This is a genomic window from Psychrobacter sp. 72-O-c (assembly GCF_904846605.1).
Taxonomy (GTDB): Bacteria; Pseudomonadota; Gammaproteobacteria; order Pseudomonadales; family Moraxellaceae; genus Psychrobacter.
On record NZ_CAJHBI010000016.1, the window covers coordinates 1 to 56907 of the forward strand.

Genomic DNA, 56907 nt, shown 5'->3' on the forward strand with positions numbered 1-56907 from the left:
AACTAAAAAATCAGACCAATGCCATAGGCGCGATACATAACAATCAGCTCTTTGCTGTTGGTTTATATGACAGCAGTATTGACAGTGGTATCTTTCATAGCTGGGTAGTACAGCTCTTATTACCACAATTACCTAGCAACAGCGTCATCGTTATGGACAATGCCACTTTCCATAAAAGACAGGATATACAGCAAGCTATTGAAGAAGCAGGCCATGATATTCTATGGTTGCCACCCTATAGCCCTGACTTAAACCCTATCGAGCAGACATGGGCATGGATTAAACAAAAGCGTAAAGAGTGGCGTTTAGATTGTATTGATACGTTGTTCTTCTTATGGTTCTTTATCTGTGATAGTTGTTAGGTTCTTTGACTATAGGTTGTAATCTAGGCCTTGATGATCGGTTTGAGTCGCTGTTTGGAATTTTTATTTTAGTTTTCGCTCTTAATTCTGTGTCTTGAGTTTCCAGCTTTTTATTTTGGTTTTAAGCAGGGTTGATATACACTGAGTTATTCTTCTATTTCCAATATTCTTAATGAGTCTTCTAGCATAGTCCTTAACATAGGTTTTCGTCCATGTCTGCATCTTTAACGTCTAATCCTGATAGTCCTAATAGCGAAGCCAGCCTAACCGAATGGCTGGACTATATGCAGCAGATACATGTGTCTGCTATAGACATGGGGCTATCACGAGTACTACCAGTCGCAGAGTATTTAGGAGTAGTGCAGTCGGCCAAAGATGATGCTTATGTATTCACCGTGGCAGGCACCAATGGTAAAGGGTCGACTACAGCCGTTATTAGTGAAATATGTCAAGCGGCAGGTTATAAGACAGCGCTATATCAATCACCGCATCTAAGTCGTTTTAATGAGCGTGTACGTATTAATGGCGAGATGGTTAGTGACCAGACTTTGATTGCAGCGTTTACTAAAGTAGAAGCGGCTCGACTACAATGCGAGTTAACATTGTCGTTTTTTGAGATGACCACTCTGGCAGCGCTACTCATATTCTCTGAAGCTGACTGTGATGTTTGGGTGTTAGAAGTGGGGCTAGGCGGTCGCTTAGATGTGGTTAATATTATTGACCCTGATATGGCAGTGATTACTAATATCAGTATCGATCATGTCGATTGGCTGGGTGACAATGTCGAGGATATTGGCGCTGAAAAGGCGGGTATCTTACGTGATGATATGACTTTAATTTATGGCGCTACTGAGATGCCTAACAGTGTACAGCAGCTTATCAATACCCATAAGGTCACCTGTTATCAAGCGCAGAAAGACTTCAGCTACCGCATGCTTGACGTGCAAACGTGGCAGTATAGCAATGCAGCCGTCACGCTACAGCTACCGCGCCCAGCACTGTCACTGATGAATACAGCCAATGCGCTATCAGCAGTGCTGGCAAGTTCACTCAATGTAAGTATTTCCGCTACTGAGCAAGCGTTACAGACGGTAAAGCTAGCAGGGCGCTTCGATTATCGTGAGATTAAAGATCGGCATTGGTTGTTTGATGTGGCGCATAATGAACAAGGGGTTGAGTTTTTATTAGCGCAGTTATTGCCATTGTGGCAAGAGCATCTTGTCATTCAATCAAACCGGCAATTAAACCGAGAATCAAACAGTCAACCAAGCACAGCACCTGCGACTATTAAAATGTTATTCTCAATGTTAGGAGATAAAGCTATTGATAAGGTCGTGCAGCGTTTAACTGAAGCTAACTTACCAATTAGTGACTGGTTTGTCGCAGAAATCGACTATCCCCGTGCGGCTAGCACTGAGCAATTACAGAAGATCTTGTCCGGTTATGTTGATAAGGCTCATATCCATGAATTTAGCGGTTTATCAGAGGCAACATACGCGGTGATAAGCGCCAGTCAGCCGCAAGACTTAATCGTAGTTTGCGGTTCTTTTCATACCATTGGTGAAGCGCTTGCATCACTTGAGAGACAATAATTTGTCTTAAAGGAGAGACGATTAAACGTTAATGTTCGCAACAGCGCGATAGCAGACAGCATTAAAAATATGCTTTATAATCAAAGCACTTTTATAAAAACCGCATAATTGTAAAAATGGCACAACCTTTGACAACTGATCGCGATAACGGGTGGCTGGCAAATGCCATTGCGCCGACCAATCAGCCTTATTACCAACTAAGAGACGTAAACGGATGAATTTTTCGAGACAAGCCTTATTGGGCATTGGGATGATTATAGGTGGCAGCGTGATGTTATACGCCATGGTGCAGCAAATCGGTGCTGGGAATGATCCAGAGCCAACACCGGCTATGGTAGATAAACCGCGTACTGAGCAGGCATCGTCGCAGCCGTTGACTATAGATATTGAGACTGAAAAACGTATTTTGGCACAAAAACAAAAGGAACGTGCCGCCCGCGTGGCAGAGCAAGAAAAACGCGCGCAGCAGTTTTTGATCGAGCAAGAGACTGCCGAGGCGCAAGCTCTAGCCAAAGCACGTGCTGAAAACCAGCAGTATGTGGAAAACAGTACCTCAACTGGCGGCGATAGTGACAGTCCGGAAGCGGCACAAAATACTAATGATGGGTCGCAAGTGAAATCTAGCACTGATAATACGGCTACCAATGTGAGCCCAAATGACAGTGATAAGAGCGACACACAAGAAGAGGCACAAGCACTGGCTCAGCAAAAAGAAGTCAAAAGGCAAGCAGAGCTTAAAAAACAAGCCGAAGCCAAAAAATTAGCAGAGAGCAAAAAACAGGCTGAGGCTAAAGAACAAGCGGACGCTAAGAGACAGGCTGAAGCGCAAGCAACAGCCAAGCAAAAGAAGCAAGCTGAAGAAAAGGCGGCCATTGAAGCGTCTAAACTAGAAGCCACTAAATCAGAACCGCCTAAATCGCCAACAGATTATACCGTCAAAAGCGGTGATGGTCTGATAAAGCTCGCGCGACAATATAACATGCCTGTTGAGGCGCTAGCACAAGCTAATAATATTGCGTCTACTACCTCTCTGCAGGTTGGGCAGGCGTTGACCATTCCCTCTCGCAAGCAGGTTCAACGTCTAGAGCGTGACGCGGCGAATGCCCAGCAAGCACGTGAAGACAAGCGTGATGCCCAAGAAAAACTACGTGAGGCACGTAAAGAAGTCAAAGAAACCGATGCTAAAGGCAGCTTTGGGGTGCAAGTTGCCTTGGCTAACAATCAGGCCGCTGCGGATGAAATGGCAAAAAAGTTTAAATCAGCGGGTTATAAGGTTAAGACTAGCGCGACCAGCCGCGGCGTAAGAGTCATCGTTGGCCCTGAGCGCGGTAAAGTTGCTGCGTTAGCGTTAAAAGATAAGATTAATAGCGACTCTAAGGTTGATACCAGTAGTGCTTGGGTGCTTTACTGGCGTTAGGGCTGCTGTAGTGGCAAGAGTGCTATTTTTAAAACACGACATTTAATGTCGTGTTTTGTGGTTTATAGGTTGCCGATTATGGCAAGCTTATATAAGATAAGCGCCATTTTTCTCTATTTCTTTCTGTATGACATGTCAGCCTAAAAGGGTTGCTGTGTCGTGACTGGCTATTTGATGACTGCAATTTAGTCATAAGAGATGTTTAGTCGCTCTAATATTGTATAAGGTAAAACTATGTCATTTGGCATTATATTTTTAATCTTGGCTGTTGGGTTTTTAGGTTTGATTGCCTTACCCAAACTAACTGCAAAGCGTCAGCCAGCTTCTAAAACCTCTGAGCCTGACCCGAAACCCGTTCGTGGTGATGAGCTGGCTATTTGGCCCTTTGCGCTCATGCCTATCATGACCGATACCGAAGTAATATTTTTTCACAAATTGAAAAACGCCCTACCGGAATATCATATTTTTGTCCAAGTTCAGCTGTCACGTATTATCGAGGCCAATAGTGATGAGACCTCTGAGCGTAGTTTTTGGTTTAATCGCATCTGCCGCCAAAGCGTAGATTATGTAATTGTCGATCTCGATGCGCAGACCACCTTGATTGCCATTGAGCTTGATGACTGGACACACAGTAGTAAATCTCGCCAAAAAGCGGATGATAAAAAAGACAAAGCCCTTGCTAGTGCCGGTATTCCAATCGTGCGCTTTCACGCTGAGCGCATGCCTAGTGCTGACATGCTTAGGTATGAGCTGATGCAGGTTATTGAGACTTACTAGGTAAGATTATCTGACTTAATCAAGCAAAATATTTTGGCTAGCGTTAACATTAACATCAGTGTGCAAAATGACGAGGGGCTCATAGCTTTCTTGACCAGACATTTGGATAAAGTATAGTCCTCGCGGCAAAGTCGCTAAATTAGATGGCACTTTAATAATATTCTTGTTTTTATTATAAAAACTGCGCTGGGTAAACCACTCAATATAATGAGCGCGACGTATATTTGTATTATCGGTAAAGGGTTCTGTCATGGTTTCAATGTTGCTTACTGGGTCTTTAGTTGGGTCTTCAATTTTATTTTTATCCTGATTAGGAGCTTCCGGCGTAATATTAGAATTTTGGTTATCAGGGACAGCTAGCCAGCGATGCATAGGAAAGCTAGGCTCAAGCCAATCAGGATAATTAAAGTCAGCTACTGTCGTTGGCAAAAAAAACCGTCCTTTAATTACTCCATAACGCTTATCAATTTTAACTCGCCCATGATCTTTGGTGTCCACCCACACGGTGCGAAACTGCTTGGTTTGCATGTGAGTTATCTTGCGTTGTAAGTTATCATTGGAATTGATACCGACCCAATTGACGGGTGCAAATGGCGCTGAGCCCATAAAAAACTTAATGGCTAATTCCCAATGCTCGGTTATTCCCTCCCGATGATTGTATAAAATTAAATCCAATTCACCAGAGGTTTGCTTACCGCAGAACAACTGGACGTTACTCGCCAGCATTTCATACGGATGCAACTTACGCACAAAACCATCTTCCAACCAAAATGACAATAACCCTTCAAAGTGAAAGCCCAAACGATTGGGACTTGGCCTAGCCAGCAAATAGCGGGTCAGCTCTTGATAGGCATTGGTAGTATCAAGTTCATTTAAACGTTCGCGATAGGCTTCAAATTGTGTTTGCCAAAAATTCGGGCTATGAACCGCAATCGTTGGGTTATTCTGATGGGGAGCAAAATCTAGCCACTCAGTTAAGACATTGGGGCAGGCCAGTACGTAAGCCAAATCACGCACGTAAGGACGTTGATATTCCTCCCACAGTACATTACTTACGAGAGTAGGAGAGGGCTGAAAGGTAGGCTCGGACATAGGTTGAACCAAAGTGAGTCGTAGAGGATTTACCCTAACGACTCACTTGAGAAAAGTCTAGCTATAGTAGGTATCAGCTTAAAGATATATAAAATAGTTAGCGTTCAGATGTCTAACCCTAGCATTGCTTAGTCTTAATTTTTGTTCTAATAGTCGATTAAGTTTATCTTACATATCCTACATTACCACATCTAAACCCACCAAATTTAACGCAAAAAAAAGCCAGCCATTGAGAACAATGACTGACTCTTTAAATTTGGTCGGAACGGCAGGATTTGAACCTGCGACCCCTACACCCCCAGTGTAGTGCGCTACCAGACTGCGCTACGCCCCGAATGACTGACTATTTTACGCAAAATATTATATATTGCAAGGGTTAATTATTTCTCGAATTTGCAAATAGATTTTACTGACAATAATCAGTCCAGTCTACTACCCATTAACCTTAGCCCAATAACTCTTTTAGGACTTGGTTGACCTGTTGTGGATTGGCGCTGCCACGACTGGCTTTCATCACTTGCCCGACCAGACCGTTAAAGGCTTTTTCCTTACCACCGCGATACTCTTCAACCATCGCTTGATTCTTAGCAATGACCTCTTCAACGATGGCTTTAATCGCGCCAGTATCGGTTTCTTGCTTAAGACCTTTGGCTTCAATGATTTGATCAGCGGCATCCTCGGCATCGCCAAATTCGCGTTCATATAACGCGCTAAAGGCTTTTTTGGCCAGCTTCCCTGATAGCGTGTCATCGAAGATACGTTTAAGCATACCAGCCAATTGTATGGCGCTGATAGGGGTAGTGGTGATGTCTTTATCGTCTTTATTCAGTGCGCCTAGCAACTCACCCATGACCCAGTTGGCGGCAATCTTAGCGTGCTTTTGACCGACCTCATCAACCACAGCTTCAAAATAATCCGCAAGCTGACGGCTGTCTGTCAAGATACGAGCATCATATTCTGATAGTTCAAGCTCATTCTCTAACCGTGCGCGGCGAGCAACCGGTAGCTCAGGCATGGCGGCTCTAATCGTATCAACCGTATGCTGCTCAATGCGCACAGGCAGCAAGTCAGGGTCAGGGAAATAACGATAGTCATTAGCGTCTTCTTTAGTACGCATAACGCGGGTTTCGTCTTTATCAGGATCATAAAGCATCGTCGCTTGCACGACTTGACCGCCTTCTTCGACTATATCAATTTGACGTTCGATTTCACGGTTGATTGCACGTTCAATACTACGGAATGAGTTCAGGTTCTTGAGCTCAGTACGCGTACCTAAAGCGGCGCCAGGCTTACGCACTGAGACGTTACAATCACAGCGGAATGAGCCTTCTGCCATGATGGCATCTGAGATACCAAGCCAAGTGACCAATTGATGAATAGCTTTAATATAGGCTAGCGCTTCAAACGCTGAGCTCATATCAGGCTCAGAGACAATCTCAATCAGCGGCGTGCCGGCACGGTTAAGGTCGACGCCCGTCATACCATCAACGGCATCGTGTACCGACTTACCTGCATCTTCTTCTAAATGAGCGCGAGTGATACCCATACGCTTAGGATATTCGTTGTTCTCACCTTCATTGACCACCACATCGATATGACCACGGCCAACGATAGGGTTGGCCATTTGCGTGATTTGATAGCCTTTAGGCAAGTCAGGATAGAAGTAGTTTTTACGGTCAAAGGTATTAAATAAACCCAGCTCGGCATCGACACCGATACCGAATTTTAGTGCGCGTTCTACAACGCCACTATTGAGGACAGGCAAGACACCGGGCAGGCCTAAGTCAACGATACTGGCTTGGGTATTCGGCTCATGGCCGAAGTCAGTCGGAGCGCTGGAAAAGATCTTACTGTCGGTATTGAGCTGACAGTGAATCTCAATACCGATGACCACTTCATAGCCGTCGACCAATAGCTCTGAACGCAAAGCCTCTTTACGGACGGTGTCTTGATGGACGGTGCTGTTATCAGTTGTTGAGTTCATTATACCGTCTCCTTAGCGATGGCAGAGTGTTGCAGGTGATGATCAGTATGCTGCTGGAACAGATGCGCGGTGGTAAGCAACTGGCTCTCTTGCCAATGCTGTCCGATCAACTGTAAACCAACGGGCAGACCCTCAGAGGTTAAGCCAACTGGTTGACTCAGTGCAGGCAAACCAGCAAGGTTGACTCCAATGGTATAAACGTCGCCCAGATACATCGTGGCAGGGTCTAAATTTTCGCTAAGCTTATAAGCGGCTGTTGGTGCCGTTGGACTGGCAATCACGTCACAATTGGCAAAGGCATCATCGAAGTCTTTGATGATTAAGCGGCGCACCTTTTGGGCTTTGATATAATAAGCATCAAAATACCCAGCTGATAAGGCATAAGTCCCCATCAAGATACGGCGCTGGACTTCAGGGCCAAAGCCTTCAGAGCGTGAGCGCGTGTATAAGTCGATCAAGTCTTTTGGATTTTCACAGCGATAACCGAAACGCACGCCATCGAAGCGCGAAAGGTTAGAAGAAGCTTCAGCAGGTGCTAGCATATAGTAAGTAGCAAGAGTGATTTCGGGGTCAGTGATATTTACTTCGACAATCGTCGCACCAAGTTCCTCATACTTCTGTAATGCTGCGCGTGTTAATTTATCGACTTCAGCATCAAGACCCGCACCGAAGTATTCTTTCGCCACACCAATACGCAGACCAGCGAATGGCTTATCGCCTGCTTGCGCTTCGGCATCATTGATATCTTGCACATAGTCAGGCATATCATGTTTGATAGAAGTGGCATCGCGTGGGTCATGACCGACCATAGGCTGTAATAGATAAGCGCAATCTTTGGCGCTGCGACCTAAGCTGCCGGCTTGATCCAAACTTGAGGCGTAGGCAATCATACCAAAACGCGATACTCGACCATAAGTGGGCTTAATACCTGTCAAACCACAAAAGGATGCGGGTTGACGAATAGAGCCGCCAGTATCACTACCCGTTGCTACTGGTACAAATCCTGCTGCGATGGCTGATGCGCTACCACCTGATGAGCCGCCAGGGACGCGCTCAAGATTCCACGGATTTTGCACTGTGCCATAATAAGAGCTGCTATTGTCCGAGCCCATCGCGAACTCATCCATATTGAGTTTGCCAAGGCTAATCATGCCGGCTTTAGCAATATTGGTCACGATAGTAGCGTCATAAGGTGAAACAAAATTATGCAGCATTTTTGAGCCACAAGTGGTCAGAACTCCTTGAGTACAAAAGATATCTTTGTGTGCCATAGGAACGCCAAGTAGCGGACGCTGATCGCCTTGTGCGCGCATCTCGTCTGCCGCTTGTGCTTGTGCGCGTGCGGTATCAGAGGTATGAGTAATAAAGCTATTAATCTTGCTATCTAAAGCGTCAATACGCTTAATAAAATGTTCGGTTAGCTCAAGACTGCTAAATTGTTTGTCTTGCAAGCCCGTAACCAACTGCTGGGTACTTAAGAGATGAAGTTCAGACATAAGGGGTCGTCCGTCAAAATGTTAACTGCGTAAAATAAAATGGGGCTAAATTAAATCGGCTTGCCAGTCGAAGCTTTTAATAAAAATCTATTGAATAGAAAGCTATTAAGCAACAAGATAACTAACAAAAGGCTATTCAATGACTTGTGGTACCAGATATAAGCCTTGCTCAACGGCTGGCGCGATCGATTGATTGCGTTCGCGATTGATATCGTGCTTGGCAACATCAGCGCGCAAGTCTTGGCAAGCTTCGTGAATGTTGGCTAAAGGCGTCAAATCTGTGGTATCCACAGCAGCTAAGGTACTCATTAATTTTAAAACCTTGCTGATGTCATTGGCATAGCTATCGGCCGTATCTTCATCAACACCCAACCGCGCTAGGTTGGCAACTTCTAGGATTTCGTGGCGGCTGACGCTGCTTTCAGTCGTTGACGGTTGCTGGGACATATTTGACATTGTTTCTCCAGTGAATGACAGTGTTTGTTAAAATAAGCGCCTATCGCTACTGATAAAACACGCTTATAGATTTAATAGTAAATACAATTAGGGTTTTGAGCTTGTCTTATTAATGAGGTACAGAATTTTTTATGAACAATATAAATCGTTATTGCGGTCTACTTGATGAGCGCTATTCTTGTTGAGGCGATAATTCTACGTCTATACGTCTAAATGATTTCACGTCTAATTTTACGTCTACTAATAGGAGCTAAACTGACAATCAGTGACTGATTATCATAATTAGTCACTTATTATAAAGCATCTTAATCAAGTTTACAGAGGATGACGCTTGATTGCAGCACAATCTTAGTCAGGATTGGCGACTTTGCCATAATGACGGAGCAGTTATTGATTTATTATCAATCGCTTACCCATTAAGTCACAAAATACGTTACAGTAAGCGCACGCTGCTGAGCAAAAAACCATACCAATGTAGAGCATTGTTGTTTATTGATTCAAATAGTATTTAACGCTATTTCAAAATTTGTAACAATTTCTCTCATATAAGTCCAAGTTACTGGCTTAATGATGTAAATAGCTATGTTTTTTTTGTGCTAAATCGGTATAATTTAGCCCAATTTTCATCATTTCATTATTATCTTTTAGCTTTAACTGTTGTGATGCTAAAATCAAGCCACAGTTAATGCCCAACGACGACCTACTCAACATTGATGAGTAACGCCTCAGTCATCTCATTCGCCTTATTTGTAAGACGCTGGATATATTAGTCATGAACCTATTTGGATTTTTATCAAATAATATCGCAATCGACCTTGGTACTGCTAACACCTTAATTTTTATTCCTAATAAAGGCGTGGTGCTTGACGAGCCTACTGTGGTCGCTCTACGAAGTAATCGCACACAAAACCCTACGGTTGCCGCTGTTGGTATTGATGCCAAGCAGATGCTTGGTCGTACCCCTTCCAATATTACGGCTATTCGTCCCTTAAAAGACGGCGTGATTGCTGACTTTGAAGTGACGCAAAAGATGCTCAAGCATTTTATTGGCAAAGTAAAAGCCAAACGCTTTATGGCACAGCCTAATGTGGTGGTTTGTGTGCCTTGTAAATCGACCTTGGTTGAGCGTAAAGCCATTCGTGAAGCCGTATCCTCAGCAGGCGCGAGCAAAGTTCTGCTATTAGAAGAGCCAATGGCAGCAGCAATTGGGGCGGGCATGCCCGTTCACGAGGCCAGTGGTTCAATGGTCGTTGATATTGGCGGTGGCACGACAGAGATTGCTGTTATCGCACTGTCAGGCTGTGTCTATGCAGAGTCAATTCGTATCGGTGGTGACATGTTTGATGAAGCGATTATCACTCATGTCCGTCGTACCCATGGTTGTGTGATTGGGGAAACTACTGCTGAGCGCATCAAAAAAGAAGTCGGCTCTGCGCTCAACGAAGATAGCGAGCTAGAAGTTGAAGTCCGTGGCCGTAGTATGGCTGAAGGCGTTCCCAAGACCTTTACTGTTAGATCAGAAGAGATTCAAAAAGCGCTGAGTGACCCATTAAGTGGCATTGTTAGTGCCGTAAAAGCGGCGCTTGAGGAGACCCCACCTGAGTTATCATCTGATATTGCTGAGCGCGGTATTGTTTTGACTGGTGGCGGCGCATTGCTACGAGACCTAGACAAGCTGATCTCAAAAGAGACTGGTTTGCCAGTGACTGTCGCTGAAGATCCACTCACTTGCGTCAGTCGTGGCGGCGGTATAGCGCTGGACTTTATCAATAACAAAAGTCTAAATATGATTTTTGTGTAAGCATTTTTGATTGCTAGTTTCAAAATAAGCAATGTTTATTGACTTAATTTGGCTGAATTAAAGCCAGTATTGACAGAGACAGTGTTAAAGGTGGCCTATGAGGCTGCCTTTTATAGCATTAACAAATGGTAATCATAAGCTTTGTTGGTTAATGCTGCCAACGTTTGATATTTTAACCCCAGCGCTGGAGATGGATCAAATTAGACCCCTAAATTAGAACCCTTATGACTACAAGTATTTTCGCCCGCCAGCCGTTATCACTTCATAAGACTGCTATTGTATTAATAGCGGCACTGATATTGATGTGGTTTGACAGCAAAAATCCAGAATGGTTTAATCCCATTCGCAACACCAGTCATGCAGCCATGCAGCCTATTTATGAGCTGTCTTTATTACCGAGCTATGCTGAGCATTGGGTAAGTGGTAGCGCGCAATCAAAAGAAGCGCTACGCCGCGAAAATGTACAATTAAAATCGCAATTGATTCACGCACAAGCCAAGCTACAGCAACAAGATTATATCTTGGCACAAAATGCGCGCTTGCAAGGTATTTTATCGACTACCAAGCCTGAGCAATTTGAGCTTAATTTGGCCCAAGTTATTGGTACCGATACCAATCTGCTCAAGCAAATCGTCGTGCTTAATAAAGGTGCGCAAGATGGGGTACAAGTCGGGCAAACGGTTATCGATGAAGATGGTATCTTGGGGCAAATTATCAATGTTTATCCTAATACCAGTCGCTTATTATTGATTACTGACAAGCAACAGTCGGTTGCAGTAACCGTTAAGCGTACGGGTCAACGCGCTATTGCCACCGGCGAAGGGATACCTACGTCACTGCGTCTTAACTATGTGTTTAAAACCTCAGATGTGCGGGTTGGTGATGAATTGATTTCCTCAGGTATGGGTGGTCGTATTCCAGCAGGCTATCAGGTTGGGCGTATCGCTCAAATCAAAGACAATGAAGAAACTCAAGCGGATAATTTTAGAAGCATTAAAGTCACGCCTGCTGCTAATTTTGTTGATAATGCCTACGTATTAATTTTACAAGACAAGAGGGTAGACGCTGGGAGTAAGCCGTCATCATTAGCCTTCACTGGTAAGACGAATAGCAATATTAATACTGATATGAATACTGATCTGACTAGTACTGATAGTGATGCCGTAGCGCCCGTACCGATTCAATGAGCTGTTCACTGAGACTTTATCAGCAGTAACTTTATCAGCCACCCCTTATCCTACTCATCGCTAAATAAACGTTAAAGTAGTAGCCGCTATATACTCGTTAAGGCAAGCATCTATGGCGCATCCCAACTCTGAGCACGCAACTGGCCTGTTGTTGATCGCGATTATCCTAAGCTTTGTGGTTGCCTCATCGCTCAATGTTTATCCACTAAGTCCAAATATGGCAACCCTGCGCCCGATGGCACTGATCATGGTGCTGATTTTTTGGTTGCTGTTTCAGCCGCGCTATGTGGGTATCTTTACCGCTTTTACCATTGGTCTTATTGCAGACTTACTTATGGACACGCGATTGGGTCAGCAGGCCTTTGCTGCCGTGGTGGTCGCGTTAATTATCAAAATAACTAGCATATATATCAGAGAATTAAACACGGCTAGCGCTTGGCTAATAGCAACGCTAGGATTAGTGGTGTTTCAGCTGATCCTATGGATATTACAGCTGATTACTCAAAATATATTTGTGGCACAATCTGGCCTATCCTTATTAATGAGCATCATAAGCTGGCCTTTAGTGCTATTGGCCTTACACAAATTTGTCCACTGATGATTTTTATTGCTACTTCAATAATTGCTACTTTAATAATGATTGGCTTAAATGGCTACCTTAATAGGTATCTTAGGGATCGTAAGTGTGTTACTAGTCGTTAAAGTATCTGCCATGACAAACTCTACAAAACGTACCCCTATAATAAACGTATCAATATAAGAGAATAGCGATGGATATCATTTTAGCTTCTGGTTCGCCGCGTCGTCGCGAGCTGCTAGCAATCGCACAGCAAAATTTTAGGGTCATGAGTGTTGATGTCGATGAAACGCCGTATGATGCCGAGCCACCAAAAGACTATATTGAACGTATGATCGCCACCAAAGCCAATTCAGCTATTGAGCAGCTTAATACCGATTTGGAAAGTGACAAAACTGAGTTATCTACACTTTCTATCCCTCCTAACAAGCCATTTATAATTCTAACCGCTGATACCATCGGCGTATTACCGGATGGTCGGACGGTGTTGATCAAACCTACAGATCGTAATCATGCGTACAGTATGTGGCAGCAGATGTCTGATAATACCCATCAAATATGGACCGCCGTCCAAGCCACGCTAGTAATGCTAACCCCTACAAATAATACTAATATGTTTAAAACATTGTGGCAGCAACAAATTATTGAGCGCACTGAAGTGACTTTTGTGCCATTAACGTCAGATATGATGGCGGGATATTGGAATAGCGGGGAGCCTGCTGACAAAGCGGGTGGTTATGCTATTCAAGGGTTGGCTGCTGCATGGGTCACCCGTATTAATGGTAGTTATACGAATGTGGTAGGGCTGCCACTGGCGCAAACGCTGGCGTTAATTAATGAAGCCAATGAAGTACCCATAAATTAGGTAGGTTTATATGGTTGTCTGCACATATTGATACGCTAGGGTAATGGGCAAGGTCGAGTCGCATTTGCTACACTGTAAGGCTAAATAACTATTAACTCCTAATAAGAAAATTGAGAGATAAGAGAAGAAACCCTATGTCTGAAGAGCTGCTGATCAATGTCAGTCCAATGGAATCCCGCGTAGCAGTCTTAGATAATGGTGTGCTGGGCGAGATTTATATTGAGCGCCATCATAAGCTGGGCTTAGTCGGCAATATTTATTTGGGCACAGTGGTACGCGTCCTGCCAGGAATGCAAGCTGCCTTTGTCGATATTGGTCAGTCACGGACGGCGTTTTTGCATGTTAATGATATGCAGCGAGAACCTCGTCCAGCAGTGAAAGCTAAGGCTAAATCTGATGAAGATTCAATCGCCCCTACCGATGCAGAGGCTATAGCAACGTCTGCTGATAATTTGGCAGTCACGCCGCCCGTAGTTAGCGCCCAAAACACTGAAACTATACCGGTCGCCAGTAAAACCTTGATTCAACATCGCTTGCACGAGAGTCAACGTATCTTGGTGCAAGTGACTAAAGACCAATTAGGCAGTAAAGGCGCACGTCTGACCACTAACGTCTCTTTGCCTTCGCGCTATTTGGTTTATTTGCCTTCTAGTGCTCATATCGGTATCTCTCAACGTATTGATGGTGAAGAGGAGCGCACGCGTCTAAAGACTGAACTTAATAGCCTGATGCAAACCGTTAATCTGCAAGGTGGTCTGATTGCTCGCACTGCTGCTGAGCGTGTACCAGTAGATAAGTTAGAGGAAGATATCTACTACTTGTTACAACTTTGGCGCACTATTTGCGCGCGCCAAAAAGAGATGAACCATCATCAAAGCTCAGAGCTAATTTATCAAGAGCTGTCCTTACCATTACGGTCTATTCGTGACTTAGTACATGAAGAGACCGGGAAGGTCATTATCGATAATGAACAAATTTATGAACAAGTCAGGACTTTTGCCAAAGAGTTCGTGCCTTTTGTTTACGACCGTATCATCCACTATACTGCTGAGCAGGCGTTGTTTGATGTGCACCGCGTTGAAGAAGACTTGCGGGATGCACTAAAACGTCGCGTCGATCTAAAGTCTGGTGGCTATCTGATTATCGATCAAACCGAAGCTATGACTACTATTGATGTCAATACCGGCTCTTTCGTCGGCGGCCGTTCCTTAGAAGATACTGTTTATAAAACCAACTTAGAAGCCACTCATGCTATTGCTCGGCAGCTGCGCCTACGTAATCTAGGCGGCATTATTATCTTAGATTTTATCGATATGCTGGAGCAACAGCATAAAGACGATGTACTCGAGAGCTTACAATCTCAGTTAACGCAGGATTATGCCAAAAGCAATATTACTCAAGTTAGTGAGCTAGGTTTGGTTGAGATGACTCGCAAACGTACTCGCGAGTCGCTAGGGCAGCAATTGTGCGAACCGTGCTCAACCTGTCAAGGTCGCGGTTTTGTGAAAACTGCCGAGACCGTCTGCTTTGAGATATTCCGCGAAATTATGCGCTGTGCTCGTACTTATAACTCACCGAAGAAATTTACGGTAGTCGCTCATGCTGCCGTCATAGATCTGTTATTGACCACAGAGGCGGATACGGTTGCTGACCTTGAATATCTATTAGGTCGGGTAATCACTTTTGATGTAGAGAATCTCTACACCCAAGAACAATACGATATTGTGCTAGATTGATTTTTATATAGAAATGGACCAGACGGTCTGTGTTTTATGCTTCTATTTAATAGGGCCCGATAGTATGAAGTAAGTACCAATTAAATATAAATATTAGCAGTAAAATAAGAGCACATAGTTCTTGTTTGGCGAAAGCTTTCAAAGGTCCCTAACAATACCCTTGCAATCAAGGAAATACTCTGTATAATATATACCACTGATTTATATGCGCGCGGCCAATCAAACAGCTGGCGCCATGACAGCTAGAGCATCGTTTCTAGCACTATTTCATTATGCCTTTGCTGACTCCCAATAAATGGGAAGGTCGGCGGGGCTTTAAACTATTTTGCTTTTAGCGTATTACTAATTCTATAAAAGAATAGATTCTGATTAAGAACAGTGAACCGCTCGGAGTGAATCTTTAACCAAACGGCTTTTGCTCATCCACTTGCAACGCAAGAATGATCAAGGCACATATTAGGAGCTTGCTGGCATGGCTAACCAGAGAATCCGTATCCGTCTCAAGTCTTTTGATCATCGTCTGATTGATCAATCTGCACAAGAGATCGTTGATACTGCAAAGCGCACCGGTGCGCAAGTTTGTGGTCCTGTACCGTTGCCGACTCGCATTGAGCGCTTCAACGTTCTAACCTCGCCACACGTCAATAAAGATGCTCGTGACCAGTACGAAATCCGTACTCACAAGCGCATGGTTGATATTGTTCAGCCTACTGACAAAACTGTGGACGCGTTAATGAAGCTAGACTTAGCGGCGGGCGTTGACGTTCAAATTGCTTTGGGTTAATGCACATTAAACGCCCAATCCATTAATAGAAGATATAAAGAGGTTTAAAATGGCGATTGGTTTAGTCGGTAAAAAATGCGGCATGACCCGTGTCTTCACTGCAACAGGTGATTCTATCCCTGTAACAGTGGTTGAGATCGATGCAAACCGCATCACTCAAGTAAAAAATACTGATATAGATGGCTATCAAGCCATTCAAATTACCACAGGTACTCGTCGTGACAGCCGCGTAACAGCCGCTCAAAAAGGTCACTTCGCGAAAGCTGGCGTTAAAGCTGGTCGTGGTGTTTGGGAATTTCGTGTCAATGAAAGCGATCTTGAAGGTCGTGAAATTGGTGGTGAGATCCAAGCTGACCTATTTGAAGAAGGTCAAATGGTTGATGTCACAGGAAATAGTAAAGGTAAAGGCTTTCAAGGCGGCGTAAAGCGTCACAACTTTAGCATGCAAGATGCTACTCATGGTAACTCAGTCTCTCACCGTGCCATTGGTTCAACTGGTCAAAACCAGTCACCAGGTAAAGTATTTAAAGGTAAGAAGATGCCAGGTCAAATGGGTAACAAGCGTGTTACCGTTCAAGGCCTAGAAGTGGTTTCGGTTGATGCCGAAAAAGGATTACTTGTCATCAAGGGTGCTATCCCAGGTGCCACCGGTGGCGATGTCATCGTACGTCCGTCAGTCAAAGCCTAAGCAAGGGGATTAACGTGGATTTAAAAACAGTTACAGGTGCGGCGGTTGAGCTTTCTGATACGGCCTTTGGTCGTGAATTCAACGAAGCATTAGTGCATCAAGTCGTCACCGCATATCTTGCTGGTGCTCGTCAAGGTACACGTGCACAAAAAACCCGTGCCGAAGTTTCTGGCGGTGGCATTAAGCCATGGCGCCAAAAAGGTACTGGTCGCGCTCGTGCAGGCTCTATTCGTAGCCCAATCTGGCGTGGTGGTGGTCGTACATTTGCTGCGAAACCACAAGATTGGTCACAGAAAGTTAACCGCAAAATGTATCGCGGTGCTATGCAGTGCATCCTAGCCGAATTAATACGTCAAGAGCGTTTAATTTTGGTTGAAGAGCTGAGCGTTTCTGGGCCTAAGACCAAAGAGCTGATTGCAAAGTTAAATGAGTTGAATGCATCTCGTGCATTGATCGTCACAAAAGACGTCGACGAAAACTTGTACTTAGCAGCTCGCAATATTCCAAACGTCAATGTACTAGGTACAAACGAAGTGGACCCAGTGAGCTTGATCGCTTATGATAAAGTGATCATGACAGTCGAAGCTGCGAAACAATTTGAGGAAGCACTAGCATGAATAACGCAAGACTTTATCAGGTCTTAAGAGGACCTGTATTCTCAGAAAAATCTCAAATGCTTGGCGACTCATTTGGCGTGCAGGTGTTCAAGATTGACTCTAATGCTACTAAGCTGGAAGTCAAAAAAGCAGTTGAGTTAATGTTCGAAGGTGTTGAAGTCACTAAAGTAAACACTTTGAATGTTAAAGGTAAGACAAAGCGTTTTGGTAAAAGTATAGGTCGTCGTAACGATTATAAAAAAGCCTATGTTACCCTAAAAGCTGGTCACGATGTACAAATGGCTGATGCTGGTGAGGACGTAGCGAATACTGCTGCCTCTACTAGTGAAACAGCTAACAACGAATAAGGATACCACTCATGCCTATCGTAAAAGCAAAGCCAACATCACCAGGCCGTCGTTTTGTTGAAAAAGTAGTGCATCCACACCTTTACAAAGGTCGTCCGTTTGCAGCACTTCTAGAATCAAAAAGTAAGTCAGGTGGTCGTAACAATAATGGTCGTATTACCACTCGTCACATTGGCGGCGGTCATAAGCAACATTATCGTATTATCGACTTCAAACGTACCAAAGACAATATTCCAGCAACGGTAGAGCGTATTGAATACGATCCCAACCGTACTGCACATATCGCCTTACTTAAGTATGCTGATGGTGAGCGTCGTTACATTATCGCTCCTAAAAAGCTAGCTGCTGGTGATACAGTATATTCAGGTGAAACGTCTCCAATTCGTCCAGGTAACTGTTTACCGCTTAAAAATATCCCTTTGGGTACTGTGATCCATAATATCGAGCTTAAAATCGGTAAAGGCGCACAGATGGCTCGTTCAGCGGGTACAAGCGTTCAGCTACTAGGTCGTGACGGTATTTATGCGATTCTTCGTATGCGTTCAGGTGAAACACGTCGTGTTCACGTTAACTGTCGTGCCGTTATTGGTGAAGTCTCTAACACTGAAAACAACTTGAAATCACTTGGTAAAGCTGGTGCTTCACGTTGGCGCGGTATTCGTCCTTCCGTTCGCGGTGTGGCGATGAACCCTGTTGATCACCCACATGGTGGTGGTGAAGGTCGTAACAAAGGTCGCCATCCAACCAGCCCTTGGGGTCAGAAGTCTAAAGGACTTAAAACGCGTCATAATAAGCGTACTGACAGTATGATCATCCGTCGCGCCAAGAAGAAATAAAGGAAGAATTTCATGCCTCGTTCATTGAAAAAAGGTCCATTCATAGACGCGCACTTGTTTGCTAAAGTTGAGAATGCAATAGAAAACAACTCACGCAAGCCAATTAAAACTTGGTCGCGCCGCTCGATGATTCTGCCACAAATGGTTGGCCTAACTATGTCTGTTCACAACGGCCGTACTCATGTACCGGTTATTGTGAGCGAACAGATGGTTGGTCATAAACTAGGTGAATTTGCCCCGACTCGTACGTATCGTGGTCATGGCATTGACAGAAAAGCTAAGAAATAAGGTGCTTACCATGGAAGTAACTGCAAAATTACGCGGTGCCGCCATTTCGGCACAAAAAGTTAGACTCGTTGCTGATGAAGTTCGTGGCAAATCTATCGAACGTGCTTTGGATATCCTAACGTATAGCAACAAAAAAGGCGCTGTATTTGTTAAGAAATGTCTTAACTCAGCCATCGCCAATGCCGAACATAATCACGGCTTAGACATTGACGACCTAAAAGTCGGCACTATCTACGTTGATGAAGGCATTACGCTAAAGCGTATCCTACCACGTGCTAAAGGTCGTGCTGATCGTATCAGTAAACGTACCTGTCACATCACTATAAAGGTAGGAGAATAAGTTATGGGTCAAAAAGTACATCCAATCGGAATTCGTCTTGGTGTTGTAAAAAAGCATAACGCAAACTGGTATGCTAGCCCTAAACAATACTCAGAATACCTAATCAACGACATACAAGTTCGTGAATATCTACGCAAAAAACTAGATAAGGCTATGATCAGTAACATCATGATCGAGCGTCCTACTGGTGCTGCTAAGATTACCATCGCCACTGCGCGCCCTGGTATTGTTATCGGTAAAAAAGGCGAAGATATAGAAAGACTTCAAAAAGAATTGACCAAAATTATGGGCGTACCTGCTCAGGTCAATATTGAAGAAATCACGTCACCTGACCTTGATGCTCGTCTGGTAGCAGACGGTATTGGTAGCCAGCTTGAGCGTCGTGTTATGTTCCGTCGTGCGATGAAGCGCGCCGTGCAAAACAGCATGCGTTCTGGTGCCAAAGGTATTAAAGTTGAGCTGTCTGGCCGTCTCGGCGGTGCTGAGATTGCTCGTACTGAATGGTATCGTGAAGGTCGTGTGCCATTGCATACGCTACGCGCCGATATTGACTACTCGTCAGTACGTGCGGAAACCACTTACGGCACCATCGGTGTAAAAGTTTGGATTTTCCGCGGCGAAATCCTTGACGGTATGAACAGTGTATATAATCCCGTCAACGAAGAGAAGCCTCGTGCGCCAAAACGCCGTGGTCGTGGTGGAAACCGTCGAAACACAGACAGAGGTTAAACTATGTTACAGCCAAAACGTACCAAGTTTCGCAAAATGCATAAAGGTCGTAACACTGGGCTAGCTCATCGTGGAAGCACCGTTGCATTCGGACAAATTGGTCTAAAATCTTTGACTCGCGGTCGTATGACAGCTCGTCAAATCGAAGCGGCACGCCGTACCATCACTCGTAAAATTAAGCGTGGTGGTAAGATTTGGATTCGTGTCTTTCCAGACAAGCCTATTACTAATAAACCATTAGAAGTACGTATGGGTAAAGGTAAAGGTCCTGTAGAATATTGGGTATGCGAAGTCAAACCTGGTAAAATACTATATGAACTCGAAGGGGTTTCAGAAGAGCTTGCTCGTGAAGCTTTTACGCTTGCTGCAGCGAAACTGCCCTTTAAAACTACCATTGTTAAGCGGACGATAATGTAATGAAGATCAGTGAATTACGTGATAAATCATTAGAAGAACTGACTCAGTTACTTGATGAAAAGCAGCTTGATGCTTTCCGTATTCGTATGGCTAAAGCAACGGGTCAGTTGGGGAATACCCATGAAGTTCGTGGCAATCGTCGTACGATTGCTCAGCTTCAGACTTTGATTAACGAGAAACAGCGAGGCAACTCATGAGCGATAACGATCAAGCCATCCCAACCAATGCTAGCGTATTAACAGGGCGAGTTGTTAGCGACAAGATGGACAAGTCCATCACGGTTTTGATTGAGCGTCTGGTTCGTCATCCTTTGTATGGCAAGCAGCTTCGTCGTTCGACTAAAATTAAAGCCCATGATGAGAACAACGTTTGCCAACAAGGCGACCTTGTCCAAATCAAAGAAACGCGTCCAATCTCAAAAACTAAGTCTTGGACTTTAGTAGATGTGATTGAAAAAGTAGAAAAAATCTAAGTAAATTGCATTAAAAGCCAGAAGCTGTTAAAATAGCCGCCTTTTTAAGGATGCTGATTGCGCCGAGCGTATATCACTGACATTAAGAGTAAGGTGCGGTTATTTATATTAAAATGCCGTCTACTCATAGTGTGCTAGCGGCAGCAACTGGCTTTTATTGCTCATACGTGTGGAGTAACGCTATGATTCAGGTTGAGTCAATGCTGGAAGTTGCAGACAATAGCGGTGCAAGGCGAGTTCAGTGCATTAAAGTACTGGGTGGCTCTCATCGTCGTTATGCATCGGTCGGCGACATCATTAAAGTAACGGTTAAAGAAGCCATTCCTCGCGGTCGTGTTAAAAAAGGCGACGTGATGAATGCGGTAGTTGTACGTACCAAAAAAGGCGTTCGTCGCCCTGATGGTTCAGTGCTACGTTTTGACGACAATGCTGCGGTATTGTTGAACCAAAATAAAGCGCCGATTGCAACTCGTATTTTTGGACCGGTAACTCGTGAACTACGTGGTGATCAGTTTATGAAAATTGTATCCCTAGCACCAGAAGTATTGTGAGGTAATCCATGGCTAAATTACGAAAAGGCGATACAGTTATTGTTATTGCTGGTAAAGACAAAGGCAAGCAAGGTACTGTTCAAATCGTAAAAAACGATCGTATTAAAATTGAAGGCATTAATATTGTCACTAAACATCAGAAGCCAAATCAGGCGACTGGCGTTGAAGGCGGCATTCTTAAGCAAGAAGCTTTTCTACATATCTCAAACGTCGCAATCTTAAATGCGCAAACCCAAAAAGCAGACCGTATTGCTTACCAATTTAACGAAGACGGCAAAAAACAGCGCGTTTATCGTTCAAATGGTGAAGTAGTGGCGACTGCGTAAGACACTAAGGGTGTAATGGTAATGGCAAGATTAAAATCTTTATATAATGATGAACTAAAGCAGCAAATCAAAGAAGTGCTTGGTTTAGACAATGTGATGCAAGTGCCTAAAATCACTAAAATCACACTTAACATGGGTGTAGGCGGCGCGTCTCAAGACAAGAAATTGCTTGAAGGTGCAGTAGCTGATATGACCGCAATTGCCGGTCAGAAACCTGTAGTCACCAAAGCGCGTAAATCAATTGCTGGTTTTAAAATCCGTGAAGAATGGCCAATTGGTTGCAAAGTAACGCTACGCGGTGAGCAAATGTACGAATTTTTAGATCGTCTCATTGCCATTGCAATTCCTCGTGTTCGTGACTTCCGCGGTTTTTCACCTAAAGCATTTGATGGACGTGGCAACTACTCATTGGGTATCAAAGAACAAATCGTATTCCCAGAAGTAAACTTTGACAGGATTGATCGTATCCGTGGTATGGATGTGACTATCACTACGTCAGCTGCTACTGATGATGAAGGTCGTGCGTTACTTAAAGCATTCGGCTTCCCATTTAAATAAGGTAAAGACGTTATGGCAAAAAAGAGCATGATTAACCGCGAATTAAAGCGCGAAAAAATGGTAGCTAAATATGCTGATAAGCGTATCAAGCTAAAAGAAACCATCGGTGATATGAATGCAAGTGATGAACAGCGTATGGAAGCGATGCTAGAGCTACAAGCTCTACCACGTAATTCATCGCCAGTCCGTCTGCGCAATCGTTGTGCTATCACAGGTCGTCCTCATGGTTACTTCCGTAAGTTTGGCTTATCACGCAATATGCTGCGTGAGCGAGTCATGCAAGGTGATGTACCTGGTGTTCGTAAAGCAAGCTGGTAAGGAGTAACTACATGAGTATGCAAGATACCGTTGGGGATATGCTAACCCGTATTCGTAACGCACAAATGGCCAATAAAGTATCCGTAGCTATGCCGAGCTCAAAACTACGTAAATCAATCGCTGACCTATTAGTTAGCGAAGGTTACGTAGCTAATGCTGTTGTTACTGCAGAAGACAACAACAAAGCAACGCTATCTATCGAATTAAAGTATTTCGAAGGCAAAGCTGTCATCGAAACTATCCAGCGCTTTAGTCGTCCTGGTTTACGCCAGCATCGCGGCAAAGACGCTATCCCTACTGTTAAGCAAGGTATGGGTGTTGCTATCGTATCTACCAGCCGAGGTATCATGAGCGATCGTGCTGCTCGCGCTGCTGGCATCGGTGGTGAAATCGTTGCATTCGTTGCTTAAGGCAATGTGACGATAAGTCTATTTGTACCCTATTAAGTTTATGAAGACTTTCTTTAAGATCATCATAAGCTCATGATTATATGAACGCCTTGCAATTTTATAAGATTGGTTGGTGTTTAATGGGGACAATTATGCTAAACTAGCAGGCTTTTTAGCCTGTTAGTTTTTTCGCTATTATTTATTGCTAACAGAAGTTGTTAATTTTTTTAAGGAATACTCCTATGTCTCGTGTGGCTAAAGCCCCAGTAACGCTGCCTAACGGCGTAAGCGTTACTTTGAACGATCGGCAGGTCGAAGTGAAAGGCAAGAACGGTAATTTGTCTTTACGCCTGCATGAATTGGTCGAGCTGAAACAGGAAGATGATGTTGTTACTCTCTCACCTACAGTCGATTCAAAAGAAGCCATGATGCACACTGGCACCATCCGCGCTCTATTAAACAACTATGTTTTAGGCGTGACCGAAGGCTTTGAAAAACGTCTTCAATTAATTGGTGTTGGTTATCGCGCTCAAGCTACTGGTAATAAAGTAACCCTAAACGTTGGTTATTCACATCCAGTAGAATATACGCTACCTGAAGGTGTGTCAGCTGAAACTCCTACGCAAACTGAAATTGTTTTAAAATCAAACAATAAGCAGCAGCTTGGTCAAGCAGCGGCTAATATCCGTAGTTTCCGTCCACCAGAGCCTTATAAAGGCAAAGGTATTCGTTATAGCGACGAACGTGTGGTTCGCAAAGAAGCTAAGAAAAAATAAGGTGAGTTGAAATGTTTGATAAAAAAGCAGCTCGTCTGCGTCGAGCTAAGAAAACCCGCGCGCATATCCGTTTTTTAGGCGCTCATCGTCTAACGGTTAATCGCACGCCAAAGCACATCTATGCCCAGATTATCTCTCCGAACGGTGGTGAAGTGATTGCTCAGGCATCTACCTTAGACGGCAGTTTGCGCTCAGGTGCGACTGGTAACGTTGATGCAGCGACGTCTGTAGGCCAAATGATCGCAGAACGCGCAAAAGCAGCTGGTATCACTAAAGTTGCCTTTGACCGTAGTGGTTTTAAATATCATGGTCGAGTTAAAGCTTTAGCTGAAGCAGCTCGCGGAAATGGATTGGAGTTTTAATCATGGCTAGAAATGATAAAAATGATAAAAATGACCAAACAGACGGTCTAGTAGAACGCCTTGTTACCGTTGATCGCGTTGCGAAAGTGGTGAAGGGTGGTCGTATTTTCTCTTTCACTGCGTTAACCGTAGTGGGAGATGGTAATGGCCGTGTTGGTTTTGGTCGCGGTAAAGCACGTGAAGTGCCAGCTGCTATTCAAAAAGCTTTAGAAGCTGCTAAACGTAATATGATTACGGTTGAGCTTAATGAAGCAACTTTGTATCATCCGATCAAAGCACGTCATGGTGCAAGCAAAGTCTACATGCAGCCTGCATCTGAAGGTACTGGCGTAATTGCTGGTGGCGCAATGCGTGCTGTGTTAGAAGTTGCTGGTGTCAAAGATGTTTTGACTAAATGTTATGGTTCTACCAATACTGCTAACGTTGTACGTGCAACGTTTAACGGTTTACGTGATATGTCAACTCCAGAAAAGATGGCAGCTAAACGTGGTAAATCTGTAGACGAAATTTTGGGCTAACTTAGACTAGGCGAGTTACGATGAAAACAATGAAAGTCACTCAATTAAAATCAGGTGCCCATCGCCTCAAGAGCCACAAAGCGAGCTTGAAAGGATTGGGTTTACGCCGTATTAATCATACTGTTGAAGTTGAAGATACTCCATCAACTCGTGGTATGGTAAATCGCGTCAACTACATGGTAAAAGTGGAGGAAGCGTAATGGGACTCAGATTAAATGAATTATCTCCAGGTGTTGGGGCGAAAAAAAATGCCCAACGTCGTGGTCGTGGTATGGGTTCAGGCCTTGGTAAAACTGGTGGTCGAGGCGTAAAAGGCCAAAAATCACGTTCAGGTTCTGGTATTCGCAGAGGGTTTGAAGGTGGTCAAATGCCACTATTCCGCCGTCTGCCAAAATTTGGCTTTACCAGTAAAATGGCAATGACGACTGCAGAAGTCCGTTTGTCTGAACTGAATAAAGTTGAAGGCGACGTGGTTAGCGTTGAAACTTTAAAAGCCGCTAACATTATCCGTCATGATATGAGGCGTGCCCGTATTATCTTGTCAGGCGACGTTACTAAAGCTTATACCTTTAAAGGTGTAAAAGTAACTAAAGGCGCTAAGCAAGCAATCGAAGCTGCTGGTGGTAGCATCGAGGAGTAGTAACGTGTCAAAGCAATCAATGTCATCGGCTGGTATACCGCTCAATCCTTTTGCCTTTATACGTAAGTATGATGAGCTGTGGACGCGTTTACTGTTTTTAATCGGCGCATTGATTGTTTATCGTTTAGGGTCACATATTCCTGTACCCGGTATTAATCCGGTTAACTTGGCAGACTTGTTTTCGCGCAATGAAAACACCATTTTGAGCATGTTTAATATGTTCTCAGGTGGTGCGCTCGAGCGTATGTCTATCATGGCGCTTGGCATCATGCCGTATATTTCAGCGTCGATTATCGTACAGATGATGTCAGCGGTACTGCCGTCACTTGAAGCACTTAAAAAAGAAGGTGAAGCAGGACGGCGTAAGCTAAACAAATATACCCGTCAAGGGACATTAGGTTTAGCTCTCGTGCAGTCATTAGGAATGTGTGCAGGCCTGATCAGTCAGAATTTGACTTTGTCTAGCGGTCTTACCTTTTATATCCCAGCCGTTACCTCCTTGGTAGCTGGTGCTATGTTCTTAATGTGGCTTGGTGAGCAGATTACAGAGCGTGGCGTGGGTAATGGTATTTCAATGCTGATTTTTGCCAGTATTGTTGCCGGTATGCCAGGCATGATTTCGCAATCTATCGAACAGGTCAGTCAAGGTCAGATGAACTTGATTGTACTATTTATCTTTATCATACTAGGGGTCGCGGTGACGGCTGGTATCGTTTATATTGAACGAGCCCAGCGCCGTGTTCCCGTAAACTACGCTCAAAAGCAACAACAAGGCCGTAAAATATATGCTCAGCAGCAGTCACATTTGCCGTTGAAAATTAATATGGCAGGGGTTATTCCTGCTATTTTTGCCAGTTCGTTGTTGTTATTTCCAGCAAGTTTAGGGCAGTGGGTCGGTCATTCAACTGATCCCACCTTTGTACAAAAGATATTGCAGAATATGGCTTTGGTGCTGTCTCCTGGACAGCCGCTGTATTTAGTTCTGTTCGGTGCGATGATTATTTTCTTTTGCTATTTTTATACGGCATTGGTTTTTAGTCCTCGTGAAGTTGCCGAAAACCTTAAACGTAGTGGTGCGTATATTCCAGGCATCCGCCCCGGACAACAAACTCAGCGTTACCTTGACCATGTATTGAACCGACTGACCTTTATTGGCGCGATATACATGACGGTTATTTGTTTAATGCCGATGGTCATCCAGTCAGCATTCGGTGTGCCGTTCAATCTCGGTGGTACGTCGTTACTGATTATGGTGGTTGTGGTAATGGACTTCATCTCGCAGATCCAAGCGCATTTGATGACCCATCAATATCATGATCAGACGTTAATTCAGTCGCCCACTCAATCTTAAATGAGCGGTGCGATATCTTAAGGAGTATGCTATGAAAGTTCAAGCATCAGTTAAAAAGATTTGCGGTAGCTGTAAAGTTGTACGCCGTAAAGGCCGTGTGCATATTATTTGCACATCAGAACCTCGCCACAAACAACGTCAAGGTTAATTGATACTTAGTATAAGGCAATACGCTTATACTATAAATTTAATTAATACTTGAAAAATAACGGCGGATGCGCTATCATCCGCCACTTGCCGTAGTTTGTACTTATGTTTTTTATAGTTTGACTTCATTAGCCAGCTTGCTAAGCAAGTTAGTACGATGAAATAAGCTACTAACGAACAAGTATCGACAGCAATGAATCTGAAAAATAACGCGTTCTTTTTAAGAGTATCGCTTATTTTTCTTTAATGGAGAGAAATCAATGGCTCGTATTGCCGGTGTTAACATTCCGGATAATAAGCATGCTGTTATTTCACTAACTTACATCTTTGGTGTAGGTCGTACTACTGCTAAGAAAATTTTAGAAGCAGTTAGTATTGCCCCTACCACTAAAATCAGTCAGTTAGATGATACACAGTTAGATGCTATCCGTGCACAAATTGCAAATTACATGACCGAAGGTGACCTTCGCCGTGAAGTTTCAATTAATATCAAGCGTTTGGTTGATTTAGGCTGTTATCGTGGTATTCGCCATCGTCGTAACCTGCCTGTAAATGGTCAACGTACGAAAACGAATGCGCGTACTCGTAAGGGTCCACGTAGAGCAATCAAAAGATAATTAACTTAGGAAGCTAAAAGATGGCAAAAGACACTCGTAGTCGCAAGAAGGTGACTCGTCGTTCAGTATCGGAGGGCGTAGCCCATATCCATGCGTCTTTTAATAACACCATTGTTACGATTACCGATCGTCAAGGTAATGCTTTGGCTTGGGCCACCTCAGGTGGACAAGGCTTCCGTGGTTCACGTAAATCTACACCATTTGCAGCCCAGGTTGCAGCTGAAGTCGCTGGTAAAGCGGCTCAAGAATATGGTGTTAAGAATATCGATGTTTTGGTCAAAGGACCAGGACCGGGTCGTGAGTCTGCGGTAAGAGCACTAGGTGCGTTGGGTTATAAAGTTAACAGTATTTCTGATGTAACCCCAATCCCACACAATGGTTGCCGTGCGCCGAAAAAGCGCCGCGTCTAATATTAAAGACGAAGCTTTTTATCCCAAAAGCTTACAGGAGACATGAATATGGCCCGCTATATTGGACCAAAACTTAAATTATCACGTCGCGAAGGGACAGACTTAGGACTTAAGTCTGGCGTTAAACCTTATGACGTAAAAACGAAGAAAGCTGGTCGTCCACCTGGTCAACACGGCGTTAGCCGTAATAAGACCTCAGAATATGCTTTACAGCTGCGTGAAAAGCAGAAAGTTAAGCGTATTTATGGTGTACTAGAGCGCCAGTTTGCAAACTACTATAAAGAAGCTGCTCGTAAGCGTGGCGCTACCGGTGAAAACCTACTAGCCATGTTAGAGCGCCGTTTAGATAACGTGGTTTATCGCATGGGCTTTGGCTCAACTCGCGCCGAAGCACGTCAGCTAGTCAGCCATCGTACTGTTATGGTAAAAAGAGCTGGCCGTGAAGAGTTTGTTCGTGTGAACATTCCTTCAATCCAGCTGCAAGATGGTGATGTCATCGCTATCCAAGAGAAGTCTCGCGAACAACTGCGTATTAAAAACGCTATTGAACTGGCTACCCAACGTGGTATCCCAGAGTGGCTAGATGTTGATCACAGCAAACTACAAGGCACGTTTAAACAAGCGCCTGATCGTATTGATCTACCTGCTGAAATCAACGAAAGCTTAATCGTTGAGCTATACTCTAAGTAACTGACGTTATGACTGATTTTAATACTGATATCAATGAACATTGATGTCAGTAAATAATACCAGTAAATATAAATAACGTTAATTAAACCAGTTTAATAAATCGAGGTGACATCATGATGCTAAATGCAACTGAGTTTCTAACGCCAAACGCCATTAACGTGGATACGGTTAACGAAACAATTGCGAAAGTCACGCTCGAACCGTTAGAACGCGGCTTTGGGCATACCTTAGGGAATGCCTTACGTCGTATTTTGTTATCTTCATTACCTGGCGCTGCCGTTATTGAAGCTGAGATTGATGGTGTTGACCATGAATACTCAACTCTTGAGGGTTTGCAAGAAGACGTACTTGACCTGCTTTTGAATTTAAAAGGCTTGGCTATTACTCTTCATGACCAAAATGAAGTATTTTTGACCTTGGATAAACAAGGTCCAGGCACCATCACTGCCGCAGACATCACTTTGCCGCATAATGTCGATATTATCAATCCAGAATTGGTATTGGGTACATTAAGCGATCGTGGTCATCTTAAGATGCGTTTGCGTGTAGTTATGGGTCGTGGATACGAGCCAGCAAATCAGCGCCGTGAAGATGGCGACACCAAAGCAATTGGCCGCTTAAAGCTTGATGCAAGCTTTAGCCCTGTGCTACGAGTCGCTTATCAGGTCGAGAACGCACGTGTAGAACAACGTACCGATCTTGACCGTCTTATCGTCGAGCTTGAAACTAATGGCACTATTGATCCAGAAGAAGCAATTCGTAAAGCAGCGACTATCTTGCAACAACAGATTTCTATCTTTGTTGACCTAGAAGCTGAAGAAGCGCCTGAGCCTGTGAAAGAAAAAGAAGAGGTTGATCCGGTGCTATTACGCCCTGTGGACGATCTTGAACTAACGGTTCGCTCAGCCAACTGCTTGAAAGCTGAAAACATTTACTATATCGGTGATTTGGTCCAGCGTTCAGAGACTGAACTACTTAAAACCCCAAATCTTGGTAAGAAATCATTAACGGAAATCAAAGACGTGCTAGCATCTAAAGATTTAGAGCTTGGAATGCGCCTTGATAATTGGCCTCCAGCTGATTTACGTGTTGATGATCGCTTTTCTTATCGTAGCCGTTAAACTTTAAGGATATTTGACCATGCGCCATCGTAAGAGTGGAGTCAAGCTGGGTCGTACCGGCAGTCATCGCAAAGCAATGTTCCAGAACATGACCAACTCATTATTTGAGCATGAACTGATTAAAACAACATTACCAAAGGCTAAAGAGTTACGCCGTGTCGCGGAGCCGTTAATTACTATGGCTAAAGACGACAGCGTTGCTAATCGCCGTCTAGCATTCAGCCGTATGCGTAGTAAAGCTATGGTAGGCAAACTATTTGGCACGTTAGGTCCTCGTTACCAAACGCGTCCAGGTGGCTATCTGCGTATCGTAAAATGTGGCCATCGTGATGGTGACAATGCGCCAATGGCTTACGTAGAATTAGTTGATCGTGACTAACTTTACACGCTAACTGTATATTGCATAAAAAAGCTCCAATTTATTGGAGCTTTTTTATGCGCTTGTCTTTTAACTTTTGTATTTAGAATATCTATTTTCGATTACAGTGTTTTTCGTTTATATCCGTCTCTTATCTATAATAACAGTGAACTTACATCGGCAGCACCTTGTCTAATGATTTCTGGTTGGCTGCTAGTCATGTCAACAATAGTAGTCAGTTTGGTAGTTTGTATACCAGCGTTGATCAAACCATCTATCTGATGACCTAATAGTTCTTCGATATCGAATGGATCATCTAATACCCGGTCATGCATGGGTAATATCAGTGAACTGGTTAAAATAGGCTCATCCATCGCTGTCAATAATGCTTGAGCAATCGGATTACTGGGGACACGGATACCAATGGTTTTTTTCTTAGCATGAGCCAGCTTCTTAGGTACGTCTTTAGTGGCGTTTAAAATAAAGGTGATGGGTGCTGGCGTATGGGCTTTAAGCTTTTTAAATTGCACATTGTCGACTGCAGCATAAGTAGCAATCTCACTTAAATCACGACATAGCAAGGTGAACTGATGCTTATCATCAAGTTCGCGAATTTGTTTAAGTTTATCAAGAGCATCTTTAGCCCCTAGACGGCAACCAAACGCATAGCTGGTATCGGTAGGATAGATGAGTAGTTGGTCAGCACGTAATAAGTCAGCGGCTTGCTCAATGAGACGTGGCTGCGGGTTTTCAGAGTGAATGTAGAAGGTTTGCATGACGGCTCCTTATTTAATAATCTTTACAGGTGTTATAATTTTGACTTTGTGCACTTGTGGTTGTTAGTTGAGCATCGCTATTGATCTGATCTGTTTGATTGAAAATGTCTCTTTTCTGATTTTAACTTTTACTTATAATTTCAAAATAGCCATTAGATAGAAATCTTTAGATAAAAATCGCTCATTACTTAGTCAGTATAGCGCTAAAACAAATGTGGGTTATAGGGGCAAGAAGTTACTATTAGTAGGTAATTATTTAGTAAGTAATCATTTGGTAAGTGATTATTTGGTAGATGGCTATTAAATATCACAGACGAGATATAGAATGACAACGAGTACAAAGCGTCGTTGATGGTTTTAAGCTACTAATTTTGAGCTAGTAAGTAGTAGAAACAGTCAACAATGCCCGTAACAGAGTTTTGGCATCGCGAGGGAGGTTTTTAGGCGTTGCAATATACTGAGAGGCTTGTTGATAAACATCTTCAGCAAAAGTACTAGCGCTGGTATCAAAATCAGCAAATAAATTATCTTGTGAAATCCGAAACGGTCGTTTACACGCAAGGGTAAATAAGCACTCTAAAGCTTGTGGCTTAATCTCTAAACGCTCAAAGGCCTGCTGCTGGGCAGCGTTACGACCGTCTGGTGCATACCAGTAGCCAAAGTCAGCCAACTGTCTACGCTTCTCGCCAGCAATACTCCAGTGGCTAAGCTCATGTAAAGCACTGGCAAAAAAACCATGAGCAAATTCAATACGTGCAGGATTGGTATCACAAGCAGGAATATACTCTGGCTCATCATTACCACGAACCAATTGTACCTTTTGGCTGGCAAATAGCGTATCAAATAGCGTTATCAACCAATCAGTAGCGAGTTGTTCGCTGTCCTCAGTATCAGTATCAGTAGTTTGATTCCTATCGTATCGGTCAAAATGGTACAACTGTTGCCCTTGCTGTATTAAATTTTTGAAATATTCCTTTGTATAAGGTTTTATTGGGTCATCAATCTTTTCTATCTCACTTTCCAACTTGACTAATTGTTGCAACAACACCTCAGCATCATTAACGTTCAATAATGTAGAAAAATCAGTATTGGTGTTTTGAGAGATCATAAGTAAACAGTTAACCGAATAAAGAGGCAGATATCAAAAAAACGCGGTTTTTGACTGTGCTTAATAAAAGTATTATCGCGTCAAATGTCAAAAATCGTAACACACTAGCGCTAGCGTCATCTTGAGCTTTCGGTTAGTATGGCAGGCAATATTATACACCGTTTTTGACCAATGAGGCCGTGCATGTCAAGTACTCCAGTAAACAAACCATTAGCGGTTGACACCGATGCTACTCAAGCGCCTATGACAACGCCTATGCCTGAACATATTTCTTTAGACAGGTGGGCTGATAATGGTTTTGAATGGCAAGGTGAGGTGGTGCCGACGACTTTTGAACGTCTGGCTACGCAACTGACCACAGAGCATGAGCAACCAAAATTGCAAATGAAAGCCAATTTATATCGCCAAAACAATGTTCTGCATCTTGCCTTTAAAATAACAGGAGAGATGTGGCTTAACTGTCAACGCTGTTTGCAACCTATAGCAATTGATATCACCGATGATTATGATATTGCATTACTAGATGATGATAGCCAAGTACGCACAGTTGATGATGAGCAAGACTATTTACTATTAAATGAGGTGGTTAGCGATCAGACGCCTGAGCGTTTGTTACCCGTTAAAAAATTAGTTGAAGATGAGATACTGCTCAAAATTCCAATGGCAACAAAGCATGATGATTGTGAGATGGCTGTTGAGCAGGTAGGAGACATACCGGAAGAAGAAAACGAAAATCCATTTGCGGCATTGGCCTCATTAAAAGGTAAGCTATAAGCATAATAGCGCCTCAATGAGCTTAGCTTTTTAGAGCAAACTGTCTCGATTAAAATTAGTTGCCTTGCCTTTTAGCAGTTTTATACATAACAGTGAAAGGCAGGGCTTTATTAATCAGTTAAACATGCGTATAATGTTCCGTTTATTGCATTCTGGCAACACGCTGCTTGCAGGTAGAAACTGATTGAGCGAATTATCTATAGATTTTAGACTCAACCAGTAATTTAATGCACGTGGCAAACTATTTATTAATGATGCGTAAGACTTAGGTTGTTGTGATTATATAGCCTCTGTCAGTATCGATGAAAGCTGAATTTTAAGCTTATCCCTTTAAGTATAGGAGCTATATCATGGCCGTTCAAAAAAGCCGCAAAAGCCGTTCACGTCGTGACATGCGCCGTTCACATCACCGCATGACTGTAGCTGAGCTCAGCGTAGATGCCACCACTGGTGAAAAACATCGTCGTCATCATATGACTAAAGATGGTTTTTATCGTGGTCGTCAGTTGTTCAAAGTCAGTCAAGACGCTTAATCTATTGGTTACATGATAGTTGATGCAGAATTATAGTAGTGGCTATATTAACTAAGATAATTCCTGACAAATATCATTAAGCAATATGCATTGAGTTAACAAAAGCCAAGTTATGTCGCTATCACATATTTTGTGGTCGGATAACTTGGCTTTTTGTTATGTGCTATTTGGCTAACGCCGTATTTTTAGCTCTAATGTTGAGATTGTTCAACCGCTACAAAAATCAGTTATAGCATCAGTAGCGTTTTTCTATACAAATATAAGCTTCGTTTTCTCATCCTCTATAATAATAGTATGCATCAGTGTATAGTTTGCTATTAATCAGCTATGATTGATGACTTGTTAAAATAGCATCTAAGAATAAATTTTCAAAATAGCATCTAATTTTAGAATAACGCCCTTATTCATTTGAGGGATATTTCCAATTACATAAGGAATATTGGCTATGGCATCTGCAACCAATATGACAACAACAAAGTCAACTCGCATCGCGGTTATCTTTCCTGGACAAGGGTCTCAAGTGGTCGGTATGACTACCGAGCTTGCTGAACTCTACCCGCAAATTCAGGATACCTTTACTGAGGCTAGCGCTGCGCTTGGTGAGGACTTGTGGGCAATCTGTCAAAATGAAGAACAGCTGAACCAGACTCAGTATACCCAGCCCGCATTATTGACTGCTAGCATCGCCATTTGGCGTATTTTGCAAGAAAAAATGGATAAAAAACCTTGTTTTTTGGCCGGTCACTCTTTGGGTGAATATAGTGCCCTTTGTGCTGCTGGTGTGATCTCTCTTGCTGATGCGGTACGCTTAGTACATAAGCGTGGTCAGTTGATGCAACAAGCAGTTGAGGGGGTTGATACGGCTATGGCAGCAGTATTAGGTCTAGAAGATCATCGCGTTGAGACTTTGTGTGAGCAGGCGACTGAGCATGTCGATGGGGCAGTTGTTGGTGCGGCAAACTTCAACAGCCCAGGTCAGGTTGTAGTATCGGGTAATGCTGCTGGCGTTACTGCTGTGATTGACAAAGTACAGAATACCGGCAAAAAGGCCATTCCTCTAAAGGTCAGTGTGCCTTCACATTGTGCATTGATGCGTCCAGCAGCTAGCGCATTGGCTGAAGCATTAGCAGCGATTAAATTTGATCAAGCTAATATTCCGGTTATTCAAAACCGCAATGCCCGAGTTGAGACCAGTATTCAAGGTATCAAGCAGGCACTGACCGAGCAGCTAAGCGAGCCTGTGTTATGGTCACAGACCATGCAGGAGCTGGCTGATAAACAAATTAACATCCTAATTGAATGCGGCAGTGGTAATGTACTGAGCAATCTGGCCAAACGTCAAGCGCAACCTATTGCCAGTTACCCGGTAGACAAGCCTGCTCGCCTAGATAAACTAATAGAGGTATTATCATGAGTAGAACGATTACTTTAGTCACTGGCGCCAGCCGTGGTATTGGCAAAGCAGTCGCCAAACGCTTTGCTAAAGAGGGTCATTTCGTCATCGGTACCGCGACCACTGAAAAAGGCGCAACGCTTATCGATGGCTATCTACATGACTCCGGCGGTATTGGTCGTGTTCTAGACGTGCGTGATAGCGCGCAAATTGATAAGCTATTCGAAGAGATTGAAAGTGTTTACGGTGCCGTGCAAGTGTTGGTGAATAATGCGGGTATTACTCAGGATGGTCTGTTGATGCGCATGAAAGATGATGACTGGGAAAATGTTGTCGATACCAATCTGACATCGGTGTATCGGATGAGCAAACGCGCCGTTCGCGGTATGATGAAAGCTCGACGTGGACGTATCATTAATATCAGTTCTGTAGTTGCACAGATGGGTAATGCTGGACAGTCTAATTATGCGGCCACGAAAGCTGGGGTCGAAGGTTTCAGTCGTACGCTTGCGCGCGAAATTGGGTCACGGCAAGTGACCATCAACTGTGTCGCCCCAGGTTTAATCGAAACAGATATGACTGATGATCTTGATGAGCGCCTACTAAATTCTATGCTAGATGCCGTCCCTATTAACCGTCTTGGTCAGCCAGAAGACATTGCTGCTGCGGTACTGTTCTTGGCGAGTGATGAGGCCAGCTATATCACTGGAGCTGTTCTTCCCGTCAATGGTGGAATATATATGTAATTCAAAAAAAGTCATTACATACTTATAATAAAACTTTGTGTGAACGAGTGTAAACTCTAATAAATGGTGCTATAATAACGGATACTTTTATGTCAAAGCCCTGTATGATAGTAGGGCTTTATCGAACATTAGACAAAACGTATAACGTGTTATAGGGTACTAAATCGGCAACACTGATTTGATGAGTGCCATCTTATATAATGCCGTAAGCGTAAAAAATAGCATTATTACAATTTTTTAAAAAATGATAGATGAAAAAGGAGAAGTCTATATGAGTAATGATACCGAGTTAAGAGTAAAATCTGCAGTAGCTGAGCAATTGGGCATGAATGTTGAAGACATTAACAACGAAGCTTCATTTATGGAAGATCTAGGTGCTGATTCATTAGACCTAGTTGAACTGGTTATGTCATTTGAAAGTGATTTTGGCATTACTATTCCTGACGAAGATTCAGCAGAATTGACCACTGTGCAAAAAGCAATTGATTATGTACAAGCTCAGCTATAAGTAGCTGTTGTTTTAGCAGATTCTGCTAAACCGCCTACCCGTCAGGGTAAGCGGTTTTTTTGTGCCTGTCTGTAGGAAAGTTCTGTAAGACTGTCTTTAGCTACGAATACTATAGAGCTAGCTTCAGATATGAATAACTTTATCCGAATTCTATTTACACAAGCCATGTGAATTTAACATTATTCAACATACTCTTACTATGCAAAACTATGCAAGCAGGGGGTCTTTGTTATACTTATGCTCGGTAGCAATGAAGCTGTTATTGAAAATATTTTCAAAAATATCTGATTGTTATTCTGATAAATAATAGACATTGATAACTAATAACAATACTTCAAGGAATTTACACATGGGAATGTTCAGTTTTGCAAAAGACATTGGTGACAAGATTTTTAATCGTGATGATGAAAAACATGATGCTAAAGCAGAAACAAAAGCAGATGCAAATACGCAAGTAAAAGACAATGAACCTTCTGCTCAGTCGGTTGCTAGCCTTCTTCTACGTCGTATTCAACAGCAAAATCTTAACATTAGTAACTTGAAAGTTAAATATAACGGTTCAACAGATACTGCAGAAATCAGCGGTAGTGCTAAAACTCAGGCCGACCGTGAAAAAGCCATTATCGCTATCGGTAACGTGCAGAACGTTGCCAAAGTAATCGATAATATCGATATTGAAGAAGATGCTCCTGAATCCACTATGTACACTGTAAAATCGGGCGATAGCTTGTCTAAAATTGCCAAAGACGTTTATGGTTCATCTAGTGATTATATGAGTATATTCGAAGCCAATAAACCTATGCTTTCTGATCCAGATAAAATCTATCCTGGTCAAGTGTTACGTATCCCTAAGCCGTAATATTATTAAAGCGTTGGCTTTAATGAGCTATATTTTCCATAGTTATTCTACTTAGTGTAGAACGGTTTAGTGTAGAACGATAAATTAGCATAAAACGATAAACATAAAAAACGCCTTTTATAATCTAAAAGGCGTTTTTTTATTGTCCATATTTTCATTTAGTAAATGGGTATTACGTAGGTTTATTCAACTTTTCTTGCTGCTCATTAATTGCCCAATCAATATGTTCATCAAGCATGTCGCTATGAATACCCAATTTAGACTGTAATTGCGTAATGATATCGGTACTGGCATTGGCGTTACCCAAACCAATAGTGATATTGCGCAAAAAGTTGACGTAACCTGTACGTCTGAGTGGACTACCTTGGGTATTTTGTAAGAAATCTGCCTCCTGCCATTGCCATAATTCAAGCAAGCTGCTGTTATCAAGTTGATGCCTAGGTGCAAAGTCATCTACTACCGTCAGTTGGGCATAGCGGTTCCATGGGCAAATAAGCTGACAGTCATCACAGCCAAATACGCGATTACCAATGGCGCGGCGATATTTAGTATCAATTGAACCTTCATGTTCTATAGTAAGATAAGAGATACAGGCGGCGGCATTAAGCTCATGGGGCGCGACAATCGCTTGGGTAGGGCAAATATCAATACAAGCGCTACAACTGCCACAGTGCGCCTCTACCGGCTGATCATCGGGCAGCTCAAGACTCATAAATAGCTCGCCTAGCACAAAGAATGAGCCGGCTTGTTTGTTAAGCAATAAGGTATGTTTGCCTGTCCAGCCAAGTCCTGCCGCGTCGGCTATGGGTCGCTCAAAGATAGGAGCAGAGTCGCTAAACGGTCGGAAAATAAAATCTGTCTCAGCACCAATATCTAAATGCTGCCACTCAGGTAGCATGGCTTCAATCTGTAGCGCTAATTTTTTTAGACGCCCCCGCATAGTTTTATGATAATCACGCCCGCGTGCATAACGGGCAATGATGCCATGGTTGGGACGAGCATTGTCGGCGACTGTTCGCGGTGTCGGTGCTTGAGTGAGATAATCCATGCGGACACTTATGATGGTTTTTGCACCTTCTACCAACTTTTCAGGGTGAGCACGTAGATCATGATTGTTATGCATGAACTGTAATTGCCCTTCATAACCTTTACCTAGCCAGCGTTGTAGCTGTTCCATTTGCTTAATAAACAAAGGATGATGCACCGATAAAAAGCCGCAATCAGCGAATCCTAAGGCTTGCGCTTGGGTTTTAATCCAACGTTTTACCTCTGTTGTCGTCGCAAAGGTCGGCGTATTATTGACCGTGATATTTTCTTTTGATGCGTTACTAAGCGTTGATGAAGGCTGTTTGGCTTTGTTAGATGACATAGCTACTCGAGGTTTAGTATTTATATATAACAGTAAATGATGGCGTGAATATCATTATGATAAGCCAGTTGGCCAATAGCGCAAGCTTAAAAGAAAATAAATAAGCATTGTCCTTGCTAGATAGGGTGATATATAAGATTGATACATAAGGCTAGGTAAGGTTTTGCTAAGCTTATATGAGTTAATAAAGTGTAAGTTAACAGAAATTAACTTATAAATCAGTAGCGGAACAATCGAGGATCAACCATGCAAGCGCAATCTACTTTACTTTTGTCAGAGACAACGAGGCCTATCGCACTATATAGCAGCGAGCAGCTATATGCGATGGAGCAAGCATGGTTTGCACAAGGTCATGATAGCTTTGGGCTAATGCAGCAAGTCGCTTGGCAGATGGCACAGTATATCGAACAGCTGCATGCTCGAAAATATCGTTTCTCTCATTTATCAGGTACGAGCCCGACTCAGCAGAGTAATAATCGACAGCGGCGAGTTAGCATTTGGGTAGGACAAGGTAATAATGGCGGTGACGGTTGGCTAATTGCTTATTATTTGCAGCAAGCAGGCTGGCAGGTACAAGTCATAACGGTCGGCTTCGATAAAGATGATTTTAATAAAAGTAGCTTTGATAAAAACAATAAAACTGAGCAAGCCTCTGTATCTGACGCGAAAAAGGCTCAGCAGTTAGCGCTATCTGCCAATTGTCCTTATCAGCGTTTTGAAGATAGTAATTACAATCAAAATGATCATAAGGATGCCGCCTTGCAAGCTGACGTTTATGTTGATGCGCTGTTTGGTATTGGCCTAGATCGTGCGCTAGAAGGCGTTTATGAGCAAGCAATCAATACTTTTAATTGTGTTACTAAGCAAGATAAGTCATCTGAGACACTGGTGGTCGCCGTTGACATTCCAAGTGGTCTCGTCGCCTCCACAGGTCAAGTATTCGAGCAGATAGCGATACAGGCTGATGTGACCCTATGTTTGATTGCACGTAAATTTGGTCTACATACCAAAGACGGCATGGACTATAGCGGAGAAGTTCTCGATATACCGTTGATACCTTATCAAACGACTAATCAAGCGTTGATGCCAGTTGCTACGTTACTTAACACTGCACATAAACTATCTGCGCGCCGACAAAACAGCTATAAAGGTAGCTATGGCCATGTGTTAATCATTGGAGGAAATCGGATTGATGGATCACAAGGTATGGGTGGAGCTGCAATATTATCTGCCTCCAGTGCGATGGCGACAGGAGCGGGCAAGATTACTGTTGCTTGTCATGAAGCCTTTCATGGGGCGTTATTGACTTCGCTACCGGACGCTATGACTATTAATTTGCATGATGAGGATGGGGTTAAACAGTTAATTGAAGACGCTAGTATCGTTGCTATTGGCATGGGGCTGGGTCGGGATAAAAAAGCAAAAGCTTTATTTGTCAGCTATATTCAAGCTGCGATAGTACAAGGTAAGCCTCTAGTCATAGATGCCGATGGTCTTTACCATTTAGCATCGTTACAAGTTGAGAATCATGAACTGGTTACTCAGCTGCGAAAATACAGTACTGAGCATCAAGTTTGTTTGACGCCTCATAGTGGTGAGGCCGCTAGATTGCTTGATAAAAAGATAAGTGAAGTAGAAGACGATAGATTAGCAGCTATCAAAAAATGCGCGACGACGTATGGCGGCGATTGGGTGTTAAAAGGGGCGGGCTCTTTAGTACTAGAACAAGTATTAGAGCAACCGCAAGTATACATCTGTAGTACTGGTAACGCCGGCATGGCAACGGCTGGCATGGGCGATGTATTATCGGGTGTGACTGCTGGTTTATTAGCACAGCAAGATTTGAAAGATGAATCGCATGGTTTACACCAAGCGGTCCTTATTCATGGACTGGCAGGAGATGCGCTGGTCAATCAGCCGATTCGTCACGGTGATGACCACGTATCGCTATTGATTGGACAGCGAGGCTTGCAAGCACAAGACATGCCTGCGGCCATCCGCCATGTAATGCAATTAATTACTGATTAGAACTAGCCAAGCCAAAATAACTCTAATCTTAAGTGATAAAAAGACTAGGTAGCTGCATTGCCACAGTATTGACTAATCGCTTGCTGGACACGCTCACGTTTAAGCTCAATTTCACGGCTATCAAGATATTCACGTTTACCGCTGGCATCCATCTCATAGATACGGCCACCAACATTGAGGTTGGTTAAGTTATTACGTAGCGATTGACAACGCTGAGCATTCGCTTGTGCTTCTTGATCCTCAATGCGCGCCTCTAATTGTGCGACTCGCTGTTCTTCTGCACTCTGGGTATTATCCTCTTGGTTGATATCCGTTTTGCCCGCCAATTGTCCTACATTGGTTTGCCTGCCATCGCTACGAAACTCAATGACTTCGATATTTTTACCGTTTTGTGGTGCATGTTGGCTGTACTTAACCTCACCATGCGCTCCAATTGACTTATAAACTTGAATAGCGTGACTCGCATTCATAGATAGCATTAGCATACACGCGGCAACGATACTAACAAGCAGCTTGGTCGTGGTATTTATCATAGACGCAGACGCCATAGTAGCAATCCTTTTAATGGATAAAAAATAAGTGTGCGTGTTTATATAAAAACATCATATCGGTCTGTTAATGCGCTTACCCATACAGTGGCATTTGATTTTAGCAAAAAAATCTTATTAATGTATATTATTTAATAACCAATAGTTAGGGGTGGGTGTTAGAAGTTTTTCTTGACAATAGAGCTCAAACCATCGAATATAATAGCAGTTGATTGGTCAGTGAGCGGCATTTATGATATTGCCGTGGCACTTGAAAATAATGACTACGGGTTGCTTATCGGTAGCTTAGGTAGTTTTATTTACTTTGTGACAATGGTACAGCACGTATAGTAGTTATAATAATAGCTATTAGTGACTGTGTTTATTGTCTCCGGACTTATCTGTCTACAATGACTAAGATAAACTTATTATTTTAAATGTGTTAAATATAATATCTGTTGTTATATTACGCTAATAGAAAGCACAATATAACGTGCTGACGTCTGGTCACTTCTTGATAAGCGTGCCGTATGGTTTGGCATTAGCTTTGACATTTGTCCTATCATTCTATACCACCGCGTTTATAAGCAACGATAGCTCGCATTTCTAGCAAATAATAAGCTTCTTTTATAGATGCATTTGCGTCTTGTCATAGTATATCGATAACCTCCTGTCACAAAGCTGACCTTAAAAATTGCTATGTTCAAGCAGTCTGCTGTTTATTTTATCGAGCAGCTGTACTTTGGCATAGTGGGCAAACATTCTTGTTATGGACAAGGGCTAGAGATTGTTTTTATAAGTAGTAAACAGCAACGCTTTAGTGTATCTGTTTTATACTATAAAATGATATCAGTCTGCGCCGCAAAATAAAGGTGATGACAGTGACACAGACTACACAAAGTCCGAACATGACCGGACATACCCAAACGGCCAATGCCGCCAAAAATTTCCCTGAAAAGCAGCAAAAGCTCGCTGAAAATAGTGATCAGCCAGTAATGCTATCAGGTGCTGAGATGCTGGTGCAAGCGTTGACTGATGAAGGGGTCAAGTACATTTTTGGCTACCCAGGCGGTGCTGTCCTTCATATCTATGATGCTTTGTTTCAGCAGGATCAAATTGAGCATATCTTAGTGCGTCATGAACAAGCAGCCGGTCATATGGCAGATGCTTACTCACGGGTTACCGGTGATACCGGCGTGGTGCTAGCGACTTCTGGCCCTGGCGCGACTAATACGGTCACTGCTATTGCCACTGCCTTTATGGATTCAGTGCCGATGGTCGTAATCGCAGGTCAGGTACCAAGTAGCTTAATCGGCGAAGATGCTTTCCAAGAAACCGATATGATTGGGGTATCTCGTCCGATCGTTAAACACAGTTTTCAAGTACGTCATGCCAGCGAAATTCCGATGATTGTCAAAAAAGCCTTCTATATTGCCAAGGCTGGTCGTCCCGGTCCTGTGGTTATCGACGTTCCTAAAGACATGACCGCGCCTAGCGAAAAATACGCTTATGAATATCCAAAAGAGGTGTTCGTACGCTCTTATCAGCCTTCGATTAAAGGCCATAGCGGTCAAATCAAAAAAGCAGTTGAGACCTTACTCGCCGCGAAACGCCCGGTAGTTTATGCGGGTGGTGGTGTCATTTGGAGTAAAGCTCACAAAGAGTTGACTGAGCTTGGTCACCGCTTAAATTTACCTGTGACTAATACTTTGATGGGACTGGGTACTTTTCCTGGTTCTGACCCTCAGTTCTTGGGTATGCTGGGTATGCATGGCACCTATGAGGCCAATATGAGTATGCATCATGCGGACGTCATTTTGGCAGTCGGCGCACGTTTTGATGATCGTGTGACCAACAATGTCAAAAAATTCTGTCCTGACGCGACCATTATTCATATCGATATTGATCCCACCTCTATCTCTAAAACTATCTTTGCTCATATTCCTATCGTTGGTGATATAAAGTCGGTACTGACAGATATGTTAGAGATTATCGGTGAAGATAAAAAACTAGAGCAGCATGCCTTATTAGATTGGTGGTCACAAATTGATGAATGGCGTAAGCGTCATGGTTTGCGTTATGACACTAGTACCGACAATGGCATCAAGCCGCAAAGTGCCGTACAAACCCTATGCAAAGTAACCAATGGCGATGCTATTATCACCAGTGACGTCGGTCAACATCAAATGTTTGCTGCACTTTATTACACCTATAAAGAACCAGGACAATGGCTTAACTCGGGCGGGCTTGGTACTATGGGCGTCGGTTTGCCGTATGCAATGGCGGCTAAGCTTGCCAACCCTGATCGCGATGTGGTTTGTATCACTGGGGAAGGCTCTATTCAGATGAATATTCAAGAGCTGTCAACTTGCTTACAATACAATCTACCAGTCAAGATCTTAAACATAAACAATGCGCAGTTGGGTATGGTTAAGCAATGGCAGGACATGCTGTATGAAGGCCGTCACGCGCAGTCTTATATGGATTCGCTACCAGACTTTGTGAAATTAGCCGAAAGTTATGGTCACGTTGGGATCAAAATCACTGATCCTGAGACTATGGAAGCACAGATTGCTGAAGCGATGGCAATGAAAGACAAGCTAGTATTTATTGACGTTTATGTTGATCGTAATGAGCATGTGTATCCGATGCAAATCGCTGGGCAAACGATGCGTGACATGTGGTTATCAAAAGGGGAGCGTACTTAATGCAACAACAACAGCATCTGATTTCGGTCTTGATGGAAAACGAAGCGGGGTCGTTGTCGCGGTTAGTCGGCTTGTTCTCCCAGCGCGGTTATAATATTGAAACACTAAACGTCGCACCAACAGACGATCCGACGATTTCACGCTTGACGCTGACCACCATCACGTCACCTGAAAAGATTGAGCAAATCACTAAGCAATTGCATAAGTTGATTGAAGTGGTCAAAGTGCTGAACTTATCTGATACCGTACACGTCGAGCGCGAATTAATGCTGATCAAAGTTCGCGCTACGGGCAACGTACGTGAAGAGATTAAGCGTAGCGCTGATATCTTTCGTGCGCAAATTGTGGACGTCAATGCCAATATATACACTATCCAAATAGTCGGTGACACGGCCAAGCTTGACGGCTTTATTGATGTCATTGGTCGTGAACGTACCTTAGAAGTGGTACGCTCAGGTGTGATCGGTATTGCTCGCGGTGAAAAAACGCTAAGCGTATAATATTTGCGGTTGTCTCTATCATTTGAGAAATTGAAAGTATTTAGACAATTGCCAGCATTTAAGAGATCAAAAGTATCTAAGCCATTGAGATTAACCCTATATAAAGCTTATTTATTTAAAACTTAACATCATGCTTATACATCAAACTATTTTAATATAATGGTTGTGATATAAGCGTTTACTGCCCATGGCTATCCATGATTGAGGAAAAGGACTCTACTTATGAACGTTTTTTATGACAAAGACTGTGATCTATCTATCATCCAAGGCAAGAAAGTTGCCATTATTGGTTACGGCTCACAAGGTCATGCACACGCACTAAATCTACAAGAATCTGGCGTTGATGTGATTGTTGGCCTACGTGCTAACTCAACCTCATGGAAAAAAGCTGAAAATGCGGGCCTAAAAGTTGCTGAAGCAAAAGATGCAGTAAAAGCGGCTGACGTGGTCATGATTCTGACCCCTGATGAATTCCAAAAAGAGCTTTATAATGACGTGATTGAGCCTAATATTAAAGAAGGTGCGACGCTTGCTTTTGCTCATGGTTTTGCGATCCATTATAATCAAGTAGTACCGCGCTCAGATCTTGACGTGATTATGATTGCTCCTAAAGCACCGGGTCATACTGTTCGCTCAGAATTTGTTAAAGGTGGCGGTATTCCTGATCTTATCGCAATCTATCAAGACGCCTCAGGTCAAGCCAAGCAGTTGGCGCTATCTTATGCTGCCGGTGTTGGTGGTGGTCGTTCAGGTATTATTGAAACGACTTTTAAAGATGAAACAGAAACCGATCTTTTCGGTGAGCAAGCGGTACTTTGTGGCGGCGCTGTTGAGCTAGTTAAAATGGGTTTTGAAACCTTAACAGAAGCCGGTTATGCACCAGAAATGGCCTACTTTGAGTGCTTACATGAGCTAAAGCTTATCGTTGACTTGATGTATGAAGGCGGTATCGCTGATATGAACTACTCAATCAGCAACAACGCTGAGTATGGCGAGTATGTTACTGGTCCTGAAATTATCAATGAGCAATCACGTGAAGCCATGCGTAACGCGCTCAAGCGTATCCAGTCTGGCGAATACGCTAAAATGTTCATTACTGAAGGTGCGACTAACTATCCATCAATGACTGCTCGTCGTCGTAACAACGCTGAGCATGAGATTGAACTTACAGGCGCTAAACTACGCGGTATGATGCCTTGGATCGGTGGCAACAAAATTATCGATAAAGAAAAGAACTAAATCGTTATTTATTAGCTTTTGAGCTGTTATAAAGTATTAATTAATGACGCTAAAGAATATTTATTACTCATGTTATCGATTTGATGGCATGGGTTTTTTTATAATTAAATATTCTGTGGGTCGGTCGGGGGAATGGATTTTGGTCCATATTTAGTATTTGGCTTGAAAAGCGGTGTCAACTGCCTAATATATAAATGCGGCATAGCACTTGATTGGCTGGCTGATGCTACATTTATTTTTTCTTATTCTTAGATTACAGGTTGTGTGTTGTGCAAATACCTTTTCCAGACTGGCTGACGCCGCAGTTCGCATATATTGTCCTCAGCGCTATAGTTGCCGTCCTCATCTGGATAGAAGGAGAAATGCTCAAGCGCACTGATGGCAAGCTACCCAAATCGCCATTCTTTCAAATTAGCTCCTTATTAGATACAGCTTGGTTCTTCGTCTCTGTAATGATGTTGTATGTGATTGACTTAACGCCATTAGCCACTGCCGTTCCTGCCGCATACGGAATCTATACTATCTTTGGTTGGGTCTACGGTACACGTTTGCTCAAGCGTAAAGGTATTCCAGACTCTCCCAAAGATTTGGTTATACCGTCTAAATACATTGCTTATAGCCAGTCGTTCTCATTGATATTTTTTGCACTGTGTCTATTAGTGTTGGGCTCTCCGTGGTTACCTTTAACTAACTAAATGTTTACAAAAACATATAATTTAATCTGCCGTTGAGAATAAAAGCTGCTATAATAAATTTGTACTCGTAGGATTTGAGACAAATAATGTGAATATACTATAAACGTAAACAACTTATTTGTTCTGAGTTTCCGCTCACAAATTTGACGAGTATATATCAATTAATCGGTGATGACACACGTCTCACCAACAGTTAAAGAGTTAGGAAAATTTATGTCAGATAAAGTTGAAGGCACTGTAAAGTGGTTTAATGAAGCTAAAGGTTTTGGTTTTATCGCTCAAGACAATGGCGGACAAGACGTATTCGCTCACTACAGCGCTATCCAAGGTGGCGGTTTTAAAACCCTAGCTGAAGGCCAAAAAGTGTCTTTCATCTTAGGTGATGGCAAAAAAGGCCCACAAGCTGAGCAAATCGAAGCTATCTAATCTTAACCGCTGCTAAGGGTGACTGATTATTAGTCGACCTTACTGCTAAAAGATACATAGATACTTAGATTAGTATGTTGTTAACGCAACGAAAATATTGTTTAGATTGTATATTAAAAGCAGCCTCTTATCGGGTTGCTTTTTTTTGTCAAGAAATAAGTTTACAATTCTTAGCTAGTTCTTAATTAAATGGCTGAATATCTCATTCAGTAATAAACGCCAATTTAGTAATTATAAAGAACACGATTACAAACAACACAATGCAATAAGGTAATACTATGAAGTGGGAATCGTGGTTTGCAATAGACTGGCAACAAGTTCTTGGTATCTCTTTATCCGTTATAGGATTCTACTTTTGCTTGATACTATTTACCCGTATTGTGGGTCTCCGCAGTTTCTCAAAGCTTTCAAGTTATGACTTTGCGATGACCATAGCTATCGGTAGTATCTTAGCATCAACGGTAACATCCGACTCCCCGTCACTGCTCCAAGGTCTGCTTGCGGTTGGTCTGTTATTTATGTTGCAAGCACTAATCTCAATGATCAGACGTAGAGTCAAACCTATAAAAGCCTTACTTGATAACCGACCTATTATCTTGATGGCACATGGTGAATACTTTTGGGACAATCTAAAAGAAGCCAATCTAAGTACTAGCGATGTACAAGAAGTGTTGCGGAAGAACGGCTTAAAATCGAAGACTGAAGTGTTTGCGGTTATCATGGAAACCACTGGTGATATGAGTGTGATCAAAAATAATGAAGCCACGCCAGATTGGACCTTATTTGATGATATTCGCGATAGCGGTCTTTTAATTAGACCTATCAAAGATTCATCATAAGATGAATAAGTATAATAAATAATAACAAAGCGTTAAGTAAATAAAGACCTAACAATGCTATAAAGATGGGAAGGTTAGAGTAATAAATCAAAGAAAGTGATGAGTTTGTAAGCTGAGATGTCATTTTTTAAAGAAGGGTGACAAATTTATGACGCATTATTCACGGCGTTGTCTTGACCTTATCGGTGTGCTCGCGCAAGATAGATAAGTCTAATAAATAATGGTGGGCTTGGATTTAGCAGGATCAATTAGCGTCTATTGTTATAAAAGTATAATTTGTTCTGCTATTGACTGTTTGGTATTGGTTGATAGTACTTTACAAACAATTCTCTGTTAAACAAGTTACAATCTTCAAGTGGTGACCTACAAGTAAAATTTTGAACGACAATGAACCAAGGGTTCTTAGTTTATAACTTTTTAATTCATAACATTAACAAACGAGGAACGTATGAAAGCATTAGTAGCGGTCAAGCGTGTCATTGATTATAACGTCAAAGTTCGTGTAAAAGCTGATAACTCTGGTGTGGATTTATCCAATACCAAAATGTCAATTAACCCTTTCGATGAAATTGCGGTAGAAGAAGCGGTGCGTCTAAAAGAAGCGGGTGTGATTGATGAGATTATTGTAGCCTCAATTGGTCCAAAAGAATCACAAGAGCAAATCCGTGCAGCCTTAGCATTGGGTGCTGACCGCGGTATTTTAGTAAAAACTGACGATAAGCCATATCCGTTACAAGTAGCCAAAATCCTAAAAAGTATCGCTGAGCAAGAAAGTGCTGATATTGTGTTATTGGGTAAACAAGCTATCGATGATGACAACAACCAAACTGGTCAGATGCTGGCAGCGTTAATGGGTGTCGGTCAAGGTACCTTTGCTTCAGAAGTTAAGGTCGAAGGCGATAAGGTAAATGTTACTCGTGAAGTTGATGGCGGTTTGCAAACGCTTGCCTTGACTCTACCTGCGATCATTACTACTGACTTACGTTTAAATGAGCCACGTTACGCTAAATTGCCTAACATCATGAAAGCCAAGAAAAAACAGCTTGATGAAAAAGCGCCGTCAGATTTTGGTGTTGATATGGCCTCTAAGCAAGAGATTGTCAAAGTCGTGCCACCTGCTGAGCGTAAAGCGGGTATCAAAGTGGGTTCAGTTGATGAGTTGGTCGACAAGCTAAGAAATGAAGCAAAAGTAATCTAGTTTTTTGCTCGGGTTTGCAGGGGTTTATCAAACCCTCAAGCCTACATTTTAAAAGCTATTCGCATACATAGTTACGTAAATATTAGTTGCGTAAATATTAGTTATGCGAATAAATGACCACACGAATCGATGATACGAATAAATAAAGGATAAAAACCATGGCAATTTTGGTATATGCAGAACATGACAATGCCAGTCTAAAAAAGGCAACTTTAAATACTATCGCTGCCGCCAAGCAAATGGGCGATGATATTCATGTATTAGTTGCTGGTAGTGGTAACCAAGCGGTTGCTGATGAAGCAGCTAAAGCAGAAGGTGTCACCAAAGTATTACTAGCAGACAATGCCGTCTATGAGCACCAAATGGCAGAAAACATCGCGCTGTTAGTTGCTGATATCGCTGGTGGTTCAACTGATTACAGCCATATTATTGCGCCAGGTACAACAACGGGCAAAAACTTTATGCCCCGTGCGGCTGCGTTACTTGACGTGAGCATGTTGTCAGAAATTACAGCAGTAATCGATGCTCAAACGTTCGACCGTCCTATCTATGCCGGTAACGCTACCGCGACGGTTAAGACTACAGAAGATAAAATCGTCTTAACCGTACGTACTACTGCCTTTGATCCAGTGGCAGCTGAGGGCGGCTCAGCCTCTATTGAGACTATCGATAATGTACAAGATTCTGGCAAATCAAGTTTTGTTAATGAAGAAATGGCAAAATCTGACCGTCCTGAATTGACTTCAGCCGGTATTGTTGTTTCTGGTGGCCGCGCCTTAGCCAACGGTGAAAACTTCACTAAATATATCGAGCCATTAGCCGATAAACTTGGTGCAGCTGTTGGTGCATCACGTGCTGCCGTTGATGCAGGCTATGTACCAAATGATATGCAGGTCGGTCAAACGGGTAAAATCGTTGCACCAGACTTATATATTGCAGCCGGCATCTCAGGCGCTATTCAGCATTTAGCAGGTATGAAAGACTCTAAAGTGATCGTTGCTATCAATAACGATCCAGAAGCGCCAATTGCAAGTGTGGCTGATTACTTCTTAGAAGCTGACTTGTTTGATGCGTTACCTGAGTTAACTAGCAAGATTTAATTATCATTAAGTCGATGATTAAAAAAATTCCGCTATCGATGATGGCGGGATTTTTTTATGTCTAAAAGGTGCGTGTACTTTAACTGTAATGGCGCTGACGCAATGTCTCATACAGACAAAGTGACCCGGCAATCGCGACATTAAGGCTTTCTTGACCATTAGGTTGGGGAAGGGCGATAGGGGTAGCGCATTGCATGAGCTCCTCGCAAACGCCTTGACCTTCATGACCCATAATCCAAGCGACAGGCGAGCGCAAATTATACTCATAAATCAAAGTGTCCGTATGTGAACTGGTTGCCAATAACGGTACTTCAACACAATCGAGGACAGCTGTTACGCTGAGATTTTCATAAATATTCAGCGCAAATTGTGCACCCATGCCAGCGCGTAAAGTCTTTGGTGACCATGCCTGTGCCGTAGCACTGGTACATAATACCGTGCTGATGCCGACGGCTGCTGCGGTTCGCAATAGTGTTCCAACATTACCGCTGTCTTGTACATCATTGAGAATGAGGCAGTCGCTGTTAATCGCTGATAAGTGTGGCATGGGTATATGAATAATCGCCATGATATCAATACCCGTACCTAAGCTACGGATACTTTGATATAGCGCGTCAGACAAGACTAAAACGGAAGTATAAGTGGGCAGACGGGTTAAAATTTGCTGTACTTCGACATGCGTATGCGCTGATTCCGCTAATAATATTTGAAGGAACGGATAGTCGCTACGTAGGGCGGCATCAATTAGGTGGGCTCCTTCAAGTATCGTTTGGCCTTGTTTCTTACGCTGGCGAGCTTGGGTCAATAAAGCTTTCGCCAGCTTTACCGTTTGGTTTTTATCTGAGGTGATCAGTTCGGTAGTGTTTGATGTCATAGTAGACTGCTTCAAAGTAAAGATAGAGTTAAAATACAGACAAGCTTAAAAGCCAGAACACATTATTAAAAGCCAATCTTAATGATCAGCATGCTGTAAGTGTAAGTCTTTCACATAATTGACTTCGTTTTTACTACCGAGTACCACAGGAACGCGCTGATGAATGTCCGTTGGCTCGATATCAAGGATACGATTAACAGCGTCAGTGGCCGATCCGCCAGCACGCTCAATCAGCAAACTCATAGGATTGGCTTCATACATCAAACGTAATTTACCGGCTTTATTGGCGTGTTTAGTATCAAAAGGATAAGTGAATAAACCACCGCGACACAAGATGCGATGCACATCACCCACCATTGCCGCCACCCAGCGGGTATTAAAGTCGCGACCGCGCACACCACCTTTACCAGCAATTAGCTCATCAATATATTGTTGCATAGGCGCGCGCCAGTAACGATAGTTTGAGCCATTAATAGCGTATTCGCTGGTATCAGCATCAATTTGAACGTTTTCTTCTATCAACACATAGTCGCCGCTGTCTGGATCTAAGCTAAACATGACCACATTATCAGCTATCGTCAATGCCAGCATGGTAGAGGTGCCGTATAATAAATAACCTGCTGCCAGCTGTTGATTACCAGCCTGTAAAAAATCATCATTTTCGCTATCGTGACCTTGACGCTGATAAGGTAGAATAGAGAATATGGTTCCTACTGCCATATTAATATCAATATTTGATGAGCCGTCGAGTGGATCGAATAGTACTAATAGACTGCCATCAGCATTGGCAGAGGTAGCATTATCCAGCTCTTCTGAGGCAACACCTGCGCAATGTGAATTTTGTGCCAAAGCATCTAAAAGTAAATCGTTGGCAAGGACATCAAGCTTTTTTTGTTCTTCGCCTTGAACGTTTTGATTGCCTGCTTCACCTAAGATATCAGCCAATGCGCCTTTTCTAAGTAATTGTGAAATCGTTTTGCCAACATCAGTAATCGTAGTAATCACGTCGCTGACTGCAGGATTGGTTGCATGGTCTTTTAAGTAGTGTGCTAAGGTCGTCATGAGGCTTCCTAATAAAAAATGGGATCAAAAGTTAAAGAGAGGGTTGAGGTCAAAAGGACGATTAACGTCAAAAAAAATACTTAATAAATGAAACCAAACGCGCAAAAAACACAGAATAAAGCGCAATAAACGACTAAATTGGCAAATATTTAAATGGCTTGTACGGCGTCTTTGTCCTAGTCATAAAATCAGCTACACTATATTTGTTGTTATTCATAGCTTGATAACGCTTATTGCTCATTATAGTTAATATAGTTAATATAGTTAATATCTAACTTATAATAGCTAACAAGGCTGCTAAGTCTATTTATACCACGGGTGCTATTGCGGTAAAGTGTAGCAAATAAGCGTCAAAATGTCCCTGTATCTTGTGCTCATGGTTATAAATGAATGAACAATTATGATTGATGTAATATAAATCAACTTAATATAAACCAACAATAAAGACGTGCCATTATGTCAAATTCTATAAATAGCCGTTCAACAAATACGGTCTCGCCGTCTGAATATGCCAAATTCGATCCTGAGACCATTCATCAAAAGTTAAATACCTCGCTAAGCCGTCCGCAGCTAAATAGCGACGGAAGTATCCGTCATTTTTTAGGCGTAGAAGGGCTTAATAAGGCTCAGCTGCAAGCTATAATTGCTAAGGCAGAGACTTTTTTTGATGATAATGGTCAATTGATTAACAGTCCAGAGCTTGATGGTTGTACGGTGATGAACCTGTTTTTTGAGCCTTCAACCCGCACTCGTACTACTTTTGAGGTGGCGGAAAAGCGCTTAGGAGCTAATGTACTCAACATTGATATTGAGCGCTCTAGTGCCAAAAAAGGTGAGAGCCTACGCGATACGCTATGGAATTTGCAAGCGATGACTGCTGATATCTTTGTGGTAAGGCACTCTGCTTCAGGCGCAGCGCATTTTATGGCCACTGAGGTGACACCAAACATAGCTATTATCAATGGTGGTGATGGCTGGCATGCCCACCCGACCCAAGCGATGCTCGATATGTTGACTATTCACCGTGAAGCACCGCGCCCGTTTGAGGAGTTATCGGTCGCTATTATAGGTGATATTAAGCATTCACGGGTAGCGCGTTCAGACATTAGCGCTCTCCAAACACTAGGAGTAAAGGACATTCGCGTTGTCGCTCCACGTACCTTACTGCCCAAAGGTATTGAACGTTTTGGGGTACAAGTCTATGAAGATATGAACAGCTGTGTGACCGACTGTGATGTCATTATGGGATTAAGAATACAAAATGAGCGTATCGGCTCGCCACTGCTGGCCTCATCCAGTGAGTATTATAAGCATTATGGGATTACCCCTGAGCGGGTAGCTCTGGCTAAGCCTGATGCGTTGGTTATGCATCCAGGGCCGATGAACCGGGGCGTTGAGATTGCTTCAAGCGTTGCTGATGGCGCGCAGTCAGTGATCTTAAAGCAGGTAAATAACGGTATCGCTATTCGTATGGCGGTGTTGGCACTGGCGATGCAAGGGCAACGTGCGCATCAAGCGTCTGGAAAATAACAATCAATCAAGACAAAAGCTAACCTCTTGTAGCTTGTCTTAAACCTATCCTATCTTGGTGTCTTATTTAATTCTTATTAATACGGTAATAAAGCTCATGACCAATGTTAAAACCTCTGATGCGCAGATGATCGATTTACTTCCCAAAATTTTTCAAGACTCACTGCCAAGCGCTGCAGCAAATAAGCTGCTAAACCTTGAAGCTGGACGCGAAACGTGGCTGTTACCCCCACTGGTTGATTTGTGTGCGCGTCTTCGCGAACCGGGGCAGCAGCAGCATGGAACCCTCGCTTCAGAAGGTCATGCTGCGCGTGCTAATGGTTTTTTACATGTGGTTATTCCACCCGATACCAGTCCTGTTCTAGAGAATGGCTCACTACTTAAAGGCTTACGTGAGCGCGCCCTTGAGGATGGGGGTATTTATTTGCATATTCTTGGTGCACTGACTGCCGGGTTAGAGGGTGAACGCCCCTCTAATATTGCTGGGTTGAAAAAAGGCGGCTGTATTGCGGTCTCTAACGCTCGCCGGCCTTTTAGTAATGATTTGGTACTACTACGGACCTTAGAATATGCCGCAACCTTTGGTATGAAAGTATTCTTTTATCCTGATGAGCCTAGCCTATCTAATGATGGGGTGGCGCATGAAGGCTATATTGCCTCATATCATGGCTTGCCAGGTATTCCGTGGATTGCTGAGACGGTAGCCTTATCAACTCAGCTCTTGATGGTTGAGGAGACGGGTATAGCTGCGCACTTCAGTCAGCTGTCCTGCAAGTCTTCGGTGGAATTGATGCGTTGGGCCAAGGACAAAGGTCTGCCGGTCACTTGCGATGTGGCCATGCATCAGTTGTATTTAACCGATGATAATTTAGAAGGCTTTAACGCCCAAGCGTATGTGCTACCACCACTGCGTAGTAATACTGATCAGCAGGCACTACGCCGCGGGCTTAAAGATGGCACCATTGACGCGATTTGTAGTCACCATGAACCGCTAAATAGCACCGCAAAAAAAGCACCGTTTTCTGAGAGTACGCCGGGTATTTCGAACTTTGATACTTTTATGGCGTTGGCCTGTCAATTGGTACGCGATGAGGTGATTACTTTGGAGCAGCTGGTAGATAAAATTTGTCTCAATCCTGCACAAATTGCAGGTATCAGCATCCAATATGAAGATATTGGCGGCGCGATATTGGTGGATCCCAATCTCGAATGGCAAGTGACTACCGAAACTATGCTGTCTAATGGCAAAAATACGCCATTTTTCAACCAGCAAGTGCAAGGTCGGGTGGTGGAGACTTTCTTTGCCTAACTTGCCCTGTCAGGATGATGATCAGCAACCGTCTTCGGTGAGCCAAGACCCTGATATTATCCGCCGTGATGACACGCTGCGCCCTGACAAGCATAAGTCTAGCGAGTCAATCAAAGCAGTCGCGATTTATGAGGTTGTCAAAGGCGTAGGCGCGCTGTTAGGAGCGTGCGCGTTATGGTTATGGCATGCTGATATTGATAATTGGCTTACGCGCGCAACAGACTCTTGGCGACAGAATTTTGGTCATTTTTTAGCACCGCAAATTGAAAGCTCGGTACGGATTGCGCAGCAAGCAAGCAAAAACTGGCCGCTGTTTTTATTATTAATTTTTGCTTATGCCAGTTTGCGCTTTATTGAAGCTTACGGATTATGGCAAGATAAAACCTGGGCATACTGGTTTGGTGTGGTGGGCTATGGCATATTTATTCCCATTGAGCTGTACTACCTGATTGCGAGCCCATTTGATTGGTTTAAGCTGGGAATTCTGATAACAAATATTATTATTATTATTGTGGTTTATCGCAATATGAAACGCAAAGGTTTGCTATAGAAGAAACTTCCATGAAGAATTTTAATAAGCAATACAGACTTTAACAACAAAAAGCCAGCATAAAGAGGATATCTCTAGTGCTGGCTTTTTATTGTTTTAAACTAGGTTTTTTATTTTTGGCTTAGAGCACACTATTCTAGTTGGTCTAAACCTTTAATTGCTTTTCCTCAATAGGGCGAATTGATTGGGCCACTTTGCCCACACTCAAACCCTGAATCAAAATAGAGAACACTACCACCGCATAGGTCAACGCCAATAAAATATCACGTTCCGCTCCTATAGGTAACTGTAAAACTAGCGCTACGGAAATACCTCCTCGCAGACCGCCCCATGTTAAGACTTTCCATGCGCCAGAGGGCAAAGCGAGCTGCTTACTAAAGGTCTTGGTAGTCATTCCCACTACGATAAAACGAGCCAGTAGCGCGATGATAATGGTTAGGCCGCCAGCAATAAATAAATTACCTGAAAAAGCAATTATCACCACCTCTAAACCGATTAAAACAAACAAAATCGCGTTTAGAATCTCATCAATCAATTCCCAAAATAAATCAATGTAGTGGCGAGTCTTATCGCTCATCGCCAGCTCCCGCCCGCGGTTACCGACCATTAGCCCCATCATGACCATGGCCAGCGGGCCTGACAAATGCCAATGACTGGCCAGCGCGTAACCTCCTATCACGCCAGCTAGGGTTAATAGCACCTCTTCTTGATAACTATCAATGCTTTTAATTAAGTAATATAAAATTGCCCCCAGCACCAAGCCAAAGACGATACCGCCACCAGCCTCGACTGCTAGCGTATGCGCCACATAGTTGACGGTTGGAATATCACCGCTAGATAAAATCCCGAGAAGTATCACAAAGATAACGACGCCGATACCATCATTAAATAGAGACTCGCCAGCGATGACAGTCTCGATACTCTTCGGCGCGCCTGCTGACGCTAAGATACCCATCACCGCAATGGGATCGGTAGGTGATATCAAAGCACCAAATAACAAACACCAAATGAATGGCAGACCGAAGCCTAACAGCGGTAACATAAAATAAATAGCAGTGGCAATGAGCACAGCTGATATGACCGTACCCAGACAAGCAAGAATACCAATGGGCAGTTTATAGCGCTTTAAGTCCCCAATATTGACATGCAATGCACCCGCAAATAGCAGCATGGAGAGCATGCCATCAAGTAATACTTCGGTAAAATCAAGTTGGTCTAATAAGCTGACCTCATAATCAATCAGCTGATCGAAGCCTAAAAAACCTAAAAATATCGCGACAATAGATAAGAGGATAGAGATAACCATCACACCGATAGTCGTTGGTAGACCAATAAAGCGATGATTAACATAGGCCAGCGAGGCAGTAATTGATAAAAAGATGGCGCTGATTTCAAGTATGGTCAGGCTGGTTGCAGATGCCATGAAAGAAGTCTCAAATTAATATAAAGAGTTGCCATAACCCTAAAGGTTGGTATGGCGATGTGCCGTGCTTGTTTTGTTATTTTACTCGTACTCGTTTGTGTTTTCATGTGTATATATATAAATACTATACTTGTCATATGAAAAGTTAGCTTGTCTTTGTCTGTAATGCTTTATGAATGTGTGCTGAAAACTCGCTAACATATTCAAAGTGTTGGTGCTTGGCATCCTCATTATGAATGAACTGCCGCGCCTGACTACACATCGCCATCAGGTCAACTATTAGCTCGCTATAGCTAAGGTTTTCTTCGCCTGCACGCCCGATTAAGCTCAGCTCGTGTAGTAGTGTTTGCCGTTGAGCACTGTTCACGCGTGCATAATTGAGATCGGTCATAGACCGACATAGCGCTTTTAACACCATCAGATCAGTCGCGGCATAACGGCGTATCTCCCCAAGAGAGATGTCGATAAAGTCAGATATCTTGGGCGTTTTAGTAATGACTGCCAATATCGCCACGCGCGGCTGGTTTACTGTGATGTCAGAAGTATCCTTATCATAGGGCGGTGTATAAAAGTGATAGGGGCTAGGCGGTTGGCTGCGCATCATGATACTCAAGCATGCGGTCAATGACTGCAAACAGTTGACCGCCGTTTTAGGATCGTTAATACCAGGTGATAGTGCGCGTATCGCAATCTCAGTCACTTGTCCTAAGCTATAGGCAATATCATTAGAGTGAGTTGGTCTGCGATCAAGACGAATACAGGTCGCAAAACGCTGCCAGAACACTCCATCAGGCTTACGCGGCATGACAGCTAGATGTGAGGTTTTGGTTTTTTGTAGGTA

67 protein-coding genes and 1 tRNA gene (1 of these 68 only partly in view) are annotated in these 56907 nt (G+C 43.1%); 55 read left to right on the forward strand and 13 right to left on the reverse strand.

The annotated features are described in order from the left end of the window. The 4 genes from JMX97_RS07375 to JMX97_RS07390 all read left to right on the forward strand — a co-directional run. The coding region (locus JMX97_RS07375; RefSeq protein ID WP_201556503.1) for a transposase at positions 1-362 on the forward strand (362 nt) is incomplete at its 5' end. A 212-nt stretch (positions 363-574) separates the two neighbouring features. Beyond that, on the forward strand, positions 575-1954 hold the full coding sequence (locus tag JMX97_RS07380) for a bifunctional folylpolyglutamate synthase/dihydrofolate synthase (RefSeq protein WP_201556504.1): 1380 nt from the start codon (positions 575-577) through the stop codon (positions 1952-1954). Positions 1955-2168: 214 nt separating this feature from the next. Beyond that, positions 2169-3371, forward strand: coding sequence for a LysM peptidoglycan-binding domain-containing protein (locus tag JMX97_RS13960; protein ID WP_201556505.1), 1203 nt, complete (start codon positions 2169-2171; stop codon positions 3369-3371). 234 nt (positions 3372-3605) lie between these two features. Further along, positions 3606-4148: a DUF2726 domain-containing protein gene (locus JMX97_RS07390; RefSeq protein ID WP_201556506.1), complete on the forward strand. Its 543-nt coding sequence runs from the start codon at positions 3606-3608 to the stop codon at positions 4146-4148. A 15-nt stretch (positions 4149-4163) separates the two neighbouring features. On the opposite strand, the gene JMX97_RS07395 is transcribed toward JMX97_RS07390, so the two are convergent. The 5 genes from JMX97_RS07395 to gatC all read right to left on the reverse strand — a co-directional run bounded on the left by JMX97_RS07395 (position 4164) and on the right by gatC (position 9167). Next, positions 4164-5240: a DUF1853 family protein gene (locus JMX97_RS07395; RefSeq protein ID WP_227671511.1), complete on the reverse strand. Its 1077-nt coding sequence runs from the start codon at positions 5238-5240 to the stop codon at positions 4164-4166. Positions 5241-5497: 257 nt separating this feature from the next. Beyond that, a tRNA-Pro gene (locus tag JMX97_RS07400) sits at positions 5498-5574 on the reverse strand. A gap of 111 nt (positions 5575-5685) precedes the next feature. Further along, the gene (gatB, locus tag JMX97_RS07405) at positions 5686-7224 is read right to left on the reverse strand and encodes an Asp-tRNA(Asn)/Glu-tRNA(Gln) amidotransferase subunit GatB (RefSeq protein WP_201556507.1); all 1539 of its coding nucleotides are present in this window, start codon (positions 7222-7224) and stop codon (positions 5686-5688) included. Continuing rightward, positions 7224-8720 carry an Asp-tRNA(Asn)/Glu-tRNA(Gln) amidotransferase subunit GatA gene (gene gatA, locus JMX97_RS07410; protein ID WP_201556508.1) on the reverse strand — a complete coding sequence of 499 codons (1497 nt, stop codon included), beginning with the start codon at positions 8718-8720 and terminating at the stop codon, positions 7224-7226. Before gatA ends, gatB begins: the two co-directional genes overlap by 1 nt. Before the next feature lie 132 nt (positions 8721-8852). After that, positions 8853-9167 (reverse strand): Asp-tRNA(Asn)/Glu-tRNA(Gln) amidotransferase subunit GatC, encoded by a 315-nt coding sequence (gene gatC, locus JMX97_RS07415; protein ID WP_201556572.1) that lies wholly within the window; start codon positions 9165-9167, stop codon positions 8853-8855. Positions 9168-9948: 781 nt separating this feature from the next. Between gatC and JMX97_RS07420 the strand changes: the two genes are divergently transcribed. The 33 genes from JMX97_RS07420 to rplQ all read left to right on the forward strand — a co-directional run bounded on the left by JMX97_RS07420 (position 9949) and on the right by rplQ (position 30013). Next, the gene (locus tag JMX97_RS07420) at positions 9949-10977 is read left to right on the forward strand and encodes a rod shape-determining protein (RefSeq protein ID WP_227671510.1); all 1029 of its coding nucleotides are present in this window, start codon (positions 9949-9951) and stop codon (positions 10975-10977) included. Between the two features lie 224 nt (positions 10978-11201). After that, complete coding sequence (gene mreC / locus JMX97_RS07425) at positions 11202-12164, forward strand: rod shape-determining protein MreC (RefSeq protein WP_227671509.1); 963 nt, start codon at positions 11202-11204, stop codon at positions 12162-12164. Between the two features lie 112 nt (positions 12165-12276). Further along, a complete protein-coding gene (gene mreD / locus JMX97_RS07430; RefSeq protein WP_201556509.1) occupies positions 12277-12762 on the forward strand; it encodes a rod shape-determining protein MreD in 486 nt (161 codons plus the stop codon). 172 nt (positions 12763-12934) lie between these two features. Next, positions 12935-13606, forward strand: coding sequence for a Maf family protein (locus JMX97_RS07435; RefSeq protein WP_201556510.1), 672 nt, complete (start codon positions 12935-12937; stop codon positions 13604-13606). 134 nt (positions 13607-13740) lie between these two features. Beyond that, the gene (locus JMX97_RS07440) at positions 13741-15342 is read left to right on the forward strand and encodes an Rne/Rng family ribonuclease (protein ID WP_201556511.1); all 1602 of its coding nucleotides are present in this window, start codon (positions 13741-13743) and stop codon (positions 15340-15342) included. 472 nt (positions 15343-15814) lie between these two features. Further along, entirely contained in the window at positions 15815-16126 is a 312-nt protein-coding gene (gene rpsJ, locus JMX97_RS07445; protein WP_010196670.1) for a 30S ribosomal protein S10, read from the forward strand. A gap of 49 nt (positions 16127-16175) precedes the next feature. Further along, the gene (rplC, locus tag JMX97_RS07450) at positions 16176-16814 is read left to right on the forward strand and encodes a 50S ribosomal protein L3 (RefSeq protein ID WP_201556512.1); all 639 of its coding nucleotides are present in this window, start codon (positions 16176-16178) and stop codon (positions 16812-16814) included. Positions 16815-16828: 14 nt separating this feature from the next. Continuing rightward, a complete protein-coding gene (rplD, locus tag JMX97_RS07455; RefSeq protein WP_201556513.1) occupies positions 16829-17431 on the forward strand; it encodes a 50S ribosomal protein L4 in 603 nt (200 codons plus the stop codon). After that, entirely contained in the window at positions 17428-17778 is a 351-nt protein-coding gene (gene rplW, locus JMX97_RS07460; protein WP_201556514.1) for a 50S ribosomal protein L23, read from the forward strand. The genes rplD and rplW overlap by 4 nt, the downstream gene beginning before the upstream one ends. An 11-nt stretch (positions 17779-17789) precedes the next feature. Continuing rightward, positions 17790-18614, forward strand: a complete 825-nt coding sequence (gene rplB / locus JMX97_RS07465) for a 50S ribosomal protein L2 (RefSeq protein WP_201556515.1) — start codon at positions 17790-17792, stop codon at positions 18612-18614. 12 nt (positions 18615-18626) lie between these two features. Then, entirely contained in the window at positions 18627-18902 is a 276-nt protein-coding gene (gene rpsS / locus JMX97_RS07470) for a 30S ribosomal protein S19 (protein WP_201556516.1), read from the forward strand. Positions 18903-18912: 10 nt separating this feature from the next. Next, a complete protein-coding gene (gene rplV / locus JMX97_RS07475; RefSeq protein WP_201556517.1) occupies positions 18913-19242 on the forward strand; it encodes a 50S ribosomal protein L22 in 330 nt (109 codons plus the stop codon). Between the two features lie 3 nt (positions 19243-19245). Further along, entirely contained in the window at positions 19246-19971 is a 726-nt protein-coding gene (gene rpsC / locus JMX97_RS07480; protein WP_201556518.1) for a 30S ribosomal protein S3, read from the forward strand. Positions 19972-19974: 3 nt separating this feature from the next. Further along, positions 19975-20388, forward strand: a complete 414-nt coding sequence (rplP, locus tag JMX97_RS07485; RefSeq protein ID WP_201556519.1) for a 50S ribosomal protein L16 — start codon at positions 19975-19977, stop codon at positions 20386-20388. Further along, positions 20388-20585 (forward strand): 50S ribosomal protein L29, encoded by a 198-nt coding sequence (gene rpmC, locus JMX97_RS07490; RefSeq protein WP_201556520.1) that lies wholly within the window; start codon positions 20388-20390, stop codon positions 20583-20585. Before rplP ends, rpmC begins: the two co-directional genes overlap by 1 nt. After that, the gene (gene rpsQ, locus JMX97_RS07495) at positions 20582-20860 is read left to right on the forward strand and encodes a 30S ribosomal protein S17 (protein ID WP_201556521.1); all 279 of its coding nucleotides are present in this window, start codon (positions 20582-20584) and stop codon (positions 20858-20860) included. Before rpmC ends, rpsQ begins: the two co-directional genes overlap by 4 nt. Positions 20861-21042: 182 nt before the next feature. Beyond that, positions 21043-21411, forward strand: coding sequence for a 50S ribosomal protein L14 (gene rplN / locus JMX97_RS07500; RefSeq protein WP_010196702.1), 369 nt, complete (start codon positions 21043-21045; stop codon positions 21409-21411). An 8-nt stretch (positions 21412-21419) separates the two neighbouring features. After that, positions 21420-21737, forward strand: a complete 318-nt coding sequence (gene rplX, locus JMX97_RS07505; RefSeq protein WP_201556522.1) for a 50S ribosomal protein L24 — start codon at positions 21420-21422, stop codon at positions 21735-21737. Positions 21738-21758: 21 nt separating this feature from the next. Then, positions 21759-22295 (forward strand): 50S ribosomal protein L5, encoded by a 537-nt coding sequence (rplE, locus tag JMX97_RS07510; RefSeq protein WP_201556523.1) that lies wholly within the window; start codon positions 21759-21761, stop codon positions 22293-22295. A gap of 12 nt (positions 22296-22307) precedes the next feature. After that, a complete protein-coding gene (rpsN, locus tag JMX97_RS07515; protein ID WP_201556524.1) occupies positions 22308-22613 on the forward strand; it encodes a 30S ribosomal protein S14 in 306 nt (101 codons plus the stop codon). Positions 22614-22624: 11 nt separating this feature from the next. Further along, positions 22625-23023 (forward strand): 30S ribosomal protein S8, encoded by a 399-nt coding sequence (gene rpsH, locus JMX97_RS07520; protein WP_201556525.1) that lies wholly within the window; start codon positions 22625-22627, stop codon positions 23021-23023. A 221-nt stretch (positions 23024-23244) separates the two neighbouring features. Then, entirely contained in the window at positions 23245-23778 is a 534-nt protein-coding gene (rplF, locus tag JMX97_RS07525) for a 50S ribosomal protein L6 (protein WP_201556526.1), read from the forward strand. An 11-nt stretch (positions 23779-23789) separates the two neighbouring features. Further along, complete coding sequence (gene rplR / locus JMX97_RS07530) at positions 23790-24140, forward strand: 50S ribosomal protein L18 (protein ID WP_201556527.1); 351 nt, start codon at positions 23790-23792, stop codon at positions 24138-24140. Between the two features lie 2 nt (positions 24141-24142). Further along, positions 24143-24658, forward strand: coding sequence for a 30S ribosomal protein S5 (gene rpsE, locus JMX97_RS07535; RefSeq protein ID WP_201556528.1), 516 nt, complete (start codon positions 24143-24145; stop codon positions 24656-24658). 20 nt (positions 24659-24678) lie between these two features. Further along, positions 24679-24858 carry a 50S ribosomal protein L30 gene (rpmD, locus tag JMX97_RS07540; RefSeq protein WP_201556529.1) on the forward strand — a complete coding sequence of 60 codons (180 nt, stop codon included), beginning with the start codon at positions 24679-24681 and terminating at the stop codon, positions 24856-24858. Further along, the gene (gene rplO, locus JMX97_RS07545; RefSeq protein WP_201556530.1) at positions 24858-25298 is read left to right on the forward strand and encodes a 50S ribosomal protein L15; all 441 of its coding nucleotides are present in this window, start codon (positions 24858-24860) and stop codon (positions 25296-25298) included. Before rpmD ends, rplO begins: the two co-directional genes overlap by 1 nt. Positions 25299-25317: 19 nt before the next feature. Then, positions 25318-26649 carry a preprotein translocase subunit SecY gene (gene secY, locus JMX97_RS07550; RefSeq protein WP_201556574.1) on the forward strand — a complete coding sequence of 444 codons (1332 nt, stop codon included), beginning with the start codon at positions 25318-25320 and terminating at the stop codon, positions 26647-26649. A gap of 31 nt (positions 26650-26680) precedes the next feature. Then, entirely contained in the window at positions 26681-26797 is a 117-nt protein-coding gene (rpmJ, locus tag JMX97_RS07555; RefSeq protein ID WP_199507783.1) for a 50S ribosomal protein L36, read from the forward strand. A gap of 259 nt (positions 26798-27056) precedes the next feature. Then, entirely contained in the window at positions 27057-27413 is a 357-nt protein-coding gene (gene rpsM, locus JMX97_RS07560; RefSeq protein WP_201556531.1) for a 30S ribosomal protein S13, read from the forward strand. Positions 27414-27433: 20 nt separating this feature from the next. Further along, on the forward strand, positions 27434-27823 hold the full coding sequence (gene rpsK / locus JMX97_RS07565) for a 30S ribosomal protein S11 (protein WP_058368279.1): 390 nt from the start codon (positions 27434-27436) through the stop codon (positions 27821-27823). 48 nt (positions 27824-27871) lie between these two features. Then, a complete protein-coding gene (gene rpsD / locus JMX97_RS07570) occupies positions 27872-28513 on the forward strand; it encodes a 30S ribosomal protein S4 (RefSeq protein ID WP_201556532.1) in 642 nt (213 codons plus the stop codon). Positions 28514-28626: 113 nt separating this feature from the next. Beyond that, positions 28627-29634, forward strand: a complete 1008-nt coding sequence (locus JMX97_RS07575) for a DNA-directed RNA polymerase subunit alpha (protein WP_201556533.1) — start codon at positions 28627-28629, stop codon at positions 29632-29634. Positions 29635-29653: 19 nt separating this feature from the next. Next, positions 29654-30013 (forward strand): 50S ribosomal protein L17, encoded by a 360-nt coding sequence (rplQ, locus tag JMX97_RS07580; protein WP_201556534.1) that lies wholly within the window; start codon positions 29654-29656, stop codon positions 30011-30013. A 134-nt stretch (positions 30014-30147) separates the two neighbouring features. Here the strand turns inward: rplQ and JMX97_RS07585 are convergent, their stop codons facing one another. After that, entirely contained in the window at positions 30148-30768 is a 621-nt protein-coding gene (locus JMX97_RS07585; protein WP_201556535.1) for an L-threonylcarbamoyladenylate synthase, read from the reverse strand. A gap of 376 nt (positions 30769-31144) precedes the next feature. After that, positions 31145-31876, reverse strand: a complete 732-nt coding sequence (locus JMX97_RS07590) for an elongation factor P hydroxylase (RefSeq protein WP_201556536.1) — start codon at positions 31874-31876, stop codon at positions 31145-31147. Positions 31877-32059: 183 nt separating this feature from the next. On the opposite strand from JMX97_RS07590, the gene JMX97_RS07595 reads away from it, so the two are divergent. The 6 genes from JMX97_RS07595 to lysM all read left to right on the forward strand — a co-directional run bounded on the left by JMX97_RS07595 (position 32060) and on the right by lysM (position 36689). After that, on the forward strand, positions 32060-32650 hold the full coding sequence (locus JMX97_RS07595) for a YceD family protein (RefSeq protein ID WP_201556537.1): 591 nt from the start codon (positions 32060-32062) through the stop codon (positions 32648-32650). Between the two features lie 350 nt (positions 32651-33000). After that, the gene (rpmF, locus tag JMX97_RS07600) at positions 33001-33183 is read left to right on the forward strand and encodes a 50S ribosomal protein L32 (protein ID WP_201556538.1); all 183 of its coding nucleotides are present in this window, start codon (positions 33001-33003) and stop codon (positions 33181-33183) included. Between the two features lie 445 nt (positions 33184-33628). Next, entirely contained in the window at positions 33629-34597 is a 969-nt protein-coding gene (gene fabD, locus JMX97_RS07605) for an ACP S-malonyltransferase (protein WP_201556539.1), read from the forward strand. Beyond that, positions 34594-35322 (forward strand): 3-oxoacyl-ACP reductase FabG, encoded by a 729-nt coding sequence (gene fabG / locus JMX97_RS07610; RefSeq protein WP_201556540.1) that lies wholly within the window; start codon positions 34594-34596, stop codon positions 35320-35322. Before fabD ends, fabG begins: the two co-directional genes overlap by 4 nt. Positions 35323-35593: 271 nt before the next feature. Continuing rightward, positions 35594-35830, forward strand: coding sequence for an acyl carrier protein (gene acpP, locus JMX97_RS07615; protein WP_201556541.1), 237 nt, complete (start codon positions 35594-35596; stop codon positions 35828-35830). Between the two features lie 349 nt (positions 35831-36179). Continuing rightward, a complete protein-coding gene (lysM, locus tag JMX97_RS07620) occupies positions 36180-36689 on the forward strand; it encodes a peptidoglycan-binding protein LysM (RefSeq protein WP_201556542.1) in 510 nt (169 codons plus the stop codon). Between the two features lie 172 nt (positions 36690-36861). Here the strand turns inward: lysM and queG are convergent, their stop codons facing one another. Next, complete coding sequence (queG, locus tag JMX97_RS07625) at positions 36862-38058, reverse strand: tRNA epoxyqueuosine(34) reductase QueG (protein WP_201556543.1); 1197 nt, start codon at positions 38056-38058, stop codon at positions 36862-36864. Between the two features lie 246 nt (positions 38059-38304). Between queG and JMX97_RS07630 the strand changes: the two genes are divergently transcribed. After that, a complete protein-coding gene (locus JMX97_RS07630) occupies positions 38305-40086 on the forward strand; it encodes an NAD(P)H-hydrate dehydratase (protein ID WP_201556544.1) in 1782 nt (593 codons plus the stop codon). A 44-nt stretch (positions 40087-40130) separates the two neighbouring features. Here the strand turns inward: JMX97_RS07630 and JMX97_RS07635 are convergent, their stop codons facing one another. Next, positions 40131-40634, reverse strand: coding sequence for a DUF4124 domain-containing protein (locus JMX97_RS07635; protein WP_201556545.1), 504 nt, complete (start codon positions 40632-40634; stop codon positions 40131-40133). A gap of 974 nt (positions 40635-41608) precedes the next feature. On the opposite strand from JMX97_RS07635, the gene JMX97_RS07640 reads away from it, so the two are divergent. The 8 genes from JMX97_RS07640 to JMX97_RS07675 all read left to right on the forward strand — a co-directional run bounded on the left by JMX97_RS07640 (position 41609) and on the right by JMX97_RS07675 (position 49318). Beyond that, positions 41609-43321, forward strand: a complete 1713-nt coding sequence (locus tag JMX97_RS07640) for an acetolactate synthase 3 large subunit (protein WP_201556575.1) — start codon at positions 41609-41611, stop codon at positions 43319-43321. Beyond that, positions 43321-43821, forward strand: coding sequence for an acetolactate synthase small subunit (gene ilvN, locus JMX97_RS07645; protein ID WP_201556546.1), 501 nt, complete (start codon positions 43321-43323; stop codon positions 43819-43821). Before JMX97_RS07640 ends, ilvN begins: the two co-directional genes overlap by 1 nt. 222 nt (positions 43822-44043) lie before the next feature. Then, positions 44044-45060 (forward strand): ketol-acid reductoisomerase, encoded by a 1017-nt coding sequence (gene ilvC, locus JMX97_RS07650; RefSeq protein ID WP_201556547.1) that lies wholly within the window; start codon positions 44044-44046, stop codon positions 45058-45060. 269 nt (positions 45061-45329) lie between these two features. Next, on the forward strand, positions 45330-45755 hold the full coding sequence (locus JMX97_RS07655; protein WP_201556548.1) for a hypothetical protein: 426 nt from the start codon (positions 45330-45332) through the stop codon (positions 45753-45755). Positions 45756-45968: 213 nt separating this feature from the next. Then, positions 45969-46181 (forward strand): cold-shock protein, encoded by a 213-nt coding sequence (locus JMX97_RS07660; protein WP_010196799.1) that lies wholly within the window; start codon positions 45969-45971, stop codon positions 46179-46181. A 278-nt stretch (positions 46182-46459) separates the two neighbouring features. Next, positions 46460-47020 carry a DUF421 domain-containing protein gene (locus JMX97_RS07665; RefSeq protein ID WP_201556549.1) on the forward strand — a complete coding sequence of 187 codons (561 nt, stop codon included), beginning with the start codon at positions 46460-46462 and terminating at the stop codon, positions 47018-47020. A gap of 448 nt (positions 47021-47468) precedes the next feature. Beyond that, positions 47469-48218: an electron transfer flavoprotein subunit beta/FixA family protein gene (locus tag JMX97_RS07670; protein WP_201556550.1), complete on the forward strand. Its 750-nt coding sequence runs from the start codon at positions 47469-47471 to the stop codon at positions 48216-48218. 158 nt (positions 48219-48376) lie between these two features. Further along, entirely contained in the window at positions 48377-49318 is a 942-nt protein-coding gene (locus JMX97_RS07675; RefSeq protein ID WP_201556551.1) for an electron transfer flavoprotein subunit alpha/FixB family protein, read from the forward strand. Between the two features lie 79 nt (positions 49319-49397). Here the strand turns inward: JMX97_RS07675 and JMX97_RS07680 are convergent, their stop codons facing one another. After that, entirely contained in the window at positions 49398-50192 is a 795-nt protein-coding gene (locus JMX97_RS07680) for a TrmH family RNA methyltransferase (RefSeq protein ID WP_201556552.1), read from the reverse strand. A gap of 78 nt (positions 50193-50270) precedes the next feature. Continuing rightward, a complete protein-coding gene (locus JMX97_RS07685) occupies positions 50271-51254 on the reverse strand; it encodes a class 1 fructose-bisphosphatase (RefSeq protein WP_201556553.1) in 984 nt (327 codons plus the stop codon). A 456-nt stretch (positions 51255-51710) separates the two neighbouring features. On the opposite strand from JMX97_RS07685, the gene JMX97_RS07690 reads away from it, so the two are divergent. From JMX97_RS07690 to JMX97_RS07700, 3 genes are all read left to right on the forward strand, one after another. Continuing rightward, complete coding sequence (locus JMX97_RS07690; protein ID WP_201556554.1) at positions 51711-52784, forward strand: aspartate carbamoyltransferase catalytic subunit; 1074 nt, start codon at positions 51711-51713, stop codon at positions 52782-52784. 97 nt (positions 52785-52881) lie between these two features. Next, a complete protein-coding gene (locus JMX97_RS07695; protein WP_227671508.1) occupies positions 52882-54093 on the forward strand; it encodes a dihydroorotase in 1212 nt (403 codons plus the stop codon). Positions 54094-54148: 55 nt separating this feature from the next. Continuing rightward, positions 54149-54643, forward strand: a complete 495-nt coding sequence (locus JMX97_RS07700) for a DUF2127 domain-containing protein (protein ID WP_413786397.1) — start codon at positions 54149-54151, stop codon at positions 54641-54643. A gap of 145 nt (positions 54644-54788) precedes the next feature. On the opposite strand, the gene JMX97_RS07705 is transcribed toward JMX97_RS07700, so the two are convergent. Next, positions 54789-56066, reverse strand: coding sequence for a cation:proton antiporter (locus tag JMX97_RS07705; protein ID WP_201556556.1), 1278 nt, complete (start codon positions 56064-56066; stop codon positions 54789-54791). A 145-nt stretch (positions 56067-56211) separates the two neighbouring features. After that, positions 56212-56907, reverse strand: the end of a protein-coding gene (locus tag JMX97_RS07710) for a DUF2254 domain-containing protein (protein WP_227671506.1). The gene runs 918 nt beyond the window's last position; 696 of the gene's 1614 nt are visible here — the last part of the coding sequence; its start codon lies off the right edge, out of view; the stop codon is at positions 56212-56214.

Bases quoted from the DNA above. Each gene is read 5' to 3' on its own strand.
- JMX97_RS07380 (WP_201556504.1), top strand. From the start codon at position 575: ATGTCTGCATCTTTAACGTCTAATCCTGATAGTCCTAATAGCGAAGCC.
- JMX97_RS13960 (WP_201556505.1), top strand. From the start codon at position 2,169: ATGAATTTTTCGAGACAAGCCTTATTGGGCATTGGGATGATTATAGGT.
- JMX97_RS07390 (WP_201556506.1), top strand. From the start codon at position 3,606: ATGTCATTTGGCATTATATTTTTAATCTTGGCTGTTGGGTTTTTAGGT.
- JMX97_RS07395 (WP_227671511.1), bottom strand. From the start codon at position 5,240: ATGTCCGAGCCTACCTTTCAGCCCTCTCCTACTCTCGTAAGTAATGTA.
- gatB (WP_201556507.1), bottom strand. From the start codon at position 7,224: ATGAACTCAACAACTGATAACAGCACCGTCCATCAAGACACCGTCCGT.
- gatA (WP_201556508.1), bottom strand. From the start codon at position 8,720: ATGTCTGAACTTCATCTCTTAAGTACCCAGCAGTTGGTTACGGGCTTG.
- gatC (WP_201556572.1), bottom strand. From the start codon at position 9,167: ATGTCCCAGCAACCGTCAACGACTGAAAGCAGCGTCAGCCGCCACGAA.
- JMX97_RS07420 (WP_227671510.1), top strand. From the start codon at position 9,949: ATGAACCTATTTGGATTTTTATCAAATAATATCGCAATCGACCTTGGT.
- mreC (WP_227671509.1), top strand. From the start codon at position 11,202: ATGACTACAAGTATTTTCGCCCGCCAGCCGTTATCACTTCATAAGACT.
- mreD (WP_201556509.1), top strand. From the start codon at position 12,277: ATGGCGCATCCCAACTCTGAGCACGCAACTGGCCTGTTGTTGATCGCG.
- JMX97_RS07435 (WP_201556510.1), top strand. From the start codon at position 12,935: ATGGATATCATTTTAGCTTCTGGTTCGCCGCGTCGTCGCGAGCTGCTA.
- JMX97_RS07440 (WP_201556511.1), top strand. From the start codon at position 13,741: ATGTCTGAAGAGCTGCTGATCAATGTCAGTCCAATGGAATCCCGCGTA.
- rpsJ (WP_010196670.1), top strand. From the start codon at position 15,815: ATGGCTAACCAGAGAATCCGTATCCGTCTCAAGTCTTTTGATCATCGT.
- rplC (WP_201556512.1), top strand. From the start codon at position 16,176: ATGGCGATTGGTTTAGTCGGTAAAAAATGCGGCATGACCCGTGTCTTC.
- rplW (WP_201556514.1), top strand. From the start codon at position 17,428: ATGAATAACGCAAGACTTTATCAGGTCTTAAGAGGACCTGTATTCTCA.
- rplB (WP_201556515.1), top strand. From the start codon at position 17,790: ATGCCTATCGTAAAAGCAAAGCCAACATCACCAGGCCGTCGTTTTGTT.
- rpsS (WP_201556516.1), top strand. From the start codon at position 18,627: ATGCCTCGTTCATTGAAAAAAGGTCCATTCATAGACGCGCACTTGTTT.
- rplV (WP_201556517.1), top strand. From the start codon at position 18,913: ATGGAAGTAACTGCAAAATTACGCGGTGCCGCCATTTCGGCACAAAAA.
- rpsC (WP_201556518.1), top strand. From the start codon at position 19,246: ATGGGTCAAAAAGTACATCCAATCGGAATTCGTCTTGGTGTTGTAAAA.
- rplP (WP_201556519.1), top strand. From the start codon at position 19,975: ATGTTACAGCCAAAACGTACCAAGTTTCGCAAAATGCATAAAGGTCGT.
- rpmC (WP_201556520.1), top strand. From the start codon at position 20,388: ATGAAGATCAGTGAATTACGTGATAAATCATTAGAAGAACTGACTCAG.
- rpsQ (WP_201556521.1), top strand. From the start codon at position 20,582: ATGAGCGATAACGATCAAGCCATCCCAACCAATGCTAGCGTATTAACA.
- rplN (WP_010196702.1), top strand. From the start codon at position 21,043: ATGATTCAGGTTGAGTCAATGCTGGAAGTTGCAGACAATAGCGGTGCA.
- rplX (WP_201556522.1), top strand. From the start codon at position 21,420: ATGGCTAAATTACGAAAAGGCGATACAGTTATTGTTATTGCTGGTAAA.
- rplE (WP_201556523.1), top strand. From the start codon at position 21,759: ATGGCAAGATTAAAATCTTTATATAATGATGAACTAAAGCAGCAAATC.
- rpsN (WP_201556524.1), top strand. From the start codon at position 22,308: ATGGCAAAAAAGAGCATGATTAACCGCGAATTAAAGCGCGAAAAAATG.
- rpsH (WP_201556525.1), top strand. From the start codon at position 22,625: ATGAGTATGCAAGATACCGTTGGGGATATGCTAACCCGTATTCGTAAC.
- rplF (WP_201556526.1), top strand. From the start codon at position 23,245: ATGTCTCGTGTGGCTAAAGCCCCAGTAACGCTGCCTAACGGCGTAAGC.
- rplR (WP_201556527.1), top strand. From the start codon at position 23,790: ATGTTTGATAAAAAAGCAGCTCGTCTGCGTCGAGCTAAGAAAACCCGC.
- rpsE (WP_201556528.1), top strand. From the start codon at position 24,143: ATGGCTAGAAATGATAAAAATGATAAAAATGACCAAACAGACGGTCTA.
- rpmD (WP_201556529.1), top strand. From the start codon at position 24,679: ATGAAAACAATGAAAGTCACTCAATTAAAATCAGGTGCCCATCGCCTC.
- rplO (WP_201556530.1), top strand. From the start codon at position 24,858: ATGGGACTCAGATTAAATGAATTATCTCCAGGTGTTGGGGCGAAAAAA.
- secY (WP_201556574.1), top strand. From the start codon at position 25,318: ATGTCATCGGCTGGTATACCGCTCAATCCTTTTGCCTTTATACGTAAG.
- rpmJ (WP_199507783.1), top strand. From the start codon at position 26,681: ATGAAAGTTCAAGCATCAGTTAAAAAGATTTGCGGTAGCTGTAAAGTT.
- rpsM (WP_201556531.1), top strand. From the start codon at position 27,057: ATGGCTCGTATTGCCGGTGTTAACATTCCGGATAATAAGCATGCTGTT.
- rpsK (WP_058368279.1), top strand. From the start codon at position 27,434: ATGGCAAAAGACACTCGTAGTCGCAAGAAGGTGACTCGTCGTTCAGTA.
- rpsD (WP_201556532.1), top strand. From the start codon at position 27,872: ATGGCCCGCTATATTGGACCAAAACTTAAATTATCACGTCGCGAAGGG.
- JMX97_RS07575 (WP_201556533.1), top strand. From the start codon at position 28,627: ATGATGCTAAATGCAACTGAGTTTCTAACGCCAAACGCCATTAACGTG.
- rplQ (WP_201556534.1), top strand. From the start codon at position 29,654: ATGCGCCATCGTAAGAGTGGAGTCAAGCTGGGTCGTACCGGCAGTCAT.
- JMX97_RS07585 (WP_201556535.1), bottom strand. From the start codon at position 30,768: ATGCAAACCTTCTACATTCACTCTGAAAACCCGCAGCCACGTCTCATT.
- JMX97_RS07590 (WP_201556536.1), bottom strand. From the start codon at position 31,876: ATGATCTCTCAAAACACCAATACTGATTTTTCTACATTATTGAACGTT.
- JMX97_RS07595 (WP_201556537.1), top strand. From the start codon at position 32,060: ATGTCAAGTACTCCAGTAAACAAACCATTAGCGGTTGACACCGATGCT.
- rpmF (WP_201556538.1), top strand. From the start codon at position 33,001: ATGGCCGTTCAAAAAAGCCGCAAAAGCCGTTCACGTCGTGACATGCGC.
- fabD (WP_201556539.1), top strand. From the start codon at position 33,629: ATGGCATCTGCAACCAATATGACAACAACAAAGTCAACTCGCATCGCG.
- fabG (WP_201556540.1), top strand. From the start codon at position 34,594: ATGAGTAGAACGATTACTTTAGTCACTGGCGCCAGCCGTGGTATTGGC.
- acpP (WP_201556541.1), top strand. From the start codon at position 35,594: ATGAGTAATGATACCGAGTTAAGAGTAAAATCTGCAGTAGCTGAGCAA.
- lysM (WP_201556542.1), top strand. From the start codon at position 36,180: ATGGGAATGTTCAGTTTTGCAAAAGACATTGGTGACAAGATTTTTAAT.
- queG (WP_201556543.1), bottom strand. From the start codon at position 38,058: ATGTCATCTAACAAAGCCAAACAGCCTTCATCAACGCTTAGTAACGCA.
- JMX97_RS07630 (WP_201556544.1), top strand. From the start codon at position 38,305: ATGCAAGCGCAATCTACTTTACTTTTGTCAGAGACAACGAGGCCTATC.
- JMX97_RS07635 (WP_201556545.1), bottom strand. From the start codon at position 40,634: ATGGCGTCTGCGTCTATGATAAATACCACGACCAAGCTGCTTGTTAGT.
- JMX97_RS07640 (WP_201556575.1), top strand. From the start codon at position 41,609: ATGCTATCAGGTGCTGAGATGCTGGTGCAAGCGTTGACTGATGAAGGG.
- ilvN (WP_201556546.1), top strand. From the start codon at position 43,321: ATGCAACAACAACAGCATCTGATTTCGGTCTTGATGGAAAACGAAGCG.
- ilvC (WP_201556547.1), top strand. From the start codon at position 44,044: ATGAACGTTTTTTATGACAAAGACTGTGATCTATCTATCATCCAAGGC.
- JMX97_RS07660 (WP_010196799.1), top strand. From the start codon at position 45,969: ATGTCAGATAAAGTTGAAGGCACTGTAAAGTGGTTTAATGAAGCTAAA.
- JMX97_RS07665 (WP_201556549.1), top strand. From the start codon at position 46,460: ATGAAGTGGGAATCGTGGTTTGCAATAGACTGGCAACAAGTTCTTGGT.
- JMX97_RS07670 (WP_201556550.1), top strand. From the start codon at position 47,469: ATGAAAGCATTAGTAGCGGTCAAGCGTGTCATTGATTATAACGTCAAA.
- JMX97_RS07675 (WP_201556551.1), top strand. From the start codon at position 48,377: ATGGCAATTTTGGTATATGCAGAACATGACAATGCCAGTCTAAAAAAG.
- JMX97_RS07680 (WP_201556552.1), bottom strand. From the start codon at position 50,192: ATGACATCAAACACTACCGAACTGATCACCTCAGATAAAAACCAAACG.
- JMX97_RS07685 (WP_201556553.1), bottom strand. From the start codon at position 51,254: ATGACGACCTTAGCACACTACTTAAAAGACCATGCAACCAATCCTGCA.
- JMX97_RS07690 (WP_201556554.1), top strand. From the start codon at position 51,711: ATGTCAAATTCTATAAATAGCCGTTCAACAAATACGGTCTCGCCGTCT.
- JMX97_RS07695 (WP_227671508.1), top strand. From the start codon at position 52,882: ATGACCAATGTTAAAACCTCTGATGCGCAGATGATCGATTTACTTCCC.
- JMX97_RS07705 (WP_201556556.1), bottom strand. From the start codon at position 56,066: ATGGCATCTGCAACCAGCCTGACCATACTTGAAATCAGCGCCATCTTT.